The organism is Rhodococcus wratislaviensis (assembly GCF_900455735.1).
Taxonomy (GTDB): domain Bacteria; phylum Actinomycetota; class Actinomycetes; order Mycobacteriales; family Mycobacteriaceae; genus Rhodococcus_F; species Rhodococcus_F wratislaviensis.
The window spans coordinates 1-57,671 of sequence record NZ_UAUI01000004.1; the positions used below are offsets into that span (position 1 = coordinate 1).

54 protein-coding genes (1 of these 54 running past the window's edge) are annotated in these 57,671 nt (G+C 68.3%); 26 read left to right on the forward strand and 28 right to left on the reverse strand.

Annotated features, from left to right (window positions below; genetic code table 11):
* Positions 1-1,875, forward strand: a 1,875-nt coding sequence (locus DTA22_RS08240) for a 3-hydroxyacyl-CoA dehydrogenase NAD-binding domain-containing protein (protein ID WP_112299154.1), incomplete at its 5' end; no start/stop codon positions are given.
* A 51-nt stretch (positions 1,876-1,926) separates the two neighbouring features.
* Here the strand turns inward: DTA22_RS08240 and DTA22_RS08245 are convergent.
* From DTA22_RS08245 to DTA22_RS08270, 6 genes are read right to left on the reverse strand one after another with little or no spacing between them, the layout of a single operon-like run.
* Positions 1,927-4,626, reverse strand: coding sequence for a fumarate reductase/succinate dehydrogenase flavoprotein subunit (locus DTA22_RS08245; RefSeq protein WP_112299155.1), 2,700 nt, complete (start codon positions 4,624-4,626; stop codon positions 1,927-1,929).
* On the reverse strand, positions 4,626-5,405 hold the full coding sequence (locus DTA22_RS08250; RefSeq protein ID WP_112299156.1) for an ABC transporter ATP-binding protein: 780 nt from the start codon (positions 5,403-5,405) through the stop codon (positions 4,626-4,628). The genes DTA22_RS08245 and DTA22_RS08250 overlap by 1 nt, the downstream gene beginning before the upstream one ends.
* Entirely contained in the window at positions 5,402-6,262 is an 861-nt protein-coding gene (locus DTA22_RS08255; RefSeq protein ID WP_112299157.1) for an ABC transporter permease, read from the reverse strand. The genes DTA22_RS08250 and DTA22_RS08255 overlap by 4 nt, the downstream gene beginning before the upstream one ends.
* Positions 6,259-7,689 (reverse strand): ABC transporter substrate-binding protein, encoded by a 1,431-nt coding sequence (locus DTA22_RS08260; RefSeq protein WP_112299158.1) that lies wholly within the window; start codon positions 7,687-7,689, stop codon positions 6,259-6,261. Before DTA22_RS08260 ends, DTA22_RS08255 begins: the two co-directional genes overlap by 4 nt.
* Positions 7,690-7,705: 16 nt before the next feature.
* On the reverse strand, positions 7,706-7,933 hold the full coding sequence (locus DTA22_RS08265; RefSeq protein ID WP_005240903.1) for a 4Fe-4S dicluster domain-containing protein: 228 nt from the start codon (positions 7,931-7,933) through the stop codon (positions 7,706-7,708).
* Complete coding sequence (locus DTA22_RS08270) at positions 7,930-8,709, reverse strand: GntR family transcriptional regulator (RefSeq protein WP_112299159.1); 780 nt, start codon at positions 8,707-8,709, stop codon at positions 7,930-7,932. The genes DTA22_RS08265 and DTA22_RS08270 overlap by 4 nt, the downstream gene beginning before the upstream one ends.
* 293 nt (positions 8,710-9,002) lie before the next feature.
* On the opposite strand from DTA22_RS08270, the gene DTA22_RS08275 reads away from it, so the two are divergent.
* A complete protein-coding gene (locus DTA22_RS08275; protein WP_112299160.1) occupies positions 9,003-10,019 on the forward strand; it encodes an iron-siderophore ABC transporter substrate-binding protein in 1,017 nt (338 codons plus the stop codon).
* Positions 10,020-10,115: 96 nt separating this feature from the next.
* Positions 10,116-11,513 carry a sugar porter family MFS transporter gene (locus DTA22_RS08280; RefSeq protein WP_037232360.1) on the forward strand — a complete coding sequence of 466 codons (1,398 nt, stop codon included), beginning with the start codon at positions 10,116-10,118 and terminating at the stop codon, positions 11,511-11,513.
* Positions 11,514-11,582: 69 nt separating this feature from the next.
* Here DTA22_RS08280 and dxs read toward each other — a convergent pair whose 3' ends face one another.
* Positions 11,583-13,532, reverse strand: a complete 1,950-nt coding sequence (dxs, locus tag DTA22_RS08285) for a 1-deoxy-D-xylulose-5-phosphate synthase (protein WP_112299161.1) — start codon at positions 13,530-13,532, stop codon at positions 11,583-11,585.
* Positions 13,533-13,781: 249 nt separating this feature from the next.
* Between dxs and glsA the strand changes: the two genes are divergently transcribed.
* The 4 genes from glsA (at position 13,782) to DTA22_RS08305 (ending at position 18,144) form a co-directional block, all read left to right on the forward strand.
* Positions 13,782-15,590, forward strand: coding sequence for a glutaminase A (glsA, locus tag DTA22_RS08290; RefSeq protein ID WP_112299162.1), 1,809 nt, complete (start codon positions 13,782-13,784; stop codon positions 15,588-15,590).
* 96 nt (positions 15,591-15,686) lie between these two features.
* Positions 15,687-16,649 (forward strand): daunorubicin resistance protein DrrA family ABC transporter ATP-binding protein, encoded by a 963-nt coding sequence (locus tag DTA22_RS08295; RefSeq protein ID WP_037232368.1) that lies wholly within the window; start codon positions 15,687-15,689, stop codon positions 16,647-16,649.
* A complete protein-coding gene (locus DTA22_RS08300) occupies positions 16,646-17,485 on the forward strand; it encodes an ABC transporter permease (RefSeq protein WP_112299163.1) in 840 nt (279 codons plus the stop codon). The genes DTA22_RS08295 and DTA22_RS08300 overlap by 4 nt, the downstream gene beginning before the upstream one ends.
* A gap of 2 nt (positions 17,486-17,487) precedes the next feature.
* Positions 17,488-18,144 (forward strand): SIMPL domain-containing protein, encoded by a 657-nt coding sequence (locus tag DTA22_RS08305; protein ID WP_112299164.1) that lies wholly within the window; start codon positions 17,488-17,490, stop codon positions 18,142-18,144.
* On the opposite strand, the gene DTA22_RS08310 is transcribed toward DTA22_RS08305, so the two are convergent.
* From DTA22_RS08310 to DTA22_RS08320, 3 genes are all read right to left on the reverse strand, one after another.
* A complete protein-coding gene (locus tag DTA22_RS08310) occupies positions 18,141-18,599 on the reverse strand; it encodes a MarR family winged helix-turn-helix transcriptional regulator (RefSeq protein WP_037232643.1) in 459 nt (152 codons plus the stop codon). The genes DTA22_RS08305 and DTA22_RS08310 overlap by 4 nt on opposite strands.
* An 81-nt stretch (positions 18,600-18,680) precedes the next feature.
* Positions 18,681-19,949, reverse strand: a complete 1,269-nt coding sequence (locus tag DTA22_RS08315) for a class I SAM-dependent RNA methyltransferase (RefSeq protein WP_112299165.1) — start codon at positions 19,947-19,949, stop codon at positions 18,681-18,683.
* Between the two features lie 13 nt (positions 19,950-19,962).
* Positions 19,963-21,957 (reverse strand): APC family permease, encoded by a 1,995-nt coding sequence (locus DTA22_RS08320; RefSeq protein WP_037232378.1) that lies wholly within the window; start codon positions 21,955-21,957, stop codon positions 19,963-19,965.
* Between the two features lie 162 nt (positions 21,958-22,119).
* Between DTA22_RS08320 and DTA22_RS08325 the strand changes: the two genes are divergently transcribed.
* Positions 22,120-22,785: a potassium channel family protein gene (locus DTA22_RS08325; protein ID WP_037232387.1), complete on the forward strand. Its 666-nt coding sequence runs from the start codon at positions 22,120-22,122 to the stop codon at positions 22,783-22,785.
* 48 nt (positions 22,786-22,833) lie between these two features.
* A complete protein-coding gene (locus DTA22_RS08330) occupies positions 22,834-23,493 on the forward strand; it encodes a potassium channel family protein (RefSeq protein ID WP_037232390.1) in 660 nt (219 codons plus the stop codon).
* A gap of 215 nt (positions 23,494-23,708) precedes the next feature.
* Here the strand turns inward: DTA22_RS08330 and DTA22_RS08340 are convergent, their stop codons facing one another.
* Together DTA22_RS08340 and DTA22_RS08345 are read right to left on the reverse strand one after the other, a co-directional pair.
* Positions 23,709-24,389, reverse strand: a complete 681-nt coding sequence (locus tag DTA22_RS08340; RefSeq protein WP_112299166.1) for a DUF3159 domain-containing protein — start codon at positions 24,387-24,389, stop codon at positions 23,709-23,711.
* A 28-nt stretch (positions 24,390-24,417) separates the two neighbouring features.
* The gene (locus tag DTA22_RS08345; protein WP_005240856.1) at positions 24,418-24,795 is read right to left on the reverse strand and encodes an OB-fold nucleic acid binding domain-containing protein; all 378 of its coding nucleotides are present in this window, start codon (positions 24,793-24,795) and stop codon (positions 24,418-24,420) included.
* A 136-nt stretch (positions 24,796-24,931) separates the two neighbouring features.
* Here DTA22_RS08345 and DTA22_RS08350 point away from each other — a divergent pair, with 136 nt between their 5' ends.
* A complete protein-coding gene (locus DTA22_RS08350; protein ID WP_037232394.1) occupies positions 24,932-25,645 on the forward strand; it encodes an alpha/beta fold hydrolase in 714 nt (237 codons plus the stop codon).
* A gap of 23 nt (positions 25,646-25,668) precedes the next feature.
* Here the strand turns inward: DTA22_RS08350 and DTA22_RS08355 are convergent, their stop codons facing one another.
* Entirely contained in the window at positions 25,669-26,541 is an 873-nt protein-coding gene (locus DTA22_RS08355; protein ID WP_112299167.1) for a DUF3710 domain-containing protein, read from the reverse strand.
* A 2-nt stretch (positions 26,542-26,543) separates the two neighbouring features.
* A complete protein-coding gene (dut, locus tag DTA22_RS08360) occupies positions 26,544-27,065 on the reverse strand; it encodes a dUTP diphosphatase (RefSeq protein WP_174233774.1) in 522 nt (173 codons plus the stop codon).
* A gap of 86 nt (positions 27,066-27,151) precedes the next feature.
* Between dut and DTA22_RS08365 the strand changes: the two genes are divergently transcribed.
* Positions 27,152-27,622 carry a DUF3093 domain-containing protein gene (locus tag DTA22_RS08365; protein WP_005240851.1) on the forward strand — a complete coding sequence of 157 codons (471 nt, stop codon included), beginning with the start codon at positions 27,152-27,154 and terminating at the stop codon, positions 27,620-27,622.
* Positions 27,623-27,668: 46 nt separating this feature from the next.
* On the opposite strand, the gene DTA22_RS08370 is transcribed toward DTA22_RS08365, so the two are convergent.
* Positions 27,669-27,971 carry a DUF4193 domain-containing protein gene (locus DTA22_RS08370; protein WP_005240850.1) on the reverse strand — a complete coding sequence of 101 codons (303 nt, stop codon included), beginning with the start codon at positions 27,969-27,971 and terminating at the stop codon, positions 27,669-27,671.
* Between the two features lie 480 nt (positions 27,972-28,451).
* Between DTA22_RS08370 and cei the strand changes: the two genes are divergently transcribed.
* Entirely contained in the window at positions 28,452-29,141 is a 690-nt protein-coding gene (cei, locus tag DTA22_RS08375; protein ID WP_112299168.1) for an envelope integrity protein Cei, read from the forward strand.
* A gap of 7 nt (positions 29,142-29,148) precedes the next feature.
* Here the strand turns inward: cei and DTA22_RS08380 are convergent, their stop codons facing one another.
* Complete coding sequence (locus DTA22_RS08380; RefSeq protein WP_052033201.1) at positions 29,149-30,051, reverse strand: inositol monophosphatase family protein; 903 nt, start codon at positions 30,049-30,051, stop codon at positions 29,149-29,151.
* Between the two features lie 156 nt (positions 30,052-30,207).
* Between DTA22_RS08380 and ppgK the strand changes: the two genes are divergently transcribed.
* A complete protein-coding gene (gene ppgK / locus DTA22_RS08385; protein ID WP_112299169.1) occupies positions 30,208-30,960 on the forward strand; it encodes a polyphosphate--glucose phosphotransferase in 753 nt (250 codons plus the stop codon).
* A 121-nt stretch (positions 30,961-31,081) separates the two neighbouring features.
* A complete protein-coding gene (locus tag DTA22_RS08390; protein ID WP_005569767.1) occupies positions 31,082-32,455 on the forward strand; it encodes an RNA polymerase sigma factor in 1,374 nt (457 codons plus the stop codon).
* Between the two features lie 63 nt (positions 32,456-32,518).
* Here DTA22_RS08390 and DTA22_RS08395 read toward each other — a convergent pair whose 3' ends face one another.
* The 3 genes from DTA22_RS08395 to DTA22_RS08405 are packed head-to-tail and all read right to left on the reverse strand — an operon-like array spanning position 32,519 to position 34,581.
* The gene (locus tag DTA22_RS08395) at positions 32,519-33,691 is read right to left on the reverse strand and encodes a cation:proton antiporter (RefSeq protein ID WP_037232403.1); all 1,173 of its coding nucleotides are present in this window, start codon (positions 33,689-33,691) and stop codon (positions 32,519-32,521) included.
* Positions 33,692-33,698: 7 nt separating this feature from the next.
* Entirely contained in the window at positions 33,699-34,181 is a 483-nt protein-coding gene (locus DTA22_RS08400) for a cation:proton antiporter regulatory subunit (RefSeq protein WP_037232405.1), read from the reverse strand.
* Between the two features lie 46 nt (positions 34,182-34,227).
* Entirely contained in the window at positions 34,228-34,581 is a 354-nt protein-coding gene (locus DTA22_RS08405) for a DUF952 domain-containing protein (protein ID WP_112299170.1), read from the reverse strand.
* A 260-nt stretch (positions 34,582-34,841) separates the two neighbouring features.
* Here DTA22_RS08405 and DTA22_RS08410 point away from each other — a divergent pair, with 260 nt between their 5' ends.
* On the forward strand, positions 34,842-35,036 hold the full coding sequence (locus DTA22_RS08410; protein ID WP_005240831.1) for a DUF7455 domain-containing protein: 195 nt from the start codon (positions 34,842-34,844) through the stop codon (positions 35,034-35,036).
* Between the two features lie 107 nt (positions 35,037-35,143).
* On the opposite strand, the gene DTA22_RS08415 is transcribed toward DTA22_RS08410, so the two are convergent.
* Positions 35,144-36,904 (reverse strand): DEAD/DEAH box helicase, encoded by a 1,761-nt coding sequence (locus tag DTA22_RS08415; RefSeq protein ID WP_054246693.1) that lies wholly within the window; start codon positions 36,902-36,904, stop codon positions 35,144-35,146.
* A 255-nt stretch (positions 36,905-37,159) separates the two neighbouring features.
* Between DTA22_RS08415 and DTA22_RS08420 the strand changes: the two genes are divergently transcribed.
* Positions 37,160-38,332, forward strand: a complete 1,173-nt coding sequence (locus tag DTA22_RS08420; protein ID WP_174233775.1) for a YihY/virulence factor BrkB family protein — start codon at positions 37,160-37,162, stop codon at positions 38,330-38,332.
* Here the strand turns inward: DTA22_RS08420 and DTA22_RS08425 are convergent.
* The gene (locus DTA22_RS08425; RefSeq protein WP_005240826.1) at positions 38,305-38,541 is read right to left on the reverse strand and encodes a DUF3039 domain-containing protein; all 237 of its coding nucleotides are present in this window, start codon (positions 38,539-38,541) and stop codon (positions 38,305-38,307) included. The genes DTA22_RS08420 and DTA22_RS08425 overlap by 28 nt on opposite strands.
* Before the next feature lie 77 nt (positions 38,542-38,618).
* Here DTA22_RS08425 and DTA22_RS08430 point away from each other — a divergent pair, with 77 nt between their 5' ends.
* The 3 genes from DTA22_RS08430 (at position 38,619) to DTA22_RS08440 (ending at position 41,625) form a co-directional block, all read left to right on the forward strand.
* Positions 38,619-38,978 carry a DUF3099 domain-containing protein gene (locus DTA22_RS08430; RefSeq protein ID WP_037232413.1) on the forward strand — a complete coding sequence of 120 codons (360 nt, stop codon included), beginning with the start codon at positions 38,619-38,621 and terminating at the stop codon, positions 38,976-38,978.
* A gap of 30 nt (positions 38,979-39,008) precedes the next feature.
* Complete coding sequence (locus tag DTA22_RS08435; protein WP_112299172.1) at positions 39,009-40,487, forward strand: N5-glutamine methyltransferase family protein; 1,479 nt, start codon at positions 39,009-39,011, stop codon at positions 40,485-40,487.
* 166 nt (positions 40,488-40,653) lie between these two features.
* A complete protein-coding gene (locus DTA22_RS08440; RefSeq protein ID WP_037232419.1) occupies positions 40,654-41,625 on the forward strand; it encodes a sigma-70 family RNA polymerase sigma factor in 972 nt (323 codons plus the stop codon).
* A gap of 85 nt (positions 41,626-41,710) precedes the next feature.
* Here DTA22_RS08440 and DTA22_RS08445 read toward each other — a convergent pair whose 3' ends face one another.
* Both DTA22_RS08445 and DTA22_RS08450 read right to left on the reverse strand, forming a co-directional pair.
* On the reverse strand, positions 41,711-44,473 hold the full coding sequence (locus DTA22_RS08445) for a bifunctional acetate--CoA ligase family protein/GNAT family N-acetyltransferase (RefSeq protein ID WP_112299173.1): 2,763 nt from the start codon (positions 44,471-44,473) through the stop codon (positions 41,711-41,713).
* On the reverse strand, positions 44,466-45,737 hold the full coding sequence (locus DTA22_RS08450; protein ID WP_112299174.1) for an acetoin utilization protein AcuC: 1,272 nt from the start codon (positions 45,735-45,737) through the stop codon (positions 44,466-44,468). The genes DTA22_RS08445 and DTA22_RS08450 overlap by 8 nt, the downstream gene beginning before the upstream one ends.
* Before the next feature lie 134 nt (positions 45,738-45,871).
* Here DTA22_RS08450 and DTA22_RS08455 point away from each other — a divergent pair, with 134 nt between their 5' ends.
* Both DTA22_RS08455 and galE read left to right on the forward strand, forming a co-directional pair.
* Positions 45,872-46,564: a metal-dependent transcriptional regulator gene (locus DTA22_RS08455; protein ID WP_005240804.1), complete on the forward strand. Its 693-nt coding sequence runs from the start codon at positions 45,872-45,874 to the stop codon at positions 46,562-46,564.
* Positions 46,565-46,567: 3 nt separating this feature from the next.
* Entirely contained in the window at positions 46,568-47,560 is a 993-nt protein-coding gene (gene galE, locus DTA22_RS08460) for a UDP-glucose 4-epimerase GalE (RefSeq protein WP_037232427.1), read from the forward strand.
* Positions 47,561-47,567: 7 nt separating this feature from the next.
* Here the strand turns inward: galE and DTA22_RS08465 are convergent, their stop codons facing one another.
* From DTA22_RS08465 to DTA22_RS08475, 3 genes are all read right to left on the reverse strand, one after another.
* Positions 47,568-48,719 carry a DUF4192 domain-containing protein gene (locus DTA22_RS08465; protein WP_112299175.1) on the reverse strand — a complete coding sequence of 384 codons (1,152 nt, stop codon included), beginning with the start codon at positions 48,717-48,719 and terminating at the stop codon, positions 47,568-47,570.
* A gap of 160 nt (positions 48,720-48,879) precedes the next feature.
* Positions 48,880-49,545, reverse strand: coding sequence for a DUF5642 family protein (locus DTA22_RS08470; protein ID WP_112299176.1), 666 nt, complete (start codon positions 49,543-49,545; stop codon positions 48,880-48,882).
* Positions 49,546-49,685: 140 nt separating this feature from the next.
* The gene (locus DTA22_RS08475; protein ID WP_112299264.1) at positions 49,686-50,312 is read right to left on the reverse strand and encodes an MBL fold metallo-hydrolase; all 627 of its coding nucleotides are present in this window, start codon (positions 50,310-50,312) and stop codon (positions 49,686-49,688) included.
* A 264-nt stretch (positions 50,313-50,576) separates the two neighbouring features.
* Here DTA22_RS08475 and DTA22_RS08480 point away from each other — a divergent pair, with 264 nt between their 5' ends.
* The 3 genes from DTA22_RS08480 to DTA22_RS08490 all read left to right on the forward strand — a co-directional run bounded on the left by DTA22_RS08480 (position 50,577) and on the right by DTA22_RS08490 (position 55,272).
* Entirely contained in the window at positions 50,577-51,545 is a 969-nt protein-coding gene (locus tag DTA22_RS08480; protein WP_112299177.1) for a proteasome assembly chaperone family protein, read from the forward strand.
* Between the two features lie 144 nt (positions 51,546-51,689).
* Positions 51,690-52,727, forward strand: coding sequence for an alpha/beta fold hydrolase (locus DTA22_RS08485; RefSeq protein ID WP_005240793.1), 1,038 nt, complete (start codon positions 51,690-51,692; stop codon positions 52,725-52,727).
* A gap of 40 nt (positions 52,728-52,767) precedes the next feature.
* On the forward strand, positions 52,768-55,272 hold the full coding sequence (locus tag DTA22_RS08490; protein WP_112299178.1) for a DEAD/DEAH box helicase: 2,505 nt from the start codon (positions 52,768-52,770) through the stop codon (positions 55,270-55,272).
* Positions 55,273-55,275: 3 nt separating this feature from the next.
* Here the strand turns inward: DTA22_RS08490 and DTA22_RS08495 are convergent, their stop codons facing one another.
* Positions 55,276-55,680, reverse strand: a complete 405-nt coding sequence (locus DTA22_RS08495) for a DUF5997 family protein (RefSeq protein WP_005240786.1) — start codon at positions 55,678-55,680, stop codon at positions 55,276-55,278.
* 58 nt (positions 55,681-55,738) lie between these two features.
* Here DTA22_RS08495 and DTA22_RS08500 point away from each other — a divergent pair, with 58 nt between their 5' ends.
* On the forward strand, positions 55,739-56,488 hold the full coding sequence (locus tag DTA22_RS08500) for a LysR family substrate-binding domain-containing protein (protein WP_112299179.1): 750 nt from the start codon (positions 55,739-55,741) through the stop codon (positions 56,486-56,488).
* 9 nt (positions 56,489-56,497) lie between these two features.
* Here the strand turns inward: DTA22_RS08500 and DTA22_RS08505 are convergent, their stop codons facing one another.
* The gene (locus DTA22_RS08505) at positions 56,498-57,421 is read right to left on the reverse strand and encodes a hydrogen peroxide-inducible genes activator (RefSeq protein WP_112299180.1); all 924 of its coding nucleotides are present in this window, start codon (positions 57,419-57,421) and stop codon (positions 56,498-56,500) included.
* 143 nt (positions 57,422-57,564) lie between these two features.
* Here DTA22_RS08505 and DTA22_RS08510 point away from each other — a divergent pair, with 143 nt between their 5' ends.
* Positions 57,565-57,671, forward strand: partial view of a PhzF family phenazine biosynthesis protein gene (locus DTA22_RS08510; protein WP_037232441.1) — the 5' end (the start) only. Its footprint extends 574 nt past the window's final position; the window shows 107 of its 681 coding nt (coding positions 1-107); the start codon lies at positions 57,565-57,567; its stop codon lies beyond the right edge, outside the window.

A 57,671-nucleotide genomic window follows, 5' to 3' on the forward strand; every position in this document is an offset into this window, starting at 1 on the left:
TTCGCCGCGGGCGCGGACCTCAAGGGTGTTCCGAGCATCACGAACCGTGATCAGGCGCTCGAACTCGGCCGGCTCGGGCACAAGGTGTTCCGCCGGCTGCGCGAATCGTCCGTGCCGACGTTCGCGTTCGTCAACGGCGTCGCACTCGGCGGCGGGCTCGAGGTCGCGCTGCACAGCCACTACCGCACCGCATCCGAGAGCGCGGGCGCACTGGGTCTGCCCGAGACGTTCCTCGGACTCGTTCCCGGCTGGGGCGGAACGCAGTTGCTGCCCAACCTCATCGGCCCCTCGAACGCCGTCACCGTCGTCCTCGAGAACGCGCTGAACCAGAACAAGACACTCAACCCGAAGAAGGCCCTCGAACTCGGCGTCGTCGACGCGGTGTTCGGTTCGGCCGACTTCCTCGAGCAGTCCTTCGCCTGGGCCGCGCAGGTCCTGGCCGGCGAGATCACGCCGGCGCGTCCCGAGATCGACCGGGGCAAGGGCTGGGACGACGCGATCGCCCGCGCGAAGGCCGTCGTCGAGGGCAAGACCAAGAACAACGCCCCCGGACCGGTCAAGGCCGTCGAACTCCTCGAGCTGGCCCGGACCACCGATCTCACCGATCCCGCGTCGCTCGACAAGGGCTTCGCCGCCGAGGACGAGGCGCTCGCCGACCTGCTGCTCGCCGACGAGCTCCGCGCAGGCCTGTACGCGTTCGACCTGGTGAACAAGCGCGCCAAGCGTCCCGCCGGCGCACCGGACAAGTCCCTCGCGCGCAAGGTCACCGGCGTCGGCATCGTCGGTGCCGGTCTGATGGCCAGCCAGCTCGCGATGCTGTTCGTCCGCCAGCTCAAGGTTCCGGTCGTCCTCACCGACATCGACCAGGAGCGTATCGACAAGGGTGTCGGCTACGTCCACGGCGAGATCGACAAGCTGCAGGGCAAGGGCCGGTTGTCGCCGGACGCGGCGAACCGCCTCAAGGGTCTCGTGTCCGGATCGCTGGACAAGGCCGCGTTCGCGAAGACCGACTTCGTCATCGAGGCCGTGTTCGAGAACCTCGATCTGAAGAAGAAGATCTTCGCGGAACTCGAGGAGCACATCGCCCCGGAGACGATCCTCGCGACCAACACGTCCTCGCTGTCGATCACCAAGATGGCCGCGGACCTGAAGCACCCGGAGCGGGTGGTCGGCTTCCACTTCTTCAACCCGGTCGCCGTGCTGCCCCTGCTCGAGGTCATCAAGGGCGAGAAGACCGACGACGCCACCCTGGCAACGGCGTTCGCCACCGCCAAGGCGCTCAAGAAGTCGGCCGTCGGTTCCGCCGACCTGCCCGGGTTCGTCTTCAACCGGCTCCTGATCCGCACCCTCGGTGAGGTCATGAACGCGGTCGACGAGGGCACCCCGTTCGAGGTGGCCGACAACGCCATCGCCGAACTCGGCATGCCGATGACCCCGTTCACCCTGCTGGCCCTCGTCGGGCCGGCGGTCGCGCTGCACACCGGCGAGACCCTCGCCGAGGCGTACCCCGAACGCTTCCACAACTCCCCCGGACTCGAGGCGCTGGTCGAGGCCAAGAAGTCGGCGGTGTGGAGCTACGGTGCCGACGGCAAGCAGGTCGTCGATCCCGAGGTCGCCGAACTGTGGAAGCAGGGCGACAAGGCGTCCACGTCCGAAGAGGTTCTGGAGCGCACGCGTCGCGCGTTCGCCGAGGAGATCCAGATCATGCTCGACGAGGGTGTCGTCGCCGCGGCCGAGGACATCGACCTCTGCCTGATCCTGGGCGGCGGGTTCGGTTTCTGGAACGGTGGCATCACCCCGTACCTGGACCGCACCGGCACCTCCGAGGCCGTCAACGGCAAGCGGTTCCTGGCGCCGGGCGTAGCGAGCGTCTGACCCCCATGTGAGTGGGGAAGTGTGCCCCGGCACGCTTCCCCACTCACGTGCTCAGGGGACGGGGACGTGGTCGGCGGCGGCGAGCGCCTGGCGGGCGTACGCCCGCACGTCGGCGTCCGTGTCCTCGAGGGCAGTGGTGAGCGCGGCGACGGCGGCGCGGTCGCCGGACCACCGGCCGAGTGCGAGGACGGCCGCCTTCCGCACGTCGAGGTGCGCATCCGTCAGGGCGTCCGCCAGTGCGGGCACCGCGACGCCGGGGTCCGCTCCGGCGAGTGCCCGCGCGGCGCCCTGCCGGATCTGCCAGGCCGACTCCCGCAGCGCCGCCGTCGCGCGGCTCACGTCGTCGCCGTGGCAGCCCAGGCTCGCGAACGCCGTGAGCGCGGCGGCGCGCACCAGCGGATCGCGGTCGCCGGCCAGCGAGCGCACCATGTCGACACCGCCGAGCCCGATGGTGGCCAGGCCGTGTGCGACGGTGATCCGCACTTCACGGTTCTCGTCGCGTGCCCCCTCCGCCACCGACTCCCACCGGTCCAGCGATACCAGCGCCCGCACCGCTTCGATTCTGACGTGGTGATCGCCGTCGGACAGTGCGGTCAGGAACTGCTCCGCCGAACCGGCGTGCAGGGCGCGCAGAACGTCGACGACGGCGGCCCGGACCACGGCGTCACCCGACCCCAGGTGGTCGGCCAGTCCGTCGGCGGACGGCAGCACCTCGACGAGTTCGCGCAGGCCGTCGGCGGCGGCGCGGCGCACCGTCACGGCACCGTCGCCGAGGGCGCCGACGAGGGCTGCCCCGAATCCGTCGGGGGTTCCTTCCGTCAGCACCGAGAGCGCCGTGACGCGGACCTGCGGGTCGGCGTCGCGCAGATACGGTGCGAGCTCGGCGACGCTCGGCGCGTCGAGTCCGAGGACCGCGACGATGGCCGGTGACGACGGCTCCTTCCGGACCGGCGCCGCGATGCGCGAACGTTCCTCCACCGGTGCCCGGCCCCCGACCAGCGGCGGCTGCGCCACGGGTACGACCGACCGGTCCACCGGCGGAAGGGAATCGAGTCCGGGCACCGGCACGAAATACGGCTCCACGGGGCGCTTGAGGAACTCCATGTCGCCGTTCTCGCCGCGCCGCAGATTCAGGTGGTATCCCCATTCGTCGTCCCGCTGCTCCGGGAGATCCGCGCGTTCGTGATAGAGCCCCCAGCGACTTTCGGTTCTGGTGAGGGAGCTGCGGGACGCCATTTCCGCGCAGTCCCGGATGAACGTGACCTCTGCGCAGCGCATCAGCTCGTGCGGGGTGGTCGCACCCATTCCGGCGATCTCCCCGGCCATCCGTTCGAACGTCTCGACGGCGATCGACAGCTTCGTCGCCGTCTTCGGCGGCGCGACGTAGTCGTTGACGAAGCGGCGCAGCTTGTACTCGACCTGCGGCTGGGGCGGCCCGTCCGGGTTGCGCAGCGGCCGGTAGATAAGCTCGTGCGCGGCGGCCAGCTGTTCCGCGGGCAGCGCGGTCGGCGCCTCGACGTCGGGCAGGGTGCCGGTGGCGTGCGATCCGGCGAGGTCGCCGTACACGAATGCGCCGATCATGTAGTTGTGGGGCACGCACGCGAGGTCGCCTGCCGCGTACAACCCCGGAACGGTGGTCGCACCGTGCTCGTCGACCCACACCCCGGACGCAGAATGCCCGCTGCACAAGCCGATCTCGGAGATGTGCATCTCGATGTCGTGACTGCGGTAGTCGTGGCCGCGGTTCGCGTGGAACGTGCCGCGGGTGGGGCGTTCGGTGGTGTGCAGGATCGACTCGAGCGTGTCGAGGGTTTCCTCCGGGAGGTGGCTGACCTTGAGATAGATGGGCCCGCGGGCGGATTCGATCTCGCTCTTGACCTCGCTCATCATCTGCCCCGACCAGTAGTCCGAGTCGACGAACCGCTCCCCCTCGGCGTTCACCTGGTAGCCGCCGAACGGGTTCGCGACGTACGCGCAGGCCGGGCCGTTGTAGTCCTTGATCAGCGGGTTGATCTGGAAGCATTCGATGCCGCTGAGTTCGGCTCCCGCGTGATAGGCCATCGAATACCCGTCACCGGCGTTGGTCGGGTTCTCGTACGTGCCGTAGAGGTACCCCGACGCCGGGAGCCCGAGCCGGCCACACGGACCGGTCGCGAGGATCACCGCCTTCGCCCCGACCGCGACGAACTCACCGGTGCGGGTGTTCAGCGCCGCGGCCCCGACGGCCCGGCCGTTCTCCGTCAGCACCCGGACGGGCATCAGACGGTTCTCGATGCGGATCTTCTCCCGCATCTTCTTCTGCCGCAGCACCCGGTAGAGGGCCTTCTTCACGTCCTTGCCCTCGGGCATCGGCAGCACGTACGAGCCGGAGCGGTGCACCCGGCGGACCGCGTATTCGCCGTACTCGTCCTTCTCGAACTTCACGCCGTACTTCTCGAGGCGCTGCACCATCGCGAAACCGCGGGTCGCCGTCTGGTACACGGTGCGCTGGTTGACGATTCCGTCGTTGGCTCTGGTGATCTCGGCGACGTAGTCCTCGGGTTCGGCCTTGCCGGGGATGACGGCGTTGTTGACGCCGTCCATTCCCATTGCGAGCGCGCCGGAATGGCGCACGTGCGCCTTTTCGAGCAGGAGTACGTTCGCGCCGTTCTCGGCGGCGGTCAGTGCCGCCATGGTGCCGGCGGTGCCGCCGCCGATCACGAGTACGTCGCAATCGAGACGGACGGTGTCGGCGAGGTCGGGGATGTCCATCAGGTCTCCGGAGTGTGGTTCAGCGCGGCGAGCACGTCGGCGCGGGCGGCACGGGTGCCGGGGTGGTCGAGGTGGTCGCGGTCCCGGGGGTGCGGGATGTCGACGAGTGCCCGCAGCGGCTCGCCGGCCCGGCCGAGGACCGCGACGCGGTCACCGAGCAGCACCGCCTCGTCCACGTCGTGGGTCACGAACACCACCGTGGTCGGGTGAGTGCTCCACGTGTCGACGAGTAGTCGCTGCATGACGGCGCGGGTCTGGGTGTCGAGGGCGCCGAACGGCTCGTCCATCATCACGGCCCGCGGTGCCCCGGCGAGGCCGCGCGCCAACTGCACTCGCTGGCGCATGCCGCCGGACAGGTTCTTGGGCAGGAAGTCGCCGAACCCGGTCAGACCCACCTCCGCGATCCAGCGATCGGCGGTCTCACGCCGGCCCTTGCGGGGTTCGCCGCGCAGTGAGAGGGCCAGTTCGATGTTCGAGCGCACGGTGCGCCACGGGAGGAGCGCGTTGTCCTGGAAGACGACGGCCCGGTCCCGGGACGTCGACTCCACCGCCGCGCCGTCGGCGACGACGCGGCCCGAATCCGGCGGCAGCAGGCCGGCGAGGGCTCGCAGGACGGTGGACTTGCCGCACCCCGAAGGTCCCGTGAGCACGAGGATCTCGCCGGGGACCACGGTCAGCGACAGCGAACGAATGACGGGGTTCCCGGTGTAGGACAGGGTGACGTCGTCGAGGACCAGCGACATGCCGGCGGCCACGGACGCTCCGGCGGTGGCGGTCATGCGCGCTCCCCTCGTGGCAGCCAGCGGGTGACGCGCCTGCCGAGCAGTTCGACTGCGCCGGACGTCGCGAATCCGAGGATGCCGATGGTGATCATGCCGACGAAGACGCCGGGATAGTCGACGATCGTGTACGCCTGCCAGGTGCGGTACCCGACTCCGAGCCTGCCGGAGATCATCTCGGCGGAGATCACGCAGATCCACGCCACCCCGATCCCGACCGACAGTCCGCCGAACACGCCGGGCAGGATTCCGGGCAGCACCACCCGGGACAGCACGTCCCAGCGTCCGCCACCGAGTGTGCGCACCGAGTCCTCCCACAATGTCGGGAGGGCCCGGACGGCGTGCCGGGTGCTCACCATGATCGGGAAGAACGCGGCAACGAACGTGATGAACACGATGCCCGCCTCGTCGCTGGGGAACAGCAGGATCGCGACGGGTACCACCGCGATGGCGGGGATCGGACGCGCGAGCTCCGTCAGCGGACCGAGGACGTCGGCGAACAGTTCCGATCTGCCGAGTGCGATTCCGGTGGCCACACCGACCACGGTGGCGAGTCCGAATCCGCTGAGGATGCGGATCAGCGACTGCCCGAGGTCGAGGTAGAACAGGTCGCTCTGCAGCTGGGTGCCGAACGCGGACACGACGTCGGTGACGGTGGGGAGCGTGTCGAACCGCAACCACACCCGAACGTCGTTGGCGGTCAGCAGCTGCCACGCGACGATTGCCGCGACCACGGACGTGACCCGCACGAGACGTGACCGCCACGGCGAGGTTCGTCGGCGCGTCGATACCGGATCGTGTTCTTCGACAGCGGCTTCGGTGTCGACCAGGACCGTCGACTGTTGCAGGGTTGTCACTGCCGCACCTCCTCGACCGCGCGGTCGTACGTGGTCACGCCGCCCGTGGGATGGGCGCGCAGATATCGGTCTGCCGCCGCGCCGGTGGTGAAGGGCAGGAAGTTGTCGCCGTCGCGCACCCACACCGATTTGTCGGCGAACCACCGGGTGCCGAGTTCGGCGTCGGGCACGTACGCGGCGCGGACGGTGCGGCCCTCGGCCCGGGCCTGTTTCACCGCCCGGAGCAGGCACGTCGGGTTCGCGGCCGGCTGTGTCTCGGTGGCGCCGTCGAACCAGACCTCCCCGGCCAGCGCCGGATCGCTCGGGGCGGTGGCGCACACGGGATCGGTGCCGGTGACCGACGTCGGGTTGGCCGTGGACGCGAGCGTGGCGTCGTAGTCCTGCCCGTCGGCCTCGAACGCGGACCGGAGCGGAGCGTCGTTCACGAAACCGTCGACGTCCAGGTCGGCGAAGTCGCCGATCGACTTCAGGTACGGCACATCGTTCTTCAGCGCACCGATCAGGGCCGGCTTGAGCGTGGTGTCGAACGACGTGCCGCCCGGGCCGTTGTACAGGTACACGACCTCCTGAGGCAGGCCGCTCGCGTCGGCCACGATCCTCGATGCCTCGAGTGGTTTCGTCTGGACGAACCGGGTGGCGTCGAGCTGTGCCCGGAGGAACGCGTCGAGAACCTCGGGGTGTTCGTCCGCGTACGCCTCACGGGCCACCACACCGTGCAGGGTCGGGGTTCGGAGTTCGGCGCCGTCGTACAGCAGCTTGGCCTTGTCCTGGAAGACGAGGAGCCCGGGCCAGGCGACGAACTGCGAAAGCGCCGCCACCTGACCGGATTCCAGGGCGGAGGATCCGACCTGGGGTTGTTGGTTGAGCACTTCGACGCCGGTGCCCGGGTCGATTCCTGCGCGATCGAGTGCCTGGACGAGGGTGCCGTGGCCTGCGGAGCCGACGCTCGCGGACACCTTCTTGCCGGCCAGATCGCCGAGTGTGGTCGCCGGTGAATCCGGTGGCACCACCACCATGTTCAGGGCACCCTCGGGGTTGTAGCCGGTGACCGAGACGATTTCCGTCTTCGAGCGCGGGTTCGCCTGCGTGCGGGAGCCGTTGATCAGCATGGGGTAGTCGCCCATCGATCCGATGTCGATCTTCTCGGCCACCATCTGCGCGGTGATCGGCGCACCGGTGTCGTAGTCCTGCCACTCGACGGAGTACTTCGTGCCGGTCTGCTCCGTCACGTCCTGCAGGCGCTGTTCGAGGTATCCCTGTGCGCGCAGCAGCGTTCCGGCGGTGACGGTGTTGATCGTCTTGGACTGGTACCCGATCACGAGCGTGACCGCGTCACCGTCGTCGGCCGCGGGTTCGAGGGAGCAACTCGTCGCCACGAGTGTCAGTGCCGCGGCGGCGATCGCGAAGGTGGAGGAACGTCGCTTCATCTGTGTGGTCTTTCGCTCAGCGGAGGAGGTACGGCATGTTCACGGTGACCGCGCCGGTCGGGCAGCGAGCCGCGCACGGACCGCAGTACCAGCATTCGTCGACGTGCATGAAGGCCTTGCCGTTCTCCGGGTTGATGGCCAGCGAATCGAGCGGGCAGATCTCGACGCACAGGGTGCAGCCCTCGATGCACAGCGACTCGTCGATGGTGACGGGTACGTCGGCTCGTTGATTGACCAAGGTCATGAGGTGAGCTCCCAGTTCGTGATGTCGGGTCGGCGGGCGAGGCTGCTGCGCAGGGTGATTCGGTCACCGCGCATGCGAATGTATTCGAGGTCGACGGGACGTCCGTCGACGAGCCGGGTGAGGCGTTCGAGCAACAGGAGCGCCGCCCCTTCGGGCGTCTGGAGGTTCGCGGCGGAATGGGCGTCGGCGTTCACCGATTCGATCGCCAGATCGGCGGAGCCGAGGGGCTGACCGCAGACCTCCTCGATCAGCGCGAACACGTCGTTGGTTTCGAGGTCGTGGCCGAGGATCTCGGCTCCGATGTCGGGGACGAGGTAGGTGAGGTCCAGGCTGAGCGGCAAGTCGCCGAGATGGCGGACCCGCTCGATGTAGACGGCGGGTTCGCCCGGCTCCAACTGCAGGCGGCGGGCGACGGCGGGCGGCGGGCTGATCTCCACGGCCGCGCGGACGTCGTTGCGGACCGCGCCGTGCCCCTTCAGCGTCTCCTTCAGCCCGAGCAGGGCGTCGAGACCGTGGTCGTACTTGCGCTGGGCCACGTGGGTTCCCACGCGCGGGGCCCGGTCGATGAGCCCCTCCTGCTTCAGCAGTGCCAGTCCGTCGCGTACCGCATTGCGCGACACGCCGAACTCGGCCGCCAACTCCGATTCCGACGGCAGTCCGCGTTCGGCGAAGGAGTCCGTGTGAATCTGCTGGCGGAGCAGGTCGGCGAATCTGCGCGCATGGTCCGCACGGGAACTGCGCGACGCCGTCTGGAGAGGAGTCGGATTCACCACCATGGTTCCTTCGTCGATAGTGCGTGTGAGCTGGACGAAGACACACGCTAACGGCAGTCGGCGGGGCCCGGAGTCGCCGCGAACAGCCGCTCGGGGCGCCCCCGTGATTCGGCCGGGTCCGCGCCGGGACCGGACCGCCTCACCAGCGCGAACACGGCACCGGCCCGGGAATACGCCAGGCCGGGCCGGGTACGGAAGTTTCAATCAGGGTGATTCGAAGTCGCGACGTCCGCCCGTCGAGCGATCAAGTCTAGGTTAGGCTTACCTACTGTTTTCGTCCCGAAGGAGCCGTTGCCGTGTTCGTACCCACCGCACGACGTCAGATCGCCGTCGCACTCGCTGTGGCCAGTTCGTCCCTCGTCCTCGCCGCGTGCTCGTCCGGCGACAGCGGAGGCACCACGGAAGCGTCCGGCGAGGGGTTTCCGGTCACGATCGAGAACACGTTCGGATCGACGACCCTCGACGCGGCACCCGAACGGATCGTCACGCTCGGATGGAACGCCCAGGACGTCGTCTACGCACTCGGCGAGACACCGGTCGGCATGCCGAAGTACACGTACGGCGCCGAGGCGAACGGTGTGATGCCCTGGCTGCAGGACCGATTCGATCCGTCCACGACCACGTTGCTCGACACGGCCACGTCCACCCCCATCGAGGCCGTCGCCTCGCTGGCGCCCGATGTCGTTCTCGCCCCGTACGAGGGATTCGACCAGGCGACGTACGAGAAGCTGTCGGGAATCGCCCCGACGGTGGCATACCCGGACAAGGCGTGGCAGACCACGTGGCAGGACCAGACCACGCTGGTCGGACAAGCGCTCGGCAAGAGCGCGGAGGCCGAGCAGCTGGTGGCCGGTCTCGACGACACCCTCACTCAGACCGCCGCCGCGCATCCCGAGTTCGCCGGCAAGACGATCTCGGTGATCAACTTCGACACCGACGCCGCGACGGTCAACGTCTACATGCCCTCCGATCCCCGGGTCCAGGTACTGACCCAGCTCGGGTTCACCGTGTCACCCGGCGTGCAGAAGCTGGCCGCGACCAATGATCCGGACAAGTTCTTCGCCGACATCTCCGTGGAGAACATCTCCGATGTGGACGCCGACGTCGTGGTCGCGTTCGTCCCGGAGAACACCACCGTTGCCGCGAACCCGGCCTACGCGAATCTCGGTGCCATCGGGCGTGGAACCGCGGTCGCGCTGTCGGACACGAAGATCATCTCGGGCCTCAGCCAGACCAGCGTTCTCGCGACTCCGTGGGTTCTGGACAAGCTGACACCGCAGCTGAGCGAGGCGGCGAAGAAAGCGGGTGCCTGAACTCCCGCCTGACAGGCGGTGTCGGGCGTAGCGTAATCCGGGACACAAATTTCCGCTGTGCCCGCATCAGGAACGCTCGCCGAAAGCAGGTATGCGATGACGCAGATGTCCGAAAGACACACCGCGAAGGTCATCGGCGTCACTGTCGCCGCCGCGGTAGGTGGATTTCTCTTCGGTTTCGACAGCTCGGTCATCAACGGCGCCGTCGACTCCATCCAGGGCCATTTCGAGCTGGGGTCGTTCTTCACGGGCTTCGCTGTGGCGATCGCCCTGCTCGGATGTGCTGTGGGCGCGTGGTTTGCGGGTCGCCTCGCGGACCGCTGGGGCCGCAAGAAAGTGATGCTGCTCGGTTCGGTGCTGTTCGTCGTGTCCTCGCTCGGAGCGGGTCTCGCGTTCAGCGTCCCCGACCTGATGCTGTGGCGTGTCCTCGGCGGCCTCGGCATCGGTATCGCGTCGGTCATTGCGCCCACGTACATCTCGGAGATCGCACCCGCCCGCTACCGCGGCGCGTTGGCGTCGCTGCAGCAGCTGGCCATCACTCTCGGCATCTTCGCCGCGCTGCTCTCGGACGCGGTGCTGCAGAACGCCGCGGGCGGCGCCTCCAACGAGTTGTGGCTGAACCTCGAGGCCTGGCGCTGGATGTTCATCGTCGGTGTGGTCCCCGCGGTCGTGTACGGCATTCTCGCCCTGCTCATTCCCGAGTCTCCGCGGTACCTCGTGGGCAAGCACCTCGATCAGGAAGCGGCCGACATCCTCGCGAACATCACCGGCGAGGTCGACCCGCAGGAGCGCGTCTCCGAGATCCGGCTGACCCTCCGCCACGAATCGACGGCGTCGTTCGACGATATTCGCGGCCCGAAGTTCGGGCTGCAGCCAATCGTCTGGGTCGGCATCTTCATGGCCATCTTCCAGCAGTTCGTGGGTATCAACGCGATCTTCTACTACTCCACCACGCTCTGGAAGTCGGTGGGCTTCACCGAGAACGAGTCGTTCACCACGTCGGTGATCACCGCGATCATCAACGTGGGCATGACGTTCGTCGCCATCCTGTTCGTCGACCGGATCGGCAGGCGCATCCTGCTCATGGTCGGCTCGCTCGGCATGTTCGCGAGCCTGCTCATGGCCGCAATCGCCTTCTCCCAGGCGACGGGCAGCGGCGACGACGTCGTGCTCCCCAGCCCGTGGGGGGCGGTCGCCCTGATCGGCGCCAACCTGTTCGTGATCTTCTTCGCCTCCACCTGGGGCCCGGTCATGTGGGTGATGCTGGGCGAGATGTTCCCCAACAACATGCGCGCCTACGCACTGGGCATCAGCACGGCGGCGAACTGGATCGCGAACTTCACGGTCACGCTGGCGTTCCCGCCGCTCACCCGCTCGGTGGGGCTGTGGTTCCTGTACGGCCTGTTCGCGTTCTTCGCGTTGCTGTCCTTCTTCTTCGTCCGGTCGAAGGTCCGGGAGACGAAGGGGATGGAGCTCGAGGAGATGCACACCTGACCCACGCACATACGGATCCGGCCGAATCACAGTGTGATTCGGCCGGACTTCTGCGTGGAGGGCTCGGTGCTACTGGCCGCTGTTCTCCGCGCGCTGCGCGTCGAGGTCGGCGACGACGCCGTTCTGCTGCTGGGGGCGCAGGTTCCCGAGGCCGGCGAACCATCCGGTGATCTGCCGGGCGACGTCCTGTGCGGTGAGGCCCAGCTCGGCGTGGATCTGTGCGCGCGACGCGTGGTCGAGGAATTGTTGCGGAACGCCGAGATCACGACAGGGGACGTCGACCCCGGCCGACCGCAGCGCGGCGGACACGGTGGAACCGATACCGCCGTGCAGTCCGCTGTCCTCGACGGTGACCACCATCGTGTAGTCCTCGGCGAGCTTCACCAACGACTCCGGGACCGGAAGGACCCACCGCGGGTCGATGACGGTCGCCGAGATGCCCTGCTGTTCCAGGCGTTCCGCCGCGGCGAGCGCGAGGCCGGCGAACGCGCCGACCGACACGATGAGCACGTCGTTCCGACCGGCGGGGGCGCGAAGGATGTCGACGACGCCGTCGAGGCGGCTCACCGCGGGCACGTCGTCGCAGACCGTGCCCTTCGGGAACCGGAGCGCGGTCGGGCCGTCGTCGACGGCCAGTGCCTCGTCCAGTTCCTCCCGCAGGGTGGCGGTGTCGCGGGGAGCCGCGACCTTCATACCGGGGACGATGCCCAGCAGCGACATGTCCCACATGCCGTTGTGGCTGGCGCCGTCGTTGCCGGTGATACCTGCGCGGTCGAGAACGAGGGTGACGGGAAGCTTCAGCAACGCCACGTCCATCAGCAGCTGATCGAACGCGCGGTTGAGGAACGTCGAGTAGACCGCGACCACCGGGTGCAGACCGCCCAGCGCGAGGCCGGCCGCCGACGTGACGGCGTGCTGTTCGGCGATCCCGACGTCGAACATCCGGTCGGGGTACTTCTCGCCGAACGCGGCGAGACCGGTCGGGCCCGCCATCGCCGCGGTGATCGCCACGATGTCCTGCCGGTGACTCGCCTGATCGATCAGCTCGGCCGAGAACACCGACGTCCAGTCGGCGGACGCCGATCCGGTCGACTTACCGGTGAGCGGGTCGATCACGCCGGTCGAGTGCATCTGATCGGCTACGTGGTTCTCGGCGGGCGCGTAACCCATGCCCTTGCGGGTGACGGCGTGGACGATGACCGGGCCACCGAACGCCTTCGCGCGGCGTAGCGCGGATTCGAGCGCGGCCTCGTCGTGCCCGTCGACCGGTCCGAGGTATTTGATGCCCAGGTCCGTGAACATCACCTGCGGGGCGACGGCGTCCTTGAGGCCCGCCTTCATGCCGTGCAGGACCGAGTAGGCGGTGCGGCCGACCCACGGAAGCTTCTTCACCATCCGGCGACCGCTGTCGAGGATGCGCTCGTATCCCGGCTGGAGGCGGAGGGCGGCGAGGTGGTCGGCGAGACCACCGATGGTCGGCGCGTACGAGCGGCCGTTGTCGTTGACGACGATCACCACCGAGCGGTCCTTGCCCGCCGCGATGTTGTTCAGGGCCTCCCAGCACATGCCGCCGGTCAGCGCACCGTCACCCACGACGGCGACGACGTGGCGGTCCTGACCGGTCAGTTCGAAGGCCTTCGCGAGGCCGTCCGCGTACGACAGCGAAGCCGACGCGTGCGAGGACTCGACCCAGTCGTGATCGCTCTCCGCCCGGCACGGGTACCCGGACAGGCCACCCTGCTTGCGGAGCGAGTCGAAATCGTCCTTGCGGCCGGTGAGGATCTTGTGGACGTACGCCTGGTGGCCCGTGTCGAAGATGATCGGGTCGGCGGGCGACTCGAAGATGCGGTGCAACGCGAGGGTCAGCTCGACGACGCCCAGGTTGGGGCCGAGATGCCCACCGGTCGCCGCGACCTTCTGCACCAGGAACTCACGAATCTCCGCGGCGAGCTGCTTCATCTCCGCCGAATTCAGCTGACGAAGATCGTCAGGCGTCTGGATACGGGCAAGAACACCCAACGAGATCGCTCCCTCCGTGATGCACGCCGCCTTGCGTGCCTCTGCCGTGGCTTCGTGTCACGTCACAGTGGAACCAGTCTACGGAGCCGCCGGAGTGCGGGACACGCGGTATGGGCCGGTGCGGCCCCATATCGCGGGCTCGTCCTCGGGCATCCCGGCCACGGCCGTGACCGGCTTCACACAATTGTGACGCCGGACGGGCCCCTCGGAACACCCGACAGCGTCGTCAACAGCCTCTAGGGTCGACTCATGAGCACCGTCGTGGACGCGCTGATCGGGAACGTCTTCGCCGCGACCCGGGAGAACCGCAGCGGCGAGCTCGCCGACTACATTCCCGAACTCGCCGCGGTCGCCCCCGACTCGTTCGGAATCTGCATCGCCACCGTGGACGGCTACGTCTACGAGGTCGGCGACACCCGCCTGCCGTTCACGATCCAGTCCATCTCGAAACCGTTCACGTACGCCTTGGCGCTCGCCGACCGCGGGTCCGCCGCCGTCGCGGAGAAGATCGACGTCGAACCGTCCGGGGAACCGTTCAACGAGATCAGCCTCGACCCGCGGACGGAACGACCGCGCAATCCCATGATCAACGCCGGGGCGATCACCGCGGCGTCGCTGGTGGCCGGGCCGGACCTGGACACCCGGTTCGAACGGATCCGGGCCACGTACTCGCGGTACGCGGGACGGGACCTGACGTTCAACCGGTCGGTGTACGAGTCCGAGTCTCGGACCGGGCACCGCAACCGGGCCATCGGCCACATGCTGCGCTCGTTCGACATCATCACCGGCGACCCCGACGAGGCGGTCGACCTCTACTTCCGCCAGTGCTCCATCGACGTGACGTGCCGGGACCTGAGCGTGATGGCTGCGACGATGGCGAACAACGGCGTCAACCCCGTCACCCGGGAGACGGTGCTCGAACCGGCCCTCGTCGAGCGGGTCCTGAGCGTGATGTCGACGTGCGGCATGTACGACGCCGCAGGCAAGTGGGTGTACGAGGTGGGGTTGCCTGCCAAGAGCGGCGTCGGCGGCGGCATCATCGCGGTCCTGCCGGGACAGATCGGCATCGCCGTCTACTCGCCGCGCCTCGACGAGCACGGCAACAGCGTGCGCGGGGTGGAGGCGTGCCGGGCCTTGTCGGCCGAGTTGGAGTTGCATTTCCTTCATGTCACCCGTGCCGCCCGTTCCGCGATCCGTGCCAGTTACTCCGTCGTCGACAGTCCGTCGCGGATGCGGCGCACTCCCGCCGAGCGGGCCGCTCTCGACGACGTCGGCAAGCGCAGCCGGATCTACGAGCTGCACGGGGACCTGCTCTTCGCCGGTGCAGAGTCCGCGGTCCGCGAGATCGGCGGGGTCGAGACCGAACTCGAGGTCGTGGTGGTCGACGTCCGGCGGGTGGACGACGTCGGCGGCATCGCGGGCCGCATGCTCGACAGTCTGCGCGACGAACTCACCCGTCGCGGCTGCGCTGTCGCTCTCGTCGATCCGGCGGGCATGCTGGGCTACACGCATTCGGATCTCAGCGGTACGAGTGGCCGCGTGTTCGCCGACCTCGAAGCCGCACTGCAGTGGTCCGAGGACACCCTCCTCGATCGACACTGCGCCACCCTTCGCCAGCCGGCAGCGATCGACGTCGCGCAACATCCGGTGCTGGCCGGGCTTCGACCGGAGCAGTTGCGGCGACTCACCCGCGACTTCGATATCCGCACGTTCGCTCGCGACGAGCAGATCATCCACCGGGGCGACAAGGCCTGCGGGCTGTTCCTGATCCTGTCGGGCCGCGTCAGCATGAGAGTCGCCGATTCCGGGGGCGCCGTGTACCGGATCATGACCCTGTCGACGGGCATGACCTTCGGCGAGATGACGATGCTGCTCGACTTGCGCTTTCTCAATGACGTGTGCGCCGACTCCGAGGTCACCGTCGCCGTACTCCCCGCGGACCGGTACGCCGACATGGCCGCCACCGAGCCCGGACTCAAACTCGCTCTCCTCGAACGACTGGCCGCCGGTGCCTACGAGCAACTCGACGTGATGCTGCGGTCGCTGCTGCGGCCCTGATCGAGGAATTCACGGGAAATCCGATTGCCCGAATCGGAAAAATCGGACAGGCTTGGGGCTCGGAATCGACGACGCTCGAATCGAAAGCAGGGTGCAATGCTCACAGCGGACAAGCTGGCCATCGAGACGACGGGACTCGTCAAGACATTCGGATCCACCCACGCGGTCGACGGTCTGGATCTGGCCGTCCCCCTCGGGGGCGTGTACGGCGTACTCGGACCGAACGGCGCGGGCAAGACCACCGCGATCCGGATGCTGGCCACGCTCCTGCCCCTCGACGGTGGAACGGCCACCGTGCTGGGGCACGACGTCGCGAGCGAGCCCGACGCCGTGCGCAGCAAGGTCTCTCTCACCGGACAGTTCGCCTCGCTCGACGAGGATCTGACGGGCAGCGAGAATCTGCTGCTGCTCGGCCGGCTGTACGGGTACACCCGCGCGGCGGCGCGTACCCGGTCCGAACAGTTGCTGACCGCCTTCGGGCTCGACGAAGCAGGCAACCGGCAGGTGAAGAACTATTCCGGCGGCATGCGCCGGAGGCTCGACATCGCGGCCAGCATCATCGTCACTCCGGAGATGATCTTCCTCGACGAGCCCACCACCGGTCTCGACCCCCGCAGCCGCAACCAGGTGTGGGAGATCGTCCGCGCACTGGTCGCCGGCGGAACGACGGTGCTGCTGACCACGCAGTACCTCGACGAGGCCGATCAACTCGCCGACCGGGTGGCCGTCATCGACCACGGCAAGGTGATCGCCGAGGGCACCACCGGCGAACTGAAGGCCTCCGTCGGATCGGGTGCACTGCACGTGCGGGTCACCGACATCGCGACCCGTCCGGCGGCGGCGGCGCTGTTGCGGGACGTGCTCGAGGTGCCGATCACCGAAGAAGCCGATCCGGCCGCACTCACCGCCCGTATCGACGACCCGGCCCGGGTCTCGCGGGCGCTGCCCGCACTCGACGACGCCGGAATCGCCGTCAGCACATTCGCATTGGGGCAACCGAGCCTCGACGAAGTCTTCCTCTCCCTCACCGGCCGACCCACCGAGGAGCATGCCTCATGACCTCCACCACCGACCGGACCGCCGACACCGCCACCGCTGTCGCCGACGTCCTGAAGATGCCCGGCCCGAGGCCCGCGCGACCCACCGCGTGGTCCACGTCCCTCTCGTTCGGCTGGCGGGCTCTGCTCAAGATCAAGCACGTCCCCGAGCAACTGTTCGACGTGACGATGTTCCCGATCATGTTCACGTTGATGTTCACGTACCTCTTCGGGGGTGCGCTCGCCGGTTCGACCAGCGCCTACGTCCAGTTCCTGTTGCCGGGCATCCTCGTGCAGACGGTCGTCATGATCACCATGTACACCGGGCTGACGCTCAACAAGGACATCGAGAAGGGGGTGTTCGACCGGTTCCGGTCGCTCCCGATCTGGCGTCCCTCCCCACTGGTGGGCGCGCTGCTCGGTGACGTCGTCCGCTACACGATCGCCTCGATCATCGTCCTGATCCTGGGGCTCGTGCTGGGGTTCCGCCCGGACGGCGGGCTCGTCGGTGTGGTGGCGTCGATCGGCCTGCTGCTGCTGTTCTCGTTCAGCCTGTCCTGGATCTGGACGATGTTCGCGATGCTCATGCGGACCGAGCAGGCCGTCATGGGCGTCTCGATGTTCATCCTGTTCCCGCTGACATTCGCCAGCAACATTTTCGTCGATCCCGCGACCATGCCGGGCTGGCTGCAGGCGTTCGTCGGCGTCAACCCGATCAGCAAGCTGGTGACATCCATTCGCGGGCTCATGGCCGGGACGGTGGAGATGGCGGATCTCGCCATCGTGTTCGGGTGGTGCGCCGGGTTCGTGGTGATCTTCGGACCGCTCACGATGCGCCTGTACAACCGTAAGTCGTAACGGTGGCGACGACCGATCACGCCGAGAGATCGGTGACGGTACGGGGATCCGGAATCGTCTCGGCGGTTCCGGATCTCGTCCGCGCCACCGTCACCGTGACCGCGACACGTGCCGCGGTGGCCGAGGCGTTCGAGGCCGTCGCCCGGTCCACCACTGCCGTCACGGACACCCTGCGCGGGTACGGCGTCTCGGGGCCCGACCTCGCGACCACCGGGCTCTCCGTGCATTCCGAGACCACCTGGACCGAGGGCCGGGGCAGCGAGGTGACCGGCTACACCGCCGCGACGACGCTGCAGATCACCGTCCGCGAGGCCGGAGCGTCCGCATCGTCACCGGCGCAGGTGGTGGCGGCCTGTGTCGGCGCGGGCGGCGACGCCATCCGTCTCGGCGGACTCGAATTCGACTTCTCCGATCCTGCCGCGCTGACGGCGACCGCCCGGGACCGGGCCTGGGCCGATGCTCTCGCCAAGGCGGAGCAGTACGCCTCGCTGTCGCGTCGTGTGCTGGGCGAGGTGCTCGACGTCTCGGAAGTCGACATCGGTGACGTGTCCCCGCGGCCGGTCGCGAAGGCGTTCGCGGCGGCCGACTCCCCGATCGCCGTCGAACGCGGCGAGAAGCCGACCCGAGTCGACGTCCGGGTGCGGTGGCGTCTCGCCTAGACCCGGGGGCCCCGCTGCTGGACCGACGCGGAGAACGTGTCGTTGAGCTGAGTCAGCGACGTCACCGCCGCCAGTGCCTGTTCTTGCGACCAGCCTTCGAGCATGCCCCGCAGCCGTTCGGCCCGGCGCTCGGTCGTCTCGCGCAGAATGTCCATCCCGTTCGGCGACACCCGAATGCGGGAGGCACGCTTGTCGTGGGGGTCGGCGGCGCGCGACACGTACCCCGCGTCGACCAGTTCGGAAATCTGCCTGCTCAGCGAGGACTGGCTGACGCACAGGTCGGCGGCCAGTTCGTTCTGGCGGCACTCCCCCCGGGCGGCGAGCACGAAGAGCACGCTCGTCAACGCGGGCGGGATCGGGGTCTCGCCGCTCGCGGAGACGACCGCCCGCAGTGATCGCCCGAGTGCGAACACCGCATCGACGAGCGCTTGCGCAGTATCTGCCTGTACCGACATCCAGTCCCCGTCCCACACACCCACTACTTGCGGGCCGACTATAGCGTTTTGTTGCGTTCGGTAAACATCGATGCGCCGGTGTCAGCGCGCCAGCAACGCAATGCACTCCACGTGGTGGGTGAGAGGGAACGCATCGAACGCGCGCAGCTCGTCGACATGATATCCCTGCGCGAGGTACAGACCGATGTCGCGGGCGAACGACGCCGGGTCGCACCCCACGTGCACGACCCGTTCGGCGCCCGCGGCGGCGACCGCCTCGATCACCTCACGTCCCGCACCCGCACGCGGCGGATCGAGCACCACGACCCGTGGCGGGGAGGCGAGTCCGGAGATCGCGCGCTCGACCCGATCCGCGTGGAAGCGTACCTGCGGGAGGTCGGAGAGCGCGGCCTTCCCGTCCGAGACGGCCTGGCGCGAGGACTCGACGGAATCCACGTGACCGGCCGGCCCGGCACCGTGGGCGAGGGCGGCGGCGAACACACCCACTCCCCCGTACAGGTCCCATGCGGTGTCGCCCCCGGACATCCCGGCCCATTCGGAGACCACCGCCGAATACGTCTCCGCGGCCCCGCGATGCGCCTGCCAGAACCCGGTGGCGGCCAGCGCCCATTCGCGGTCGCGCACCCGCTCCACCGGGCGGCCCGATCCGACGACCACCCGCTCGGCGCGTGGCGCACCGCTGGCAGCGCGGCGGGCCATGGCACCGCGGCGCCCGGGACTCGTGCGGCCGGTCCGCGACACCTTCGGCGGAGCGATCTCGACCACGTGCCGCTCCCCCGCGCCGTCGAGAACGATCTGCACCTCGCTGCCGGGCTTCCAATCATGCTCGCGCACACCGTCGTAGGCGGACGACTCGATCTGCGGGCACGCGAGGTCCGTGACGATCCCGGAACTGCGGTGGCGGTGATAGCCGGGGCGGCCGTCCGGGTCGACGGCCAGCCGTACCCGCGTGCGCCAGCCGGTGCCGTCTCCGGTGCCGGGCAGTTCCTCGACGTCCACTTCCCACTGCAATCGCGCGAGCCGAGCCAACTGCTCGGACACGACCTGCGCCTTCATGTCCCGCTGCACGTGCAGGCTCGCGTGCGAGAAGTCGCAACATCCCGCGCCACCCGGACCCGACACCGGGCACACCGGGGTGACCCGCTCCGGGGACGCGTCGAGGATCTCGACCGCGTCGGCCCGGCAATAGGACCCGCCGCGGTCCTCGGTGACGAGGGCGATCACCCGCTCGCCGGGTAGTCCGTGCCGGACGAAGACCACGCGGCCCTCGTGCCGGGCGACGACGAAACCGCCGTGCCCGGGATTTCCCAGCCGCAGTTCGAGGCGGCGGTCCGACCAGTTCTCACTCAACGCTTCTCACCCGTCACTTGTCGTCGGGTTCGTAGCCGCGGCGTGAGGCCCCGGCCGTGTATTCGATGTTCAGTGTCTTCGCCTTCTCGGACGAGTTCAGTTGCCACGGAACGCTGGTGACCATCACACCCGGCTGGAACAGCAGGCGGCTCTTGAGCCGCAGCGCACTCTGGTTGTGCAGGATCTGCTCCCACCAGTGCCCCACCACGTACTCGGGGATGAACACGGTGACGACGTCCCGCGGTGAGTCCTTCCGGACGCGCCGCACGTAGTCGAGCACGGGTTTGGTGATCTCGCGGTACGGCGACTCGATCACCTTGAGTGGCACCGCGATGTCACTCTTCTCCCACTGGCGCACGAGTGCCCGGGTGTCGGGTTCGTCGACGTTGACCGTGATCGCCTCGAGGGTGTCCGGCCGTGTGGCCCGGGCATAGGCGAGCGCGCGCATGGTCGGCATGTGCAGCTTGGAGACGAGGACGATGGAGTGAGTCCGGCTGGGCAGCACCCCGTCCCATTCCTGTTCCTCGAGCTCCCGGGCGACGCTGTCGTAGTGCTTCCGGATCATCTTCATCACGACGAAGATCGCGACCATGGCCACGATCGCGATCCAGGCGCCTGCCGCGAACTTCGTGATGAGCACGATGATCAGGACGGCGCCGGTCATGGCGAGGCCGATGGAGTTGATCACCCGGGAGCGGTGCATCCGCCGGCGCTGAGCCGGGTCGTTCTCGGTCTTCAGGTGCCGGGTCCAGTGCCGGATCATGCCCGTCTGGCTCAGCACGAACGAGACGAACACGCCGACGATGTACAGCTGGATCAGCTTGGTCACCTCGGCGCCGAACAGGACGACGAACGCGATCGCGGCCCCGGACAGGAACAGGATGCCGTTGCTGAACGCCAGGCGGTCTCCACGGGTGTGCAGCTGACGGGGCAGGTAGCGGTCCTGCGCGAGGATCGAGCCGAGCACGGGGAATCCGTTGAAGGCCGTGTTGGCGGCCAGCACGAGGATCAGGGCCGTCACGATGGCGATGAAGTAGAAGCCGATGGGGAACCCGCCGAACACCGTCTCCGCGATCTGCGCGATCAGCGTCTTCTGGTGATACCCGGCGGGGGCACCGATCAGCTGTTCGGCCGGGCTGTGCGCGTACACGATCCCGATCTTCTGGGCCAGGATGATGATGCCCATCAGCAGCACGATGGCAATGGATCCCAGCAGCAGCAGCGTGGTGGCCGCGTTGCGGGACTTGGGCTTCTGGAACGCGGGAACACCGTTGCTGATCGCCTCGACACCGGTCAGTGCCGCACAGCCGGAGGAGAAGGCCCGCGCGATCAGGAACGCGAACGCGATCCCGTACAGGTGGGAGTCTTCTGCCTCCAGCTCGAATCCGGACGATTCGGCGCGCAGGTCGTCGCCCAGCACGAAGATCTGGAAGAACCCCCATAGCAGCATGAGCGCCATGCCGGCGATGAACGCGTATGTCGGGATCGCGAAGGCAGCACCGGATTCACGGATGCCCCGCAGGTTGATGGCGGTCAGCAGCACGATGGCCGCGACCGCGAACAGCACCTTGTGCTGGGCCACGAACGGCACCGCCGAACCGATGTTGGACGCGGCCGACGAGATGGAGACCGCCACCGTGAGGACATAGTCCACCAGGAGGGCGCTACCCACGGTCAGGCCCGCGTTGGGACCGAGATTGACGGTCGCGACCTCGTAGTCGCCGCCGCCCGACGGGTAGGCGTGCACGTTCTGCCGGTAACTGGCGACCACCACCGCCATCACCGCGGCGACGGCGAGTCCGATCCAGGGGGTGTAGGCGTAGGCGGAGATGCCCGCCACCGACAGCACGAGGAAGATTTCCTCGGGGGCGTAGGCCACCGACGACATCGCGTCGGAGGCGAAGACCGGGAGGGCGATCCTCTTGGGAAGCAGCGTGTGCCCGAGCTTGTCGCTCCGGAAGGGTCTGCCTAGCAGTAGCCGCTTTGTGGCGGTCGAGAGCTTTGACACTGCCAAAGCGTAAGCCGTCCGCAGAAAACCTGGACCCTCACCCACCAATGTGTCCGGATTGCGATCTCTGTCTCGGTTGCTCTTCCGCCTGGGCACTGTACGGTTCGATTCGGTACGCACGTACTCGAGACGTGACGCCAGAGCCCATGAACGGAGTACAAGGTGTATGTGGTCATCATGGGATGCGGCCGGGTCGGCTCATCCCTCGCTGGCTCGCTGACCCGGATCGGCCACGAGGTCGCGGTCATCGACCGCGACCCTGCCGCATTCCTGCGTCTCGAACCCGACTTCCCCGGCCATACCGTCGTCGGGATGGGGTTCGACCGTGATGTGCTGGTCAAGTCCGGTATCGAGCGCGCAGAGGCATTCGCCGCGGTGTCGTCCGGAGACAACTCCAACATCATTTCCGCGCGTGTGGCCCGGGAGACGTTCGGCGTGGAACGCGTCGTCGCCCGGATCTACGACGCCAAGCGTGCCGCCGTGTACGAGCGGCTCGGGATCCCCACCGTCGCGACCGTCCCGTGGTCGACGGACCGCTTCCTGCACACCCTCACCCGCGACAGCCAGACCGCCAAGTGGCGCGATCCGTCCGGAACCGTCGCGGTCACCGAGTTGTCCCTGCACGAGGATTGGATCGGCAGACCGGTCGCCGAACTCGAGGCCGCGACGAATTCGCGTGTCGCGTTCATCATCCGCTTCGGCACCGGCGTCCTTCCCGACCGCAAGACCGTCTTCCAGGCCGACGACCAGGTGTACATCGCGGCTGTGTCGGGAACGGTGGCCGAGGCCGTCGCGCTCGCGGGCAATCCCCCGCCTTCGGACAACTGAGACGGCAGTGAGAATGTTCACGATCGACCACCCGAACGGAAGCAATCGATGAGAGTCGCAATCGCAGGAGCCGGCGCAGTCGGACGCTCGATCGCGCGCGAACTGGTCCGCAGCGAACACGACGTCATGCTGATCGAGCGCAAGCTCGAGCACGTCGAGCAGGAGTCGGTGCCCGAGGCCACCTGGGTCCACGCCGACGCCTGCGAGCTGAGCAGCCTCGAGGCCGCCTCCCTCGAAACCTACGAGGTGGTGATCGCGGCCACCGGTGACGACAAGGCCAACCTGGTCCTCAGCCTCCTCGCGAAGACCGAATTCGGGGTCAGCCGTGTGGTCGCCCGCGTCAACGACCCCCGCAACGAGTGGTTGTTCGACGAATCCTGGGGAGTCGACGTCGCCGTCTCCACCCCCCGGATGCTCGCCTCACTGGTGGAGGAGGCGGTGTCGGTCGGCGACCTCGTGCGGCTGATGACGCTGCGCCAGGGGCAGGCCAACCTCGTCGAGGTCACGCTGCCCGACAACACCCCGCTCGCCGGGAAACCCGTCCGCAAGCTGCAATTGCCCCGCGATGCCGCACTGGTCACCATCCTCCGCGGCGGACGGGTCATCGTGCCGCAGCAGGACGATCCGCTCGAGGGCGGCGACGAACTGCTGTTCGTCGCGTCGGTGGACGTCGAGGACGACCTGCGCACGGCCGTCGGGCTCTCCTGACCCGGCAGGGACCGATCGACACCCGGGATCCGTCGAGTACCGCCGCAACACCCGAGAGCACCGTCGTCACCTGCGGGTGCACCCGGTGTGCCTTTACGTCATGACATTCGCGTCGAAGCATCCCGAGTACCAGGACCTCGTGGCCTGATCGGTTCGGCGACTTCGTCTCCGCCACAACCGGTCTGCGCCCCCGCGGTCCCCGCCGAGGGCCGCGCTCAGGTGCGGCCGGGCTCGTCGCGGGGGCCGCCCGCTTCCGTGTCGTCCGTCGGCTCGACGGCGTCGTCCGAGGGTCCCGGTTCGACGATCCGGTCTGCCCGGCGCACAGCCCAGATCGTCACCAGGAGAGCCAATCCCGCCAGCGGCCAGCCCATCGCGATGCGCGCGAACGCGAGCCAGCCGGTCTGGTCCGAATCATAGAGTTGCGACTGCACCAGGTACCGGGCCGCGAACACCAGCGCCCAGGCGGCAGTGGCCACGTCGTAGGCACGTACCGCGCCGCGATGGCGCCGCCAGAGGTTGCCGTGGCCGTTGAGGAATCCCCAGATCAGGCCGACGAGCGGCCAGCGCACCAGAATCGAGATCAGGAACACCGCCCCGTACGCGAGGCTCGTGTAGATCCCGAACAGGAAGTACCCTTTGGCATCGCCCGTGCGGTAGGCGATGAACGCGGAGATGCCGACACCGAAGAACCCGGACACCGCGGGCTGGATGGGGCTGTGGCGGACGAGGCGCCAGACGAGAATGGCAACGGCGACACCGAGGGCCGCCCAGATCGCCGGACCCAGGCCCCACACACCGTTGACCGGAACGAAGACCAGGATGGGCAGGGTCGAATAGATCAGCCCGCTGATCCCACCGAGCTGTTCGAGTATGGATTGCTGCTTCGTTTCAGTCACTCAACGAGAGTGCCACACGAGACGGCCGCTACGATTCGCCGCGCAGCTCGTAATACGGGTTGAAGATCACCTTCTGGCCGTCGCGTTCGCCGACACGGCCACGAACGAGCAGGGTCTTCCCCGGCTCGATGCCCGGAATTCTCCGTCGGCCGATCCACACCAACTTGATCTGTTCCGTGCCGTCGAAGAATTCGGCTTCGATGCTGGCGTTCCCGGACTTCGGACAGGCTTCGACACTACGGAGCCGTCCCAGCATGGTGACCTCTTCGCCGCGGCTGCAGTCGCAGGCACGTTGTGCGCCGGACGCCTGAGACGTCTCGGCCATTTCCTCGGCGTCCAGCTGCTCGAGGTCCTCGGTGAGCCTGCGAGTCAGCCGACGAAAATATCCTGCCGTGGCGGGTGCCATTGCGCGCTCCTGGAGCATGTGCGACGCGAGATCTTCGCGCCGCTCGTAGGGCTGTGTATTCGCCACTGTAGACCCATTGGTTCCCGTCAACCACACCACCGGAAGAGCGCTGTGACGGACGAGGCAGGATCATCTCATGCCCTCTGATGATCGGCCGTCCGTGGCCGTTGTGCTCCCGGGTACGGGATCCGACGCGGACTTCGTGGCCCGCGCCTTCACCGAGCCTCTGACCTGCCGTGGAGTTCACACGGCCGCAGTCGAACCCGATCCCCGTCGAGTCGTCGGAAGCTACGTCGACGCGCTCGACGCCGCGGCCGCGCAGCACGGGCGGATCCTCGTCGGCGGGGTCTCCATCGGGGCCGCCGTGGCGCTGCAGTGGGCAGGATCACACCCGGATCGCGTCGCGGGGGTTCTCGCGGCGCTGCCCGCGTGGACCGGGACCGCCGCGGACGCTCCCGCCGCCGCCAGCGCCCGGTTCACCGCGGCCCGGCTGCGGGCGGACGGCCTCGAACAGGTCACCGCCGAGATGATCGCCTCCAGCCCGGCATGGCTCGGCCGGGAACTGGCGAAATCCTGGCGATCGCAGTGGCCGCACCTTCCCGCCGCGCTGGACGAGGCGTCCGAGTACCACGCCCCCGGTGTGGGCGACCTCGAGCGCATCACGGCGCCGGTGGGGATCGCTGCCGCCACCGACGACGCCGTGCATCCCCTCGAGGTCGCCCGCACGTGGTCCGAACGACTACCGCACGCGGGCCTCGTCACGGTGTCGCTGGACGAGATCGGCGCCGACCCGGCGGTTCTCGGCTACGCCACCCTCAGTGCGCTCGACTCGGTCCTGCACACGACCTGAGCCGCGAATCTCGGGGGCCGGGATCAGCGACCGAGTTGCTGCATCGCCGAACCCGATTCGCCGCGACGTTGCTGCGGCTGAGCCGGGGCTTCCGCGGGCGGCGCCTGCTGTTCGCCCTGCGGACCCGCCGGAGCCGGCTGCTGCGGAGCGGGCTGCTGCGGAACGGCACCCTGCTGCTGCGCCAACTGCTGCTGGTGTGCGGCGGCCAGCTGCTGGGCGAGGGCCTCGGGCAGGACCACGGGCAGCGGGGTCCGCACCGGGTTCGGCTCGTTTCCCCGCTTCACGACGGTGTCGCGCAGGATCGCCCTGGCGGTCGCGACGAGCTCCGAGTCGGCCGTGTTGCCGCCGCTCGGTCCCGCGACCACACAGCGCACCATCCACCGGTAGCCGTCGACGCCGATGAAGCGCAGGTCGGCGTTCGGGGTGACGGCGAAGACCTCGCGCCCCCACGGTCCGCTCTCGACGCTCACCGTCGCGTTGTCGTTGCGCAGCGATTCGGCGAGGTCGCCCGCGACTTCCCGCCACTGGCCGGGAGACTTCGGGGCGGCATACGCCGCCACGGTGATGCGCCCGTGCTGGGTGACGAGATGCACAGCCTGCGGCGAACCGTCCGGCGCCATCTCTACCTGCAACTGGGCGCCCTGGGGCATCGGCACGAGGACCGAACCGAGGTCGAGGCGGGTACCCACCTCACCGACGGTGAGATCGGCGCCCGACTCGAGGTCGTCGGCGTCGTACGGACCGCCGTCCACCTCGGTCACGGCGTCGTAGTCGTCCTCGTAATCCGCCTCCTCGTAATCCGCGTCGCCGTCGCCGGCCGCAGCGTCCGTCTCGGCGTCCTCGAAGAAACCGGACCGGTCGTCCTCGGCTTCGTTCTTCTTACGACGTCCGAACATGATCAGACTCCTTCACTGGCATTGCCGACAAGGCTGGCGTGGCCTCCGCTCGACCCGTGCCCGTCACTGCCGCGGGTGGTGCCGTCGAGCGACTGGACCTCGACGAACGACACCAGTTCGACACGCTGCACGAGAAGCTGGGCGATCCGGTCGCCCCGGCGGATCTCGATCGGGGTCTCGAGATCGTGATTGATCAGGCACACCTTGATCTCGCCGCGGTACCCGGCATCGATGGTGCCGGGGGTGTTGACCACCGACAGACCCGATTTTGCGGCCAGCCCGGATCGGGGGTGGATCAGCCCGACCGTGCCCAGGGGCAGCGCGATCGCGATGCCGGTTCCGACGAGGACTCGGCGCCCCGGCTCGATGGTCACGTCGATGGTGCTGCACAGGTCGACACCGGCGTCGCCGTCGTGCGCACGCCGCGGGACCGGAATGTCGGGGTCCAGCCGCTGGAGGGCGACGGGCGGAAGGGCGGGGGTCGCGGCGGGAGAAAGGCCGGGAGATAGGTCGCTCACGTGCACCGAGCCTACTCTCAGACACCGACTATCCTGGTCGGGTGTCACAAACGTCCCGGCCCGAAGTCGCGCCCACCGATAACACCTCGCCCGTGCTGTACTCCGAGCGCCTGTGGGTGCCCGTCTGGTGGTGGGCAGTGGGCTTGTTCGTCGCCGGTCTGCTCGCCGCGGAGGTGCACATGGGTGCGCCGGGACTGCGCGCGTGGCTGCCGTACGTCCTCCTGCTCCCCCTGCCCGTGTGGGGCCTCGTCTGGCTCAGCCGTCTCCGCGTCGAGGTCGTGGAGGAACCGAACGGTGTCCACCTGCGGGTCGGACAGGCGCATCTGCCGCTGGACGTCATCGCGCGGGTCGCCGAGGTTCCCGGTTCGGCGAAGAGCGCGGCTCTCGGTCGCCAGCTCGACCCCGCCGCCTTCGTGCAACACCGGGTCTGGGTCAAGCCGATGGCATTGATCGTGCTCGACGACCCCGAGGACCCGACCCCCTACTGGTTGATCAGCACACGACGGCCGGCCGAGTTGCTGGCCGCCGTCAACCGTGCCCGCCCGCAGGCGGACGGAGACTGATCGGACGGTGGGCCTCCCACCGTCCGCCTCTCGTACTCGCCGCCGCTCAGGCCGCGCAGTCCCTGCACACCAGCACTCCGCCCGCGTCGCTGGCGAGCCGGCTGCGGTGGTGCACCAGGAAACAGCTCGAACACGTGAACTCGTCGGCCTGCTTCGGAACGACCCGCACCGAGAGCTCTTCACCGGACAGATCCGCGCCGGGCAGTTCGAACGATTCCGCGGTGTCGGACTCGTCGACGTCGACAACAGCCGACTGAGCCTCGTTGCGTCGCGCCTTCAGTTCCTCCAGCGAATCCTCCGAAACCTCGTCGGACTCTGTTCGCCGCGGTGCGTCGTAGTCAGTTGCCATGTCGCCTTCCCCTCATCCTCTTCCGTGTATCCCGGCCCGTGCGGTACGTCGAACCGATTGCCGGTCGACCGCCCACACGAAAACCGCCTCGGCGCAGATCACACCCTGCGGCTGCACAACGCTGCAGCGGATGGGTTCGTGCCCGGAACCAGGCCCCGGAAACATGATCTACGCCTCTTTTGTCATCTATTGCCGACCCTCGTTCTGCACTCTTTGAACGACTGGGGCCGCCAGACAGTAGCCGAAGGAAGTACAAAAGTCGTAACCGAATCGACCGATCGCGCAAATTGTCTGCTAATCGTCACCAACACCACAGCAAGCTGTGACATTCCACAACGGGGACGGGTTCGGGGTTATGACGTGCCAGGGATCTAAGGTAGGTGCCGAACCTGCGCCACGACGTGTGGCCGGGCCCTGTATCGGTGCGCTGTACGGGTGCAACGTACGAAGCGCAGTTCGTAGGAGAGGTCGAGGCACACTGTGGTTTCACTGATCACCGAAGGCAGCCCGCTCGACGACAAGGGTCGTCCGTTCCGGCGGCGGCGGGCGATGCCGATCCTCGTGGTGTTCGCCGTCCTCGCCCTGCTCGGCGCCGTCGTGTGGATCGGCGTCCTCGGCGACGACGAGGATCTGGCCACCACCGTCGACTGCAACCCTCCGCAGCCGGCCGCGCAGCCCGTCGACCCCGCCGCCCCGCCGCAGCAGGCACTGGGCGAGAAGGTCGACGGTTCGACCCTGCGGGACGTGGAGCCTGCCGCGCTGTCCGCCACCAAGGTGCGCGTGTTCAACGCCAACGGCGAGCACGGCCAGGCGGCGCAGGTGGCCGCACAGCTCAGCGACTACGGGTTCGCGAGCGCACCCGACGTCCAGGCGGGCAACGACCCGGTCTACGTCGACCAGAACATGCAGTGCCAGGGGCAGCTGCGGTTCGGCCCCGACGGCGCCGCCGCCGCGAGCGCGCTCTGGCTGGTGGCCCCGTGCGCCGAACTCATCCAGGACACCCGCACCGACGACACGGTCGACCTCGCCCTCGGCACCTACTTCCGCAAGATCTCGCCGAACACCGACGCCGAAGAAGTCCTGCGGTCCCTGAAGGATCCGCCGCCCGGAACCCAGCCCGCCCCCCTCGACATCGACCTCCTCAAGGCGGCGCGCACCGCCCGCTGCTGACCGGCGGTCACCCTTCCGGGATCGGGGCATCCACCCCGATCTCGGCGAACAGCGCGTCCAGCGCGTCCGCGATCCCGGGGGCCGCGGCCACCACCACGTCGCCGTCCGCACTCGACGTCTGCGGGGAGGGGATTCGCACGCGGGCCCCCGCCTCGGTGGCGATCAGCGACCCCGCGGCCCAGTCCCACGGGCTCAGCCCGTGTTCGAAGTGGGCGTCGACACGGCCGGCGGCGACCATGCACAGATCGAGGGCCGCCGAGCCGATCCGGCGGATGTCCCGCACCCTCGGCAGGATGTCCGCGATGAGGGCGCCCTGCGCCTCGCGCCGCGCGGCGCCGTACCCGAATCCGGTGGCGAGCAACGCCATCGACACGTCGGTGACCGGGTTGCACCGGAGGTTGCTCACCCGTCCGTCCGCGTCGGTGAGGGTTGCCCCGCCGCCGCGTGCCGCCGCGTAGGTCGATCGGGCCGCCACGTCGACGACGGCCCCGGCGACGGACACGCCGTCGATCTGGGCGGCCACGGAGACGGCGTACGCCGGGACGCCGTACAGAAAGTTCACGGTGCCGTCGATCGGATCCACGATCCACCGCACCTCGGCGGCGGAATCCTCCTCTCCCCCACCTTCTTCGCCGAGGATCGCGTCGCCGGGGCGAAGCTCCGCGAGCCGGTCGCGGATGACCTGCTCGCTCTCGGTGTCGACCACCGTGACCGGGTCGGTCGGGGTGCTCTTCGACGCAACGGAATCGCCGGATCCCGCTCGCTTCCCGACGTTTCCGAAGACCTCGGGCCGTCGCGCCCGAACGTGGGCGGCGGCTTCCTCGGCCACCGCCACGGCGACCTCGAGCAGTCGCCGGGGATCGGTGCCGACATGGCCTGGCGCGGACTCTGAACTCTGGGCTGCATGCACCCACCCATCGGAACACACTTTCGCTGCCTCACACCACCGCTGACGTTTCGCACAGCTGGTGTCATCGCCCACCGAACACGCGCCGACACACTAGTGTGACGGACAGCAGCAGAGCGCCGGAGAACACGTCGTCGTCGACACGAAGGAGCACACGCCATGACCAAAACGGGGTTCGGTGTCGACGTCGGAGGCAGTGGCGTCAAGGGTGGCGTCGTGGATCTCGAGACTGGCCAGCTGGTCGGGGACCGCATCAAGCTTCTCACTCCCCAGCCTTCCACTCCGGAGGCGGTTGCGGAGACCGTCGCCGAGATCATCCGCCAGGCAGAATGGAACGGACCGGTCGGTATAACCCTGCCGAGCGTCGTCACCGGCGGTGTGGCGCGATCCGCCGCCAACATCGACAAGAAGTGGATCGGGACGGACGCCCGCGCGTTGTTCTCCGACGCACTCGGCGGCCGGCTCGTCACCGTCCTCAACGACGCGGATGCCGCGGGGATAGCGGAGGACGCGCTCGGCGCCGGCAAGGACGCGAAGGGGGTCGTCATCCTCCTCACGTTCGGCACCGGCATCGGCTCGGCGATCCTCCACAACGGCGTCCTGCTCCCCAACACCGAGTTCGGGCACATGGAGGTGGACGGCAAGGAAGCCGAGCACCGGGCGGCTTCCTCGGTCAAGGAGAAGAAGGATCAGTCGTACAAGGAATGGGCCGGCGAGGTGAGCCGTGTCCTCACCCGCTTCGAGAACCTCCTGTGGCCGGATCTGTTCATCGCGGGCGGCGGAATCAGCCGGAAGAACGAGAAGTGGATCCCGCATCTGACCAACAGGACACCCGTCGTACCTGCTGCGCTGCTGAATACGGCAGGCATCGTCGGTGCTGCGCTCGCAGTGGAAACGGGCATCGCTCCGTAACTAATTCGGATGGGTCGTTACAATGGAAGAGCCCGGCTGCGCGCCGGCGAAACCAGTAGACCTCTCCGCCGGATGACCACTCTGGCGTGACGCCGCACGACACCGTCACGAAAGGGCGTACGTGGCAGCCACCGATACACGTCAGACTGCTGATTCGACTTCGGAGTCAGGACCGGAAGCACCAGTCGGAGCGGCAGCCACCGGCACTGCTCCGGCAGCCGAGGAAGCTCCCGCGAAGAAGCCGGCGGCCAAGAAGGCTCCCGCCAAGAAGGCAGCAGCGAAGAAGGCTCCCGCCAAGAAGGCGGCAGCCAAGAAGGCGGGCGGCAAGAAGGCCACGGCCGGTAAGGGCGCGGACGGCGAGGACGTCGACGAAGACTCCGCCGACATGGAAGACATCGACATCACCGAGGGCGACCTCGCCGAGGTCGAGTCCGATGTCGTCGAGGTCGTCGCGGTCGGCGAAGACGAGGAGACCGAGGAGCCGTCCGAGAAGGACAAGGCCTCCGGCGACTTCGTGTGGGACGAGGAGGAGTCCGAAGCGCTCCGCCAGGCCCGCAAGGACGCCGAACTGACCGCGTCCGCCGACTCGGTCCGTGCCTACCTCAAGCAGATCGGCAAGGTCGCCCTCCTCAACGCCGAAGAGGAGGTCGAGCTCGCCAAGCGGATCGAGGCCGGGCTCTACGCGACCCAGATCATGCAGGAGCTGTCCGATTCCGGCGAGAAGCTCCCCGCCGCCCAGCGCCGGGACATGAGCTGGATCTGCCGCGACGGAAACCGCGCCAAGAACCACCTCCTCGAGGCGAACCTCCGCCTCGTCGTGTCGCTGGCGAAGCGCTACACCGGCCGCGGCATGGCGTTCCTCGACCTGATCCAGGAAGGCAACCTGGGCCTCATCCGTGCCGTCGAGAAGTTCGACTACACCAAGGGCTACAAGTTCTCGACCTACGCCACGTGGTGGATCCGTCAGGCCATCACCCGCGCGATGGCCGACCAGGCCCGCACCATCCGCATCCCGGTGCACATGGTGGAGGTCATCAACAAGCTCGGCCGCATCCAGCGTGAACTCCTGCAGGACCTGGGCCGCGAGCCCACTCCCGAAGAGCTCGCCAAGGAAATGGACATCACGCCCGAGAAGGTGCTGGAGATCCAGCAGTACGCTCGTGAGCCCATCTCCCTCGACCAGACGATCGGCGACGAAGGCGACAGCCAGCTCGGCGACTTCATCGAGGACTCCGAGGCCGTCGTGGCCGTCGACGCCGTGTCGTTCACCCTGCTGCAGGATCAGCTGCAGTCGGTGCTCGAGACGCTGTCCGAGCGTGAAGCGGGCGTCGTGCGCCTGCGCTTCGGCCTGACCGACGGACAGCCCCGCACCCTCGACGAGATCGGCCAGGTCTACGGGGTCACGCGTGAGCGCATCCGTCAGATCGAGTCCAAGACCATGTCGAAGCTGCGCCACCCGTCCCGGTCCCAGGTGCTGCGCGACTACCTGGACTGACGAAACACACCTCGATGCCCCCGGACTCCGAGCGAGTCCGGGGGCATTGTCGTCTGCGGCCCGCTACGCGCTGGTGCGAACCCGGATCCAGACACCTGCCACCGGTTCGACCACGCGGGCCGCCACCGGGCCGATGACGGCCATCAGGAGGACGTACGCGGTGGCGAGTGCCACGAGTTCGCTCTCCACCGCTCCGGCCGACAACGCCAGGCCGGCGATGACGATCGAGAACTCGCCGCGCGCGATCAACGCGACTCCGGCCCGGGCCCGGCCCAGCCGCCCGACGCCCTGTTGTTTCGCCGCCCACGCGCCGGTGATCATCTTCGTCAGCGCCGTGACGACGGCGAGGAGGACGGCCCAGCCGAGCACCGGCGGGATCGCACGGGGATCGGTGTTGAGCCCGAACACCACGAAGAACATCGCCGCGAACAGATCACGGAGCGGTTCGAGGACACGGCTCGCGTTGTGGGCGGTCGTACCGGAGATCGCGATCCCCAGGAGGAACGCCCCGACCGCGGCCGAGACCTGCATCGCCGAGCTGATCCCCGCCACGAGGAGTGCGGCACCGAGCAGTTTCAGGAGCAGGGTCTCGCTGTCCGGGCTGTCCAGCAGAGCGGAAACATAGCGGCCGTACCGCAGGGCGATCACGAGGACGACCGAGATCACGACGAGGGAGATGCCCACCGCCTCGAGTCCACCGGCGAAACTGACGCCGGCGAGGAGGGCCGTCAGAATCGGTAGGTAGACGGCCATCGCGAGGTCCTCGAACACGAGAATCGAGAGCACGACCGGCGTTTCACGGTTACCGAGCCGACCCAGGTCGCTCAGCACCTTCGCGATGATGCCCGACGACGAGATGTAGGTGACGCCGGCCATCACGACCGCGCCGGTGGTCCCCCACCCCAGCATCAGGGCGACGACCGCCCCGGGCGCGGCGTTGAGGACGGCGTCCACGACACCGGCCATCCACGACCGTCGCAGCCCGGTGACGAGTTCCGACGCGGTGTATTCGAGCCCGAGCAGAAGCAGGAGAAGAACCACCCCGATCTCGCTCGCCAGGTGACTGAACTCGCTGATGTCGCCGAGGTTGACGAATCCGCCGCTGCCGAAGCAGAGTCCGCCGAGGAGATAGAACGGGATCGGCGACATGCCGAATTGAGCGGCCAGACGGCCCAGCAATCCGAGCGCGAAGAACACCGCGCCCAGTTCGATGAGCGCGAGCGTGGTGGTGTTCACGGGACCGTCAGCCGTTGGCCAGGAGCTTGGCTGACGCGTCCAGTCCGTCTGTGGTTCCGACGGCGACCAGGAGGTCACCGGAGGTGAGCAGGAAGTCGGGCTTCGGTGACGGGTACACCTGACCGGCCCGCATGACCGCGACGATCGAGACCCCGGTGCGGGTGCGCATCGCCGTGTCGCCGAGCGAGCGGCCGTCGAACCGGGAGTCCTCCTTGATGTACAGCTGCTTGGTGCGGATGCCGGGCAGGTCCCGGTGCTCCTCCTCCAGCTGCGCCACCAGTTGCGGTGCCCCCAGCAGATTGCTGAGGACTGCCGCCTCCTCGGTGGTGAGCGGCACGGACGCAGCGCACGCATCGGGATCGTCGGCCTTCGAGACGATCAGATCGGTGCGACCGTCGCGATGGGTGATGACACCGATGCGGCGACCGGCGGCGAGTTCGAAGTCCTTACGCACCCCGATACCCGGTAGTGGCGTCACTTCAACGTTCATGCCTCCACGGTAGACCGATCGGTGTGCCCACCGCGGAAGGCTCGCGTCAGCGCCGGGCCGGGAACGTTCCGTCGGCGTCGGGGCGGTACTCCTCGACCGCGGTGACCGCCGTGACGGGCAGCGGCCCGTACAGGTGTGGAAACAGCATCGACGCCGGATCGGCCGGCACGCCCGGCTCCCATTTCACCGGCGCACCGAGCGCGGCGGGGTCGAGCCTCAGCAGAACGAGGTCCGTGCGGCCGGCGAACAACCTGTTGGCGGGCAGATGCACTTGGGCGGGCGTCGAAAGGTGCACGAAACCGTCCGTCGCGAACGTCGCGGGCACTCGGGTGCCTTCGCGTTCCGCGGTGCGCCATTCGTCGCGGCTGCAGATGTGGACCAGCTGGTCTTCGGATTTCACTCGGTGAGACTAGCGTCACGCCCGAAAACGAATCAGCTGTCAGCGAACTCGGACCGTGCGGTCTGTTCACATCTGCGCTCGTCACGTCCCTGACGGCGCGTTTCCGGCGCGTTTCGTGTGTGATGCAACACTGAGAAACGCCGACGGGAACAACGCGTAAACCCCAAACGTCTGACAGAGTAGATCCACCGCGCCACCCCCGACGCGGCGGACCAAGGCCCCAGGCACTCGGCATCAGTCGAAGCCAGTACGGAGGAGTCATGCCCGGAACACTGACCAGCCCCCCGTTGACCGCAGCCGACCGGTGCGACCGGTGCGGTGCGGGAGCCCGCGTTCGCGCGGTTCTTCCGACCGGAGGAGAGTTGCTCTTCTGCGGTCACCACGCCAACGAGCACGCAGACCGTCTTCGCGAGATGAACGCCACGATCGTGTCCGAAGCCGAAGCTGCAATCTGATACGTCAGCCCGGGTGACCCGTCCCAGGCTCACCTCTTCAGCACAGAGACCGGCGAGTGCGATGCACTCGCCGGTCTCTTTGCGTTCGAGTCACCGGATGACGCCGGTCACCACTGGCGCAGGGTGGAGATCCGCTCGGTGAGCTGCTCGACGGTGGCGATCGCCGTGGGCGGTCCCCCGCAGACACGACGCAGTTCGCCGTGGATGGTGCCGTGCGGCTTGCCCGTCCTGTGGTGGTGCATCGCGACGAGACTGTTCAGTTCGCGGCGCAGCTGCGCGAGCTGTCCGGCGGCAGCCACCCGGTCCGCGACCTGAGGAACGGGCGTGTGCACGGGCGCGGGTGCAGGCTCCTGCTTGTCCAGCTGCTCCGACTGACGCTGACGCAGCAGCGCGCGCATCTGATCGGCGTCGAGCAGCCCGGGCAGACCCAGGTAGTCGGCCTCCTCGTCGGAGCCCGAGAACGTGGCCGTCCCGAAGGACGATCCGTCGTAGATCACCTGATCGAGCTCGGCGTCCGCGCCGAGCGAGGTGAACGCCTTCTCCTCCTCGCCGAGCTCGTCCTTCTGCTTGTTCGCGTCGGCGAGGAGGTCGTCGTCGAAGCCGTCCTTCTCCCGATGCGGCTTGCCGAGCACGTGGTCGCGCTGCGCCTCGAGCTGGCTGGCCAGGTCGAGCAGCACCGGAACCGACGGGAGGAACACGCTCGCGGTCTCGCCCTTGCGGCGGGACCGCACGAAACGCCCGATCGCCTGCGCGAAATACAGCGGGGTGGACGCACTGGTGGCATACACACCGACGGCCAGGCGGGGAACGTCGACGCCTTCCGACACCATGCGGACGGCGACCATCCATTTCTGGGTGCTCGCCCCGAACTCGGCGATCCGCTTGGACGCCGTCGGGTCGTCGGAGAGCACCACGACCGGGTCTTCCCCGGTGACCGCCTTCAGTGTCTGCGCGTACGCACGGGCCACAGTCTGGTCGGTCGCGATCACGAGACCTCCGGCGTCGGGCATGCCGCCTGTACGCAGCTGGCCCAGACGGGTGTCGGCGGCGTGCAGGACCGCGGGAATCCAGTCGCCCGACGGGTCCAGAGCGGTTCGCCACGCCCGGGCCGTCTGTTCCGCGCTGAGCGGCTCGCCGAGTCGCGCGGAGAACTCCTCACCCGCGTTGTTCCGCCAGCGTGCCTCGCCGGAGTACGCGAGGAACACGACAGGCCGGACGACGCCGTCCGCGAGGGCGTCCGAGTACCCGTAGGAGTGATCCGCCTTCGACCGCATCAGACCCTCGCGGTCGGGTTCGTACGTCACGAACGGGATCGCACTGTCGTCGCTGCGGAACGGCGTACCGGTCAGGGCCAGACGGCGGGTGGCGTCACCGAACGCCTCCCGGATGGCGTCACCCCAGCTCTTCGCGTCACCACCGTGGTGGATCTCGTCGAGGATGACCAGCGTGCGCCGGCTCTCGGTGCGGACCCGGTGCTTGAACGGGTGCGAGGCGACCTGCGCGTACGTCACCACGACACCCTGGTAGTCGCTGGACGTCTGCCCGGTCGAGTTCGAGAAGTACGAGTCCAGCGCGATGCCGTTGCGCGCGGCGGACTCGGCCCACTGGTGCTTGAGGTGCTCGGTCGGCGCGACCACGGTCACCTGATCGACGGTGCGGTCGCGCAGCAACTCCGACGCGACCCGCAGCGCGAACGTGGTCTTACCGGCGCCCGGCGTCGCGACCGCGAGGAAGTCCTGCGGTCCGGTGGACAGATACTTCGTCAGCGCACGACGCTGCCAGGCGCGCAGCGATCCTGCGGGTCTGGCAGGTTCGGTCTGTGCGAGGTAGGCCTCGGTGCCCACGATCTGCGCGGCCTCGGTTTCCATTCTCGGCGCCGACTGGGAGCCCACTGTCTCAGCACTCACGGGCTGCCCTCCGCTGGCATGGCACTGTTTGCTCGCACTCCTCGGTATTCGATCGACATGTCCGGGTCCAGACCCGAAGGCGCTGTCCGTCAAGGAGCCTAGCGCCCGGATCCGACGCGAACCGCATTCGCGAGTTCCGATAGTGACAGATTTGTCGCGACACGAGGACAGCAGCGGTGGGCAACCGGGCGTGTCGTCAGGGATGCTGGAAACATCATGACCGAAACACCCTCGACAACGCCGCGCAGTGGCGGTGACCCACCCCGGTCCGGGTGGCATCCGCTACGTCGCACACTGAGCGTGATCGGTCGCACAGCGAGCAAGGCTTGGGACGATTCGATCTTCGGAAAGGCGGCCACGGCGGCGTTCTGGCAGACGCTGTCGCTGCCCCCGCTCCTGCTAGGGCTCCTCGGGATGCTCGGCTATGTCGGCGGGTGGTTCGGACCCGACACCGTCGACATCATCCAGTCGAAGATCATCAACTTCAGCGGGACGGTGTTCAGCGACAGCGTCGTCGAACAGATCATCCGCCCGACGGTCGGCGACGTACTCGAACGCGGGCGTCCCGAGATCGTGTCACTGAGCTTTCTGCTGTCCCTGTGGGCCGGGTCGTCCGCCATCTCCACGTTCGTGGACTCGATCGTCGAGGCCCACGGTCAGCAGGAGGCGCGGCACCCCGTGTGGCAGCGCGTGTTCGCGTTGCTGCTCTACGTGATGTTCCTGATCCTCGCCGTGTTCACCCTGCCGCTGGTCGCGCTGGGGCCGACACTCGTCGGCAGGGTGCTCCCGGAGGCCTGGCGCACGATCGGGACCGAGATCGTCGACACGTTCTACTACCCCGGCGTGGGACTGCTGCTCATCGTCGGCCTGACGACGCTCTACAAGGTGGCGCTCCCCCGGTCGCTGCCCTGGCACCGACTCCTCGGCGGCGCGCTCGTCGCGGGGATCTTCTTCCTCGGCGCGAGCACCTGCCTGCGCCGCTACCTCTCCTGGGTGGCCGGAACCGGGTACACGTACGGGGCGCTGGCCACGCCGATCGCGTTCCTGCTGTTCACGTTCTTCCTCGGTTTCGCGGTGGTGCTCGGCGCCGAGTTCAACGCCACCGTCCAGGAGTTCTGGCCCGCCCGTGCGACCCGCATCGACCAGATGCGGGATTGGATCGCCGCGCAGGCCGAGAGTTCGCCGTCGACGGGTCCGGTGACCAGCCTCACTCGTCGTATCGCCACCGGTCCGATCAAGGTCGTCGGCGACCGAGCCCGCCCGGATGCGGCCGAACCGGTGTCCGGGAACGACGACGAGCCCGACGGCCCGGTACGAGAATCTCCCGAGCCACCGGGTGTGCGACGAGCGCCGGCGAAGCCTCAGTCGCCCTTGCGCAATCCTTCGTAGATCTTCTTGCAGTCAGGGCAGACCGGCGATCCCGGCTTCGCGGACTTCGTCACCGGAAACACCTCGCCGCACAACGCGACGACGTGAGTGCCCATGACGGCGCTCTCCGCGATCTTGTTCTTCTTGACGTAGTGGAAGAACTTGGGAGTGTCGTCATCGGTCGACTCGTCGGTGGTGACGTCGGGCCGTTCCTTGGTTTGAGTGCTCACCCCTCAATAATGCCGCAACCGGCCGACGATCCCACCCCCTGTGTGCATTTCCCGCCTGACAGTGGAACAGTGGAGACATGGCACGAAGTGCAGGGTTCGGCGGGTCTCACGACGCCGGCTCACCGAGCAATCCGGTTCTCATCACCGAGGCAGCGCAATCCATCGAGGATCAACACCGCGCCCGGGTCCGCAAGTACCTGCTCATCATGTCCTTCCGGTTCCCCGCGCTGATCTTCGCGGCGGTGGCGTACGGCATCTGGGAGAACCCGTGGATCTCGATGGCGATTATCGGTGTGTCGATCCCGCTGCCGTGGATCGCGGTCCTCATCGCCAACGACCGGCCGCCGCGCACCAAGGACGAGCCCAGCCGGTACGACCACCGCGAGTCGCCGTCCACGGCCCTGCCCGCGCCGCCACACCACACGATCGAGGGCTGACGCAGTCGGGCGTGCTGCAACAATGCACGAGTGAACCGTGACGAGCTGCTGTCGATCTGCCCCTCTCTGCGTGAGGCCCTCCGCCGCAACCGGTACGACACGGACACTCTGCTCGATGCGCTGGGCCCCGAGGTCCATGCGGCGTTGAGCCGCAACGAGCCGGTCCCGGTGCGCCGGGCCAGCGCCGGCTGCGGCGAACTCGGCACCCTGATCCGCCTGTTCCTTCTCACCGACGACTGTCCCGTCGGTGAGGTGGCCGCGGCGCTGTCCCCGCTTCCGGTCGAGGACGCCGTCGCGGCCGGCCTACTCGAATCCGACGGCGACGCGGTCCGGGCAGCCCTCGACCTCCGTCCGATGGACATCGGCGGTGGCAACCGCTGGGTGCTCTCCGACCTCGACGGCGCACTCCGCCCCCGCGAGACCCCCGTCGACCACGTCATCGGCGTCGGGCACGCGTCGCTGTCGCTGTTGCAGGCCACCCCGACCGCGCCGGTCGGGACACTGCTCGACGTCGGGACCGGTTGCGGAATCCAGGCCCTGCACGGCGCGTCCTACGCCGGCTCGGTCACGGCCACGGACCTGAACGTCCGTGCCGTCGATCTGGCGGCCGTCACGGCGGCGCTCAACGAGGAAGAGGTGGAACTGCTCGCCGGGTCGTGGTTCGAGCCGGTCGAGGGCCGGACGTTCGATCAGGTCGTGGCCAATCCGCCGTTCGTCGTCAGCCGCGCCCGGGTGGGTCACACCTACCGCGACTCCGGACTCGACCTCGACGGCGCGAGTGAGCTGATGATCTCCCAGGTGGCCGACTACCTCGCGCCCGGCGGGACGGCGGCGCTGCTGGCGTCCTGGATCCACGTCGAGGGCGAGGACTGGCGCGCCCGGGTGGCGTCCTGGCTTCCCGCCCACGGGATCGACGCGTGGGTGGTGCAGCGGGACGTCGCGGACCCGGCCCTGTACGTCGGCACCTGGATGCGGGACGGCGGCCTCGACACCCGGGACCCGTCCACCGCGACGATCGCCGGGGACTGGCTGGATCACCTCGCGAGCGCGAACGTCGAGGGGGTCGGCTTCGGGTTCGTCTACCTGCGCCGGACCGACGCACCCACCGATCTGATGGCGGAGGATCTCACCCACGGCTTCACCGACCCCTTGGGCGCGGAGGCGCTCGCGTACTTCGAGCGGGTGGCGTGGCTGCGCGAGCACGACGTGCTCACCGCGCGTTTCCGCGTCGAGGAGAGCACCGCCCTGGAGCGGGTGTTCCTGCCCGGCGAGGAGGGGTGGACCCAGGTGGTCGCCCGGTTGCACCGGGGGAACGGCCCGGCGTGGCAGCACGAGGTCGACGATCTCGTCGCCTCGCTCGTCGCGGGCATGCGCGGCGACGGCCTCGTGCTGGGCGAATTGATCGAGCTCCTCGCCGCCGCCCACGGCGTCGACGCCGAGGAACTCGCGCAGTCGGCGGTGCCGCTCGTGCACGCCCTCGTCCGGCACGGCCTCGTGCTTCCCGCGTAGCCGCCGGGTTCCCGATCCGTCCCCCTTATACGTGTTCTCAGCAACTTCTCAGGACCGAATCGAGGAACCCGCAGGTCACAGCCTCCTCGCAAATTACCGGCCGGGAACTTTCCCAGGCCTTCGGCGCGTTGATCCATATGAGACACCACCGATGAGGAGGCAAGTCATGACAAGCCCCAGCACCACTACTCGCATTCGCCCCAGCGCTGCCGATCTGGACGCCCAGAGCCCCGCTGCCGACCTGGTCCGGGTCTACCTGAACGGAATCGGCCGTACAGCTCTGCTGACGGCCGCAGACGAGGTAGAACTGTCCAAGCGAATCGAGGCTGGGCTGTACGCCGCGCACATCCTGGAGACCGGGAAGCGTCTTTCCCCCGCCAAGAAGCGCGACCTCGCGACGATCGTCCGTGAAGGACAGTCCGCCCGCGCACACCTCCTCGAGGCTAATCTGCGGCTCGTCGTCTCGCTCGCGAAGCGGTACACCGGACGCGGCATGCCCCTGCTGGACCTCATCCAGGAGGGCAACCTGGGTCTGATCCGCGCGATGGAGAAGTTCGACTATGCGAAGGGGTTCAAGTTCTCGACGTATGCCACCTGGTGGATTCGTCAGGCGATCACCCGCGGCATGGCCGACCAGAGCCGGACGATCCGGCTCCCAGTGCACCTCGTGGAGCAGGTCAACAAGCTGGCCCGCATCAAGCGTGAGCTGCATCAGCAGCTCGGGCGTGAGGCGACGGACGACGAGCTGGCCGAAGAGTCCGGAATCCCGGCGCACAAGATCGCGGATCTCCTCGATCACAGCCGCGACCCGGTGAGCCTCGACATGCCGGTCGGCAACGACGAGGAAGCACCCCTGGGCGACTTCATCGAGGACTCCGAGGCCACGTCGGCGGAGAACGCCGTGATCGCCGGTCTCCTGCACAGCGATGTGCGCAGCGTGCTGGCCACCCTCGACGAGCGTGAGCAGCAGGTCATCCGCCTGCGTTACGGTCTCGACGACGGTCAGCCGCGCACCCTCGACCAGATCGGCAAGCTTTTCGGGCTCTCCCGCGAGCGTGTCCGTCAGATCGAGCGCGAAGTGATGGGCAAGCTGCGTCAGGGCGACCGCGCCGAGCGGCTGCGCTCCTACGCCAGCTGACGAGAGTCTCCCACCGGAATCAGCGCCGGTGCCGGGTCGTACGCGACCGGCACCGGCGTTGCGCTGTCTGCGGGCCTCTGATCGATCAGCGCAGGCGGCGGGGGCCGAGGTCGGCGACGCTGGGCTCGGGGCCGATCCGCACGCGCGAATCGGTGATCTGGGCGCCTTCGGCGGAGGCGAGCACGGGTTCGCAGGCCAGTTCCCGTACCTCTGGGAGGTCGTCGGCGAGCGCGGAGATCCGCTGCACGAGGTCGACGAGAGCCGATTTGTTCACCGGTACGGCGCTGCGGTAGCCGGACAGCAGCGGCGCGGCCTTCGGTGCGTCGATCAGTTCCGCGGCGGCATCCTCGGTGAGGGGCAGCACCCGGTAGGCGCGGTCGCCGAGGAGGTCGGAGATCACGCCGGCGAGTCCGAACGAGATGAGCGAACCGAACGACGGGTCGTCCTGCACACCCACCACACAACCGATTCCCTTGGTGGCCATTCGCTGCACGTGGAGTAGCGGTTCACCGGACGCGGCGGCGAGGTCGCGGTAGGCCCAGCGGACCGAATCGGGCCCGACCAGATCGAGGCGGACGCCACCGAGGTCCGGCCGGTGCCGCCACTGCTCCCCCGTCGCCTTCACCGCGACCGGGTATCCCAATTCCTCGGCGGCCTGCACGGCCTCGTCTTCGGTGGTGGCGGAACGGAATTCCACGACGTTCACGCCGTAGCACGCGAGGAGCTGCGATGCCTCGAAGTCCGACAGCCACCGTCCCGCCGACGTCGAGAGCCAGCCGTCGACCATCGTCTTCGCCCGCTCCGGATCGATCCCGTTGGGGCGCACAACTTTCGAGGACGGTTTACTCTTCCACGCCGAGTACCGCCAGGCACGGGCCAGTGCCAGCGCCGCGCGTTCCGGACCGGGATAGGAGGGAACCGAACCGCGCGTCGGGTGCCCGTCCTCACCTCGGACCGCCAGGACGTCGGGCACACCCTCCGCCGCGAGGAACGTCGTGAGGACGGGTTTGTCGGCTTCACGCACCGCCTCCCGCAGCGCCTGGGCATAGGGTTCGACGGGAACGGCGACCGGTGGAACGAACACGGCGATCACCGAATCGACGTCGAAGGACGTGAGCGCCGTCCGCACGGCCGCCGCGAACTCCTCGGGACCGGCCTGCGGACCGAGGTCCACGGGGTCGCCGACCTGCAGACCCTCACTGCGGGCCGCGTCCGCGGCGAGCACACCGAGCGCGGTGGAGTTTCCGACCACGGCGAGCCGGGGGCCCGCGGGCAGCGGCTGATACCCGAACAGCAGCGCACAGTCGAACAACTGAGAGATCGACCCGACCTGCACCACACCGGCCTGCTCGAAGAGGGCGCGGACGATCGAATCGTCCATCTCGCCGCCGCTGGCCGCCAACGCGGGCGGGACGGCATGCCGGCCGCTCTTGACCGCGACGATCGGCTTGTTCCGCGCCACCCGGCGTGCGATTCGCGAAAACTTGCGGGGATTACCGAAACTCTCCAGGTACAGCAGCACCACCTCGGTGGCCGGATCGGAATCCCAGTACTGCAGGAGGTCGTTGCCGGAGACGTCGGCGCGGTTTCCCGCGGAGACGAAGGCGGACAATCCGATTCGGCTCCGCGCGGCCTCGTCGAGGATGGCGATGCCGAGTGCGCCGGACTGGCAGAAGAATCCGACGTTGCCGGGGCTCGGCAGCACCGGCGCGAGGGTGGCGTTCAACGAGACCTCGCTGTCGTTGTTGGCCACGCCGAGCGCGTTGGGACCGATCAGCCGCATCCCGTGCGCGCGGGCGGCGTGGACGAGGCGACGTTCGGACTGCCGTCCGTCCATCCCGGTTTCACTGAATCCCGAAGACACGACGACGAGGGCCTTGACCCCCTTGTCCAGGCAGTCGTCGAGGACGGCGTTGATCGATTCGGCGGGTACCGCGACGACGGCGAGATCCACCTCGTCGGGGATGTCGCGGACGGTCGGGTACGCCCGAACACCGTGAACCGAACGGTGCTCGGCGTTGACCGGATACACCGGGCCCGTGAATCCCGCCCGCAGCAGGTTGGTCAGCACGGCGTTGCCGACCTTTGCCCGATCGGTGGACGCACCGATCACCGCGACCGACCGCGGACTGAGGACGTTGCGCATGCTGCGCGCCTCGGCGGCCCGCTCGCGGGAATTGCGCACGGACACCATCGCTTCGGTGGGGTCGATCGCGAATTCGAGCTTGAGCACTCCGCCCTCGAAACTGCGGCTCACCTGATATCCCGCTTCACGGAACACCGTCACCATGTTCCGGTTCTCCGCGAGGACCTCGGCGACGAACATCGTCAGGCCGTTCTCGGCGGCCGCCGCGGCCAGGTGTTCGAGGAGAATCGGCCCGAGTCCGCGGCCCTGATGCGCGTCGGCGACGACGAACGCCACCTCCGCGGACTTGCCGTCCCCCTCGCCGATGAGCCGCTCGTACCGGCCGACGGCGATGATCTCGTCCCCGAGCAGCACCACGAACGCCACCCGGTCATGGTGATCGACGGTGGTGAAATGAACGATGTCCCGTTGCGACATGGTCGGGTAGGGGCCGAAATACCGCAGATAACGGGTGCGCTCGGAGAGCTTCGAGTGGAACGCGACGAGTTTGTCCGCGTCCTCGGGCACGATCGGTCGCAACGCCACCGCTCCGCCGTCCGCCGCCAGCACATCGGCGACCCAGTGCCGCGGGTAGTCGTGCGCGGTGTCGGGTTTCGCTTTCGCCTCTGTCGTGACCGACGATTCGGTGCCGCTCGACGATTCGGTGCCGCCCGACGAGTCGATGCCGTCGGTGGTCTCACTGCCGTCCGTCGGCTCAGTCACGGGGATCCTCCGGGTCGAGTCCGAGTAGTGGGAAGCACGCGCGGCGAGTGGCGATGACGGCCGAGTCGATCCGTGTCAGGGCGCGGTCGACCGACGGGATCCCGGTTTCCGGTGTGCCACCGGGACCGTCCCAGGGCCGGTAGTCGACCTCGCCGCCGTCGCCCATCGTGTCCGGCAGGTCGACGCTGGGCGCGAGCGCGTGTGCCCGCTCCTGCCAGCCCTCGGGTACGGCACGGCCCGTGTCGATCTCGCGGTCGAGCGCTGCGGCGATGAGGTGGGTCCACGCGCGGGGCACCACACGGACGAGGCCGTAGCCGCCGCCGCCGACGGCGAGCCAGCGTCCTTCGGAGTAGCGGTCGGCGAGGTCGCGCATCGCGAGGAACGCGGCCCGCTGGCCGTCGACCGTGAGCGCGAGGTCGGCCAGCGGGTCCTCGCGGTGGCTGTCGACACCGCACTGGCTGATCACGATCTGGGGCCGGAACGCCGCGAGGGCGCCCGGAACGACGGCGTGGAAACCACGCAGCCACAACGCATCGACGGTGCCGGGCAGCACGGGGAGGTTGACGGCGGTGCCCTCCCCCGATCCCTCACCGACCTCGCTCGACCACCCCGTGTTGGGCCAGAGCGTCGCCGGATGCTGGTGGAGCGAGATCGTCAGGACCCGTGGGTCGTGCGCGAACGCGTGCTGGACTCCGTCACCGTGGTGCGCGTCGACGTCGATGTAGGCGATCCGGTCGAAACCGTGGTCCAGCAGCCAGGAGATCGCAATGGCGACATCGTTGTACACACAGAAGCCGGAGGCCCAGTCGGGCATCGCGTGATGCATGCCGCCGCCGATGCTCACGGCGCGACGGGTGCGTCCTGCGGCGATCTCCTGCGCCGCGGCGAGGGAACCGCCCGCGAGGATGGCGCTCGCCTCGTGCATCTGGGGGAAGACGGGATTGTCCTCGGTGCCGAGCCCGTGCGGGGCGTCCGCCCCGAGCACACCCGACGTCGCCGAGTGCCCGGCCTGTTTGACTGCTTCGACGTACGCGGGAGTGTGGATCCGCAACAGGTCTGCGTCCGAGGCGGCGTCGGGCCGCAACAGTTCGACCCCCTCCAGAGTCCCGAGGCTGCGGGCGAGCGACATGGTCAGGTCGAGCCGGGTGGGGTTCATCGGGTGGTCCGCACTCCACCGATAACTGAGATAGTCCGGACTCCACACGACTGCACGGTGCGATACCAGTGCAGCCGAATCCTCCCCGGAACTGAACGACGCGGTCATGAACTCACGCTACTGGTCCCCCGCGGAGGGTGCGAGCAGACCCCGGCACGACCGGCACCGACGCGCTGCGGGGACGGACGGCGCCGGTGGCGGGCAATCACCGGTAGAATCAACCGAGACGAAGGGGTGTGAGTGTGAAGGATCTGGTCGACACCACGGAGATGTACCTCCGGACGATCTATGACTTGGAAGAAGAGGGCGTCGTCCCACTTCGAGCACGTATTGCCGAACGACTCGAGCAGAGCGGTCCGACGGTCAGCCAGACCGTTGCCCGGATGGAGCGTGACGGTCTCCTCCTGGTCGCCGGTGACCGCCACCTGGAACTGACGGAGAAGGGCCGCGAACTCGCGGTGTCGGTGATGCGGAAGCACCGCCTTGCCGAGCGACTGCTGGTCGACGTCATCGGCCTCAAGTGGGAAGAGGTTCATGCGGAGGCGTGCCGATGGGAGCACGTCATGAGCGAGGAAGTCGAGCGGCGCCTCGTGGAGGTGCTCAACAACCCCACTACTTCGCCGTACGGCAACCCGATTCCGGGGCTCGCGCTGCTCGGGCTGGACCGCCCGGTCGACGCCCCCGAGACGCTCATCCGGCTCACGGACGTGCCGCCCGGCAAGCCGACCGCTGTCGTCGTCCGACGTCTCGCCGAGCACGTGCAGTCGGATCCGGACGTCATCGGGCAGCTGCGTGAGGCGGGCGTCGTTCCGGACGCGCGCGTCACTGTCGAGACCAAGCCCGGTTCGGTCACGATCACGGTGCCCGGCCACAGCGGGTTCGATCTGTCCGAGGAGATGGCGCACGCCGTCCAGGTGAAGCAGGTTCAGGGATAGTCGATGAAACTTCTGGTCACCGGCGGCGCCGGCTATGTCGGCAGCGTCTGCAGCACGGTCCTGCTCGAACGCGGACACGAGGTCGTCATCATCGACGACCTGTCCACGGGTAACGCCGACGCGGTGCCGCTCGGTGCCGAGTTCGTCGAGGGCGACGTCGCGGAGGTGGTGTCGGACGTGCTCGGCACGAGCGGCACACCCCGCTTCGACGGCGTCCTGCACTTCGCGGCGCAGTCGCTCGTCGGCGAGTCCGTCCAGTTCCCGGAGAAGTACTGGCGCGGCAACGTCGTCACCACGCTCGAACTTCTGGAGGCCATGCGCCATTCGGGGACGCGGAAACTCGTGTTCTCCTCGACCGCCGCGACATACGGCGAGCCCGAGCACTCGCCGATCACGGAGGCCGATCCGACCCGTCCCACCAATCCGTACGGGGCGACGAAACTCGCGATCGACCATGCCATCACGTCGTACTCGGTGGCTCATTCGCTCGCGGCGACCAGCCTGCGGTACTTCAACGTCGCGGGAGCGTACAAATCGGCGGGCGAGAACCGGGTCGTCGAAACGCATTTGATTCCTCTCGTGCTCCAAGTGGCGCTCGGTCAGCGGGAGAAGATCTCGATCTTCGGAACCGACTGGCCGACTCCGGACGGAACGGCGATCCGCGACTACATCCATGTGCTCGACCTCGCCGAGGCGCACGTGCTGGCACTGGAGTCGTCGATCGAGGGCAGGCACCGCATCTACAATCTCGGCAGCGGTGCGGGTTTCAGTGTGCGCGAAGTCATCTCCGCGTGTGCGCGGGTCACCGGGCTGCCCATCGCGGTCGAGGACGCACCGCGCCGGGCGGGCGATCCCGCCGTCCTCGTGGCATCGAGTGATCGGGCGATCGCGGATCTCGGGTGGCGGCCGGAGCACACCGACCTCGACGAGATCGTCGCCGACGCCTGGGCCTACCTGCAGGAACTGGGCGACCGGTCGCACGCGGCACGCCGGTGACGCCGGCTCAGTCCGCGATCTGCCGGGGCAGCACGACACCGATCGCTTCGGCTCGCTCGTGACCGATGTCGGCAAGGCCCCGCACCTCGGCCGGCCGGAGTCCGGAGTGCAGTGCACCGTCGAGCAGGGTGGCCAGTACGTGCCCCGGCTCCGAGTCCAGTGCGGCGGCCAACGCGATGCCGGCGAACGGCCCGTCGCCACGCAGGTAGGCACTGTATCCGAGTAGCGCCGCCGGGTTCGCGCGTTCCGGGTCCGGGAGGTTGCGGGCGAGGAGGATCCACAGTTGCTCCGCGTCGTCGGCGTACGGGCCGACGGCCAGAGCGAGCGCGCTGTCTCGGACGGTGACATTGTCCAGCGCGAGCGCCAGTTCCGCATATTCCGGCGCGAGGAGCCTCTCCCCGGACGACACTCGTGCGACGTGCGTCAGCACCAGTTCGAGTTCGAGACGGTGACCGCGCTCCGGCGTGGCCGAACGTTCGGCCAATTCCCTTCGCAGAAGGGATGATTGACGGCCGCGCTCGATGAGGGCGGCGATCTGCATCCGTTCGAGCACCGGGCCCACCTCGATCGTGGCTTCCAGCTCCTCGCGCGAAGAGCGGATGGCCCTGCCCTCGACGACCCGTGCGAGCGCGACCCGCGAGGACGTCGGATCGGACTGGGCTCCGTACCCACCGCCGCCGAGGAGGCTGAACCATTCGCGGCCGGCCGCGATCTCCGCCGTGACGAACACGTCGAGAAGTTCGGTCGGCGTGCAGTCGAGGAGCTCTTCGAATTCTTCGACGATCGCGGACAGTTCGTCCAGGGAGATCGCGTCCGGGTCGGTGAAGCGGTCGTCGACGAGCACCAGGAGCACCCCGGTGGCCCGCTCCCTCTCGCAGACGGTGGCGAACTGACCCAACGCCGCGTACATCGGCGGGGTCGGCACGTCGCCACCGCTGAGGACCAGGTCGTGTCTCATGACGGCTCCGACCGACGGGTTGCGCTCCCCGGTCAGGCACACCGCCACGATCGACCGGGCAGGCCGGAATCCGAGCAGTGCGGGAACCGAGGCGAGAAGGTCGCCCGGGGCGGACAACGTGACGGTGTGCTGATGCGGGGGCGGTCCCCCGCCGGGATCGTCGGAGAAACCGGAACCGTGCGGGAATGCGGGTGTCGTCATACATCAGACTCTGACGGGCCGACGCGTCGGCGCGCCGCGGGCGAACTGGCGAAACACAAAGGGTTGTGGATGGGCAATCGCTTGTGGACAACCGGGTCGCCGCGCCGCGCGGGCGCGCCGATCGGCCGAGAAGTCGTCGGAACCCTGTGCTAGGGCCCGCTCAGCTGTTCTGCACCTTCTGCACCGCGGCGGTGAACACCTCGTCGAGAGCGACGGTGTCGGCCTTCGCGTCGCCGAACGACATGAAGGTCGCGGACACCCGCACGTCGCCCACCTGCGCGATCAACGTGACCATCGACTGGGTGACCTTGTCGCTCTCGTTGCCGGACTTGACGGTCCGCCGCAGCGCGAGGGTGTCGTCGGCCCGGACCGGAGGGGCAGGCATGATCTCGGTGGTGACGGTGGACTCGGCGCCACTGTCCGTCACGGTGACCTCGCCGCACTTCTTCGTCTGTGCCGCCAGTTCGTCGAGGGGTGTATCGGTTCTGGTGAGCTCGACCGAGATCGTCGAACGGCTCGCATTGTCCGTGCCCACCACCATGACGGTGCCGGTCGGACCGTAGTCCTGCGCAGGCGGCGCACAGTCCGCGGGATCCACCTCCGCGCCCTGTGGTACGCCCGTCAGGTCGGGTGCCGCCATCGACACGGCCTGGGCGGGCAGCACGATCGCCTCGTACCGGGCCGGGAAGTCGGCCGGATCGACCAGAAGCTTCGACAGTCCCTTTCCGGACGGCGAACCCGCCGCGATCGTGGTGCTCGGCTGCGGGACGCCGGAGACCGTCGAGGAACACCCGGAAAGTAACGTCACCGCGGCCAGCGAGACCACCGGGACATAGATGGCCGTCCGTACCGCTGTGCGCCGAGACCTCACCGTCGACCTCCCGTGTCGGATGTGTGGTGCTCCCACCCGGGGAGCCTTTCCGCCACTCTGCCACGCCGGCGCGCCGACAGCGGGGAGGCTGCGGCTCAACTGCCGCGGGCGATCCACTCCTCCAGATGCGGGGATTCGGTCCCGATGGTGGTTCCGTCGCCGTGCCCGGTGCGGACCGTCGTCGACGGCGGCAGCGCGAACAGACGGTCGCGAATGGACCCGATGATGGTCGGGAAGTCCGAGTAGGAACGCCCGGTGGCTCCCGGTCCGCCCGAGAACAGGGTGTCACCACTGAACAGTTCCCCCGCCTCCGGCAGATACAGGCAGCAGGAACCGGGAGAGTGCCCGGGCGTGTGGAGCACGCGGAGACCGGTCCCGGCCACCTCGATCTCCTGCCCGTCCTCGATCGGCGTGTAGGTGACGGCGGGGTGAGTCTGTCGCCACAACACGTCGTCGGCCGCGTGGAGGTAAAGGGGGGCGTCCAGTGCCGTGGACAGTTCGGGCGCCACGGTGACGTGGTCGTTGTGGCCATGGGTGCAGACGATGGCCTTCACGCGCCTGCCGCCGACAGCCTCGACGATCGGGGCGGCGGTGTGGGCGGCATCGATCACCACCACCTCGGAGTCGTCGCCGACGATCCACACATTGTTGTCGACGTCCCAGGTGCCCCCGTCGAGACTGAAGGTGCCGGAGGTGACCACCCGGTCGATGCGCACGCTCACGACGCGGCCGCACTTCTTCTTCGTAGCCGTGCCGACATCGTGCACCTCCAGGATCGTCGTCTCAGACCGTGCCGTTCCTCACATTGCCACAGACCGTGCGCGGGATCTCGCTGTGGGCGAACACCGGAAGGCTTCTGACGGGAATTATCGGTCGTCCGCGCCGTGTTCCCCCAGAGCAGGACCTCCGAGAGCAAAGTCCGACGTATCGATGCCGGAGACGATAGGGGACACTGGAGGCCAGGCACGAAGGAGAAGAGGTCTGTGATGGACGAACAGTCGAAGATGTACGAGCTGGAGTTCCCGGCACCGCAGCTGTCCTCCGCGGACGGCCAGGGCCCTGTACTGATCCACGGACTCGAGGGCTTCTCCGACGCTGGCCACGCCGTCAAACTCGCCACGACGCATCTGCGCGAGAGCCTGGAGAGTGAGCTGGTCGCCTCCTTCGCGGTCGACGAACTCGTCGATTACCGCTCGCGTCGGCCCACCATGACGTTCAAGGCCGATCACTTCTCGGACTACGACCAGCCCGAGCTGAACCTGTATGCGCTGAAGGACACGGCGGGCACCCCGTTCCTGCTGCTGGCCGGTATGGAGCCCGATCTCCGCTGGGAGCGGTTCACCACGGCGGTGCGCCTGCTGGCCGAGCAGCTCGGTGTGCGCCGGACCGTGGGCATCAACGCCATTCCGATGGCCATCCCGCATACCCGCCCGCTCGGGGTGACCGCGCATTCCACCAACAAGGACCTGATCAAGGACCACCAGCGCTGGTCCGGTGAACTGCAGGTACCCGGCAGCGCGTCCTCGCTGATCGAGTTGCGGATGGCGCAGCACGGGCACGAGTCCGTCGGATTCTCTGTTCACGTTCCCCATTACCTCGCTCAGACGGACTACCCGGGGGCCGCCGAGACCCTCCTCGAGAATGTGAGTGACGTCACCGACCTGGATCTGCCTCTCGCCGCGCTCGGCGAGGCCGCCGCACGCGTCCGCGAACAGGTCGATGAGCACATCGCGGGTAACGAGGAGGTACAAACCGTCGTCCACGCCCTGGAACGTCAGTACGATGCGTACGTAACGGCTCAAGAACAGCAGTCCACGCTCCTGGCCAGCGAGGAAGACCTGCCGAGCGGCGACGAACTCGGTGCAGAATTCGAGCGTTTCCTCGCGGAACAGGCCCTGCAGGACGGCGAGGGCGGCGACTCCGGGGAGGAGGGGGGATCGCAGGGCGGGGCGTGACCGAGGAGCGGTTGTGCGGTCGCCACTCGGACACTGTGCGACCGCACGGTCCAGTTGTTCGGCCGACAGCGGTGCAATAGCGTCGAGATGAAGCGGATGATTGAGCTGTCAACATTCGGGAGTGCACCTAGTTCAGGAGGCGACATGAGCGACACTCGCATTCGTAAGCTCAGGCCCGTTCCGAACGCCGAAACCCGCATGATGTTCCGCACGATCCACGGCTACCGCCGCGCGTTCCGCATGGCAGGCGAGGGTCCCGCGCTTCTGCTGATCCACGGCATCGGCGACAACTCGTCCACCTGGACCGAGATCATCCCGCACCTCGCCAAGAACTACACCGTCATCGCCCCCGATCTGCTGGGCCACGGCCGCTCCGACAAGCCGCGGGCCGACTACTCCGTCGCGGCGTACGCCAACGGCATGCGCGATCTGCTGTCCACCCTGGGTATCGACAAGGTCACCGTCGTCGGTCACTCCCTCGGTGGCGGTGTCGCCATGCAGTTCTCCTACCAGTTCCCGCAGATGGTCGACCGGCTCGTCCTGGTCTCGGCCGGCGGCGTCACCAAGGACGTTCACCCGCTCCTCCGTCTCGCGTCGGTTCCGGTGGTCAACGAGGCCCTGAAACTGCTGCGCATTCCCGGCGCGATGCCCACTGTGCGTCTGGTGGGCAACGTGTTGAGCCAACTGAACGGAACGCGACTGCGTCCCGGTGCGATGCTGCACGACACACCCGACCTGGTACGCGTACTCGCGGAACTGTACGACCCCACGGCCTACGAGGCGTACCTGCGCACCCTGCGCGCGGTCGTCGACTGGCGCGGCCAGGTCGTCACCATGCTCGACCGATGTTATCTGACCGAGAATCTCCCGGTGCAGCTCATCTGGGGCGATCAAGACGCCGTCATTCCGGTGAGTCACGCCCACCTCGCGCACGCGGCGATGCCCGGCTCACACCTCGAGATCTTCCGCGGCGCAGGCCATTTCCCGTTCCGCGACGACCCGATGCGATTCCTGCGCACCATCGAGAAGTTCCTGTCCGTGACTCATCCCCTGCAGTTCGACGAAGCGAAGTGGCGGCAGATGCTCGTCACCGGCGTCGGTGAGAGCACCATCACGGGCAGCGCGTCCACCCGCATGGCGGTCCTCGACGCAATGGGATCGGACGAACGCAGCGCCACATAGGCCCGGCCGCGGCGCACCGCGGTCCGGCTAGCCTGTAGCAGTGCTTCTCTCCGACCTGCTCCCCGACAACGCGGATTCCGATTCCGTTTTCGACGCCTTCACCTCCTGGACCGAGGAACGAGGTCTGACGCTCTACCCCGCCCAGGAAGAATCCGTCATGGAGCTGGTGTCCGGGGCCAATGTGATCCTGGCGACGCCCACTGGATCGGGCAAGTCGATGGTGGCGGTCGGCGCCCACTTCTACGCGATGGCCACCGGTAAGCGCACCTTCTACACGGCCCCGATCAAAGCCCTTGTCAGCGAGAAATTCTTCGCGCTGTGCGAGGTGTTCGGCGCGGAGAACGTCGGCATGATGACCGGCGACGCCGCCGTCAACTCGCGGGCGCCGATCATCTGCGCGACCGCCGAGATCGTCGCGAACCTCGCACTGCGCGAGGGCCCCGACTCCGACATCGGTCAGGTCGTGATGGACGAGTTCCACTTCTACTCCGAACCCGACCGGGGCTGGGCGTGGCAGGTCCCCCTCGTCGAACTCCCCCACGCCCAGTTTCTCCTCATGTCGGCCACCCTCGGGGAGGTCGACTTCTTCTCGTCCGATCTCACCCGCCGGACCGGCAGGCCCACCACCGTCGTGGCGGGCACCGAGCGTCCCGTTCCCCTCCTGTTCTCGTACGCCACGACTCCCGTGAGCGAGACGATCGAGGAACTGGTGACCACCAATCAGGCCCCGGTCTACGTGGTCCACTTCACCCAGGCCGCAGCCCTGGAACGGGCGCAGGCCCTGACCAGCGTCAACTTCTGTTCGCGCGAGGAGAAGGACGCCATCGCGGAAGCGCTCGGCGGCTTCCGGTTCACCACCGGATTCGGCAAGACGCTCTCGCGCCTCGTCCGGCACGGTATCGGCGTCCACCACGCCGGCATGCTGCCGAAGTACCGCCGCCTCATCGAGAAGCTGGCGCAGGACGGTCTGCTGAAGGTCATCTGCGGCACCGACACCCTCGGCGTGGGGATCAACGTCCCCATCCGCACCGTGCTCCTCACCGGGCTGACCAAGTTCGACGGCACCCGCACGCGGCACCTCCGCGCCCGCGAGTTCCACCAGATCGCGGGACGCGCGGGACGCGCCGGCTACGACACCCTGGGCACCGTGGTGGTGCAGGCGCCCGAACACGAGGTCGAGAATCTGCGTGCGCTGGCCAAGGCAGGCGACGACCCGAAGAAGCGTCGGAAGGTGCAGCGCAAGAAGGCGCCCGACGGCTTCGTGTCGTGGAGCGAGGCCACGTTCGATCGCCTCGTCGCCGCGTCTCCCGAACCGCTCATCTCACGGTTCTCCGTGTCGAACTCCATGCTGCTCAACGTGATCGCACGACCGGGCAACTGCTTCGAGTCCATGCGGCACCTCCTCGAGGACAACCACGAGTCGCGGCCCGCGCAGCGCAAGCACATCCTCAAGGCGCTGTCGTTGTACCGCGGGCTGATCGACGCCGGCGTCGTGCAGAGACTCGACGAACCCGACGCCGACGGCCGCATGGCCCGGCTCACGATGGAACTCCAGCGGGACTTCGCGCTCAACCAGCCGCTGTCCCCGTTCGCCCTGGCCGCCCTCGAACTCCTCGACGTCGAATCCGATTCCTATGCACTGGATGTGGTGTCGGTGATCGAGTCGACCCTCGACGACCCGCGGCAGGTCCTCATGGCGCAGCAGCACTTCGCCCGCGGTGAGGCGGTCGCGCAGATGAAGGCCGACGGGATCGAGTACGAGGAACGCATGGAACTGCTCGAGGAGGTCACCTGGCCCAAGCCTCTCGCAGACCTGTTGTTCCCCGCGTTCGAGATGTACCGCGGTGGGCATCCGTGGATCACGGAGTTCGCGCTGTCGCCCAAGTCGGTCGTGCGCGACATGGTCGAGCGGGCCATGACGTTCGCCGAAATGGTCAGCCACTACGGCCTGGCCCGTTCGGAAGGGCTCGTGCTGCGGTATCTTGCGGACGCGTATCGCGCTCTGCGCCAGACCGTTCCGACCGAGGCCCGGACGGAGGAGCTGGACGACCTCATCGAGTGGCTGGGCGAGCTGATCCGCCAGGTGGATTCGAGCCTGCTCGACGAATGGGAATCACTCACCGACCCCGGCGCCGAGGGAGACGACCAGCAGGTCGCGTTCGGCGCCGACGTGCCGCGTCCCATCTCGGCGAACACGCGGGCATTCCGGGTCATGGTGCGCAACGCCATGTTCCGGCGTATCGAACTCGCGTCGCGGCGGCGGTGGGCCGAACTGGAGGGACTCGACGACGGCATCGACGCCGACGAGTGGGAGGACCAGCTCCAGCCGTACTTCGACGAATACGACTCCCTGGGCACCGGCCCCTCGGCGCGCGGCCCCCAGCTGTTCCAGGTGGAGACCGCGCCCGAGCTGTGGCGGGTCCGGCAGGTCCTCGAGGACCCGCAGGGCGATCACGGGTGGGCGTTGACGGCGGTCGTCGACCTCCCCGAGTCCGACGCGGCCGGCGAAGTGATCTTCGACGAGCTCAGCATCGTCGAGGGTTAGCGGTCAGGAACGCGGCCGGCGAGGCTGATCACGCCGCGCCGCGTTCTTCTCCTTGATGCGGACGGTCTCCTTGCGGACCTCGGCCTGGGTGGCGCGTTCCTGCTGCAGCCACTCGGGACGATCCGCCATGAGCGCGTCGATCTGCTCGGTGGTGAGCGCCTCGGTGACGCCGCCTCGGGCGAGGCCGGCAATGGACACCCCCAGCTTCGCCGCGACCACCGGCCGCGGGTGCGGGCCGTTGCGGCGCAGCTCGAGCAGCCACTCCGGAGGATCGCTCTGCAGTGCACTCAGCTCGTCGCGGGAGACGAGACCCTCCTGGAACTCCGCGGGGGTGGCCTCGAGGTACACGCCCAGCTTCTTCGCCGCGGTGGCGGGCTTCATAGTCTGAGGGCTCTTGTGCGACGTCATGGTGTCAAGAGTAACGAGCGTGTGCGGTGCCGTTGACCAAGGCCGGTAGCCTGACGGAGTGACAGACGCGGATGCATCCCCATCGTTCCGGCTCGCGTATGTCCCGGGCGTGACCCCCACCAAGTGGGTGCGCATCTGGAACGAACGGCTGCCCGACGTCCCGCTCACCCTCGTCCCGGTGACGGCCGCGGACGCGCCCGACCAGTTGCGCGGCGGCGGCGCGGACGCGGGCCTGGTGCGGCTGCCGATCGACCGGACCGGTCTCAGCGCCATCCCCCTGTACACCGAGATCCCCGTGGTGGTGGCTCCGAAGGACCACGTCGTCGCGGCGGTGGACGAGGTGTCGATCGCGGATCTGGCCGACGAGATCGTGCTGCATCCACACGACGACATCCTCGTGTGGGACAACGTGCCGGGATTGCCCGCCCAGGACCGCCCGGCCACGACGGCCGACGCGATCGAACTGGTTGCCGCGGGGATCGGGCTGCTCATCGTCCCGCAGTCGCTCGCCCGGCTCCACCACCGCAAGGACCTCGTCTACCGGACGGTGTCGGACGGCCCGGAGTCGCGGATCGCGCTGTCGTGGCCCGAAGACGAGACCACCGAACTGGTGGAAGAGTTCATCGGCATCGTCCGAGGCCGAACCGTCAATAGTTCCCGGGGCCGCACCCCGACGCCGGCTCAGCCGAAGAAGAAGCGTCCCGCCGCGGCGGCGGCACGCCAGAAACCGGCCGCGGGGGCCAGGACGTCACGGTCCGGCTCCGGAACGAAGGGCGGCAAGAAGGGCAAACCGCGCCGGCGGTCGTAGCCCCGACCGTCAGGCGGGTCCGCCGACCGACGCCGTCTTCGTGAGCAGGCCGGCGAGCTGCGCGTAGCCGTCCGCACGGGCACTGGACGAGCGGAACACGAGTCCGATCGTGCGGCCCGGCGCCGGAGCCGCGAAGCGGGCGGTCGCGAGCGGTCCCCGTCCCGTCTCGACCTGGACTGCGGACTCCGGCACCAGGGTCACCCCGAGTCCGCCGGCAACGCACTGCACCACCGTGGACAGCGAAGTGGCGCGGGTATCGCCCGCCACCGGGTGCGCATCGACCGAGCGGCACAGATCGAGGGTCTGGTCGCGCAGGCAGTGCCCCTCGTCGAGCAGCAGGAGTGGAAGCGCGTCCAGCATCTGCGGTGAGACGTCGGTGCGACCCGCCAGTGCATGCCCCTCGGGGACGACCATCACGAAATCTTCTGTGTACAAAGGAATGTCGACGAGACCGCTGACACCGCTCGGCAACGCCAGCACCGCGACGTCGAGCGCGCCCACTCGCAGCGCCTCCAGGAGCCGCGCCGTCTGATCCTCGATGACCTGCGGCTCGAGGGCGGGCATCTCCTCGCGCAGCGCCGGCAGCAGGGCAGGCAGCACGTAGGGGGCCACGGTGGGGATCAGCCCGATACGCAGCGGTCCGGCCAGCCGGTCGCCGACACCCGCGGCCGTCGCGACGAATCCGTCCGCCGCCTCGAGGATGACCTTGGCCTGACCGAGGAGCCGCTCCCCCGCCGGGGTGACGAGCACGCGTCGGGTGCTGCGCTCGATGAGCTGCACGCCGAGCCCGTTCTCCAGGGCGGCGAGCGACTGCGACAGTGTGGGTTGACTCACACTCAATCGTGCTGCCGCCGTGCCGAAATGGCGGTACTCCGCGACTGCGACGAACGCGCGCAGCTGCGACAGTGTGGGTTGATAGCTCTGATCGGCCATGCCTATCAGTCTAACGCCATCCATCGCCTCCACCTTTTACCCCGGGGTTCGTGCACGGGGAATCACACCAGTCGAGGCGCCGGTCGCGACGTCTCCCACGGTCGAGGCACTGTCTCGAGGTCGACGAGCGATAGGGTGCGTCAATGCCCATCCACGTAGACGTCGTCCGGGTGTTCACCGACGACAAAGGACGCCACGGCAATCCGCTCGGCATCGTCGACTCCTCGGCCGTCGCGCCCGAGGACCGGCA

Coding starts and splice junctions, on each gene's coding strand:
- galE (WP_037232427.1), top strand. CDS start 46,568: ATGAAACTTCTGGTCACCGGCGGCGCCGGCTATGTCGGCAGCGTCTGC.
- DTA22_RS08265 (WP_005240903.1), bottom strand. CDS start 7,933: ATGACCTTGGTCAATCAACGAGCCGACGTACCCGTCACCATCGACGAG.
- DTA22_RS08450 (WP_112299174.1), bottom strand. CDS start 45,737: ATGACCGCGTCGTTCAGTTCCGGGGAGGATTCGGCTGCACTGGTATCG.
- ppgK (WP_112299169.1), top strand. CDS start 30,208: ATGACCAAAACGGGGTTCGGTGTCGACGTCGGAGGCAGTGGCGTCAAG.
- DTA22_RS08245 (WP_112299155.1), bottom strand. CDS start 4,626: ATGGACATCCCCGACCTCGCCGACACCGTCCGTCTCGATTGCGACGTA.
- DTA22_RS08250 (WP_112299156.1), bottom strand. CDS start 5,405: ATGACCGCCACCGCCGGAGCGTCCGTGGCCGCCGGCATGTCGCTGGTC.
- DTA22_RS08300 (WP_112299163.1), top strand. CDS start 16,646: ATGACCTCCACCACCGACCGGACCGCCGACACCGCCACCGCTGTCGCC.
- DTA22_RS08270 (WP_112299159.1), bottom strand. CDS start 8,709: ATGGTGGTGAATCCGACTCCTCTCCAGACGGCGTCGCGCAGTTCCCGT.
- DTA22_RS08420 (WP_174233775.1), top strand. CDS start 37,160: ATGACCGAAACACCCTCGACAACGCCGCGCAGTGGCGGTGACCCACCC.
- DTA22_RS08505 (WP_112299180.1), bottom strand. CDS start 57,421: ATGGCCGATCAGAGCTATCAACCCACACTGTCGCAGCTGCGCGCGTTC.
- DTA22_RS08370 (WP_005240850.1), bottom strand. CDS start 27,971: ATGGCAACTGACTACGACGCACCGCGGCGAACAGAGTCCGACGAGGTT.
- DTA22_RS08350 (WP_037232394.1), top strand. CDS start 24,932: ATGCCCTCTGATGATCGGCCGTCCGTGGCCGTTGTGCTCCCGGGTACG.
- DTA22_RS08485 (WP_005240793.1), top strand. CDS start 51,690: ATGAGCGACACTCGCATTCGTAAGCTCAGGCCCGTTCCGAACGCCGAA.
- DTA22_RS08330 (WP_037232390.1), top strand. CDS start 22,834: ATGAGAGTCGCAATCGCAGGAGCCGGCGCAGTCGGACGCTCGATCGCG.
- DTA22_RS08260 (WP_112299158.1), bottom strand. CDS start 7,689: ATGAAGCGACGTTCCTCCACCTTCGCGATCGCCGCCGCGGCACTGACA.
- DTA22_RS08280 (WP_037232360.1), top strand. CDS start 10,116: ATGACGCAGATGTCCGAAAGACACACCGCGAAGGTCATCGGCGTCACT.
- DTA22_RS08440 (WP_037232419.1), top strand. CDS start 40,654: ATGACAAGCCCCAGCACCACTACTCGCATTCGCCCCAGCGCTGCCGAT.
- DTA22_RS08355 (WP_112299167.1), bottom strand. CDS start 26,541: ATGTTCGGACGTCGTAAGAAGAACGAAGCCGAGGACGACCGGTCCGGT.
- DTA22_RS08430 (WP_037232413.1), top strand. CDS start 38,619: ATGGCACGAAGTGCAGGGTTCGGCGGGTCTCACGACGCCGGCTCACCG.
- DTA22_RS08400 (WP_037232405.1), bottom strand. CDS start 34,181: ATGAACGTTGAAGTGACGCCACTACCGGGTATCGGGGTGCGTAAGGAC.
- DTA22_RS08495 (WP_005240786.1), bottom strand. CDS start 55,680: ATGACGTCGCACAAGAGCCCTCAGACTATGAAGCCCGCCACCGCGGCG.
- DTA22_RS08345 (WP_005240856.1), bottom strand. CDS start 24,795: ATGGCACCCGCCACGGCAGGATATTTTCGTCGGCTGACTCGCAGGCTC.
- DTA22_RS08310 (WP_037232643.1), bottom strand. CDS start 18,599: ATGTCGGTACAGGCAGATACTGCGCAAGCGCTCGTCGATGCGGTGTTC.
- DTA22_RS08415 (WP_054246693.1), bottom strand. CDS start 36,904: ATGGAAACCGAGGCCGCGCAGATCGTGGGCACCGAGGCCTACCTCGCA.
- glsA (WP_112299162.1), top strand. CDS start 13,782: ATGAGCACCGTCGTGGACGCGCTGATCGGGAACGTCTTCGCCGCGACC.
- DTA22_RS08465 (WP_112299175.1), bottom strand. CDS start 48,719: ATGACGACACCCGCATTCCCGCACGGTTCCGGTTTCTCCGACGATCCC.
- DTA22_RS08480 (WP_112299177.1), top strand. CDS start 50,577: ATGGACGAACAGTCGAAGATGTACGAGCTGGAGTTCCCGGCACCGCAG.
- DTA22_RS08295 (WP_037232368.1), top strand. CDS start 15,687: ATGCTCACAGCGGACAAGCTGGCCATCGAGACGACGGGACTCGTCAAG.
- DTA22_RS08410 (WP_005240831.1), top strand. CDS start 34,842: ATGCCCGGAACACTGACCAGCCCCCCGTTGACCGCAGCCGACCGGTGC.